Below are 56834 nucleotides of genomic sequence, written 5' to 3'. Positions count from 1 at the left end.
ACGACCGTGATGGCTGTGCGGTGATTGCCCCACACTGATCGCGACGCCGCGTATCCCACCTGTGCGTCGACCCCATTGACGAGGTAGATGTTGAGTTTGACGACATGCTCGGGACCGGTACCCGCGACAGCAAGCACAGTCAGCACGTTTCGCATTGCCTGAGTGGTTTGCGCCTCAATACCGTCGAACAGGTTTCCGGTGCTATCGGTGCCGAGCTGGCCACCAACATAGAGCGTCCGGGCAGCGGGTGCGATCACGCCCTGCGTGAAGGCAGGGTTGCTGTGGAGTTCTTCAGGGTCGAGGTGTGTCGTCTTTGCGGTCATGAGTCTCCCCCAGAGGTGCCGGGTTCCGTGTGCAGGTAGAGGTCGCGCAGCAGGCAGACCTCGGACAGGTGGTGGATCAGCTCGCGGTGGATGTGCAGCACCAGATCGGCCATGGGCGCCTCAGGGAAGGGCTCCTTCGCGCCGATCGGGACCCGGAGCCCGGCCTCGCCGAGGCCGCGCACCCCGGCCAGCCAGAGGTCGAGCTGGGCCTCGATCTGGTCGAGCGCGGTGGCCGCGCTGCCGGCGTACTCCCAGGTCTCGTACGACGCCGCCGGCGCGCCGAAGTGCGCCGCGTTGCGCGCGGCGAGCACGCCGACGATGACGTGACCGAGTCGCCAGGCGATCGTGGTGAAGGCCGCGGGGACCGGCCCGGGGAAGGCGTAGTCCATCGTGAAGTCCCCGGCACCGAGCTGCACGGGCGCCGTCGAGCTGCCGCGCGGCCGCACGCTCCAGGCGTCCGGCACCGGCGACCAGAAGTACTCGTCGTCGGTGAGGCCGTCGAGCCGGGCTCGGAGCTGATGGTTCCAGTGGAACTCCCACTGCTCGCGCAGCGTCCGGTTCCAGTCGAGTTCGTCTGCATCCATGGAGCCACCCTGACACCTCTAGCGGACAGGATCGGTCCGCTATCTGGCAAGGTGGGCGACATGGACATGGCAAGCGGTGGCGAGCGGGGTACGACGGAGCGGGTGCTCACCCTGCTCGGGCTGCTGCAGCAGCGCCAGGTCTGGACCGGCCCCGAGCTCGCCGACCGGCTCGGGGTCACGCCGCGCACGGTACGGCGTGATGTCGAGCGGCTGCGCACGCTCGGCTATCCGGTGCATGCCAGCCAGGGTGTCGGCGGCGGCTACCAACTCGGCCCGGGGCAGGACCTGCCGCCGCTGCTTCTCGACGACGAGGAGGCGATCGCCACCGTGGTCTCGCTGCTCGCCGGCGCGGGTGGCGCGGTCGCCGGCGACGCCACACTCCGGGCGCTGACCAAGCTCGACCGGGTGCTGCCCACCCGGTTGCGGCACGAGGTGCGCGCGCTCTCCGGCTCGGTGGAGTCCTTCGGCGCAGGCCGCACGCCGGTCGACCCCGAGGCGCTCATGACGCTGGCCAGAGCCTGCCGCGACGAAGTCGAGGCCGGCTTCGACTACCCGTCCGGGAGCGAGGTGCGACGGCGGCGGGTCGAGCCCTACCGCCTGGTCGCCTCCGACCGGCGCTGGTACCTCCTCGCCTACGACCTCGATCGCGACGACTGGCGCAGCTTCCGCGTCGACCGGATGACCGATGTGTCTGCACGGACCTGGCGCTTCCGCCCGCGCGCGGCGCCCGACGCGGCGACGTACGTGCAGGAGGGTGTGGCGAGTCGGGTCTACCCGCACCAGGCGCGCTTCCTCGTGCACGCGTCGGCCGACACGGTGCGCGCGCAGATTCCGGCGTCGGCGGCCGTCGTACGACGGCGAGGGAGCGAGCTCTGCGAGGTGCTCAGCGGCGCCGCCAGCCTCGACTTCGTGCTCATGCACGTGCTCCTGCTGGGGCACGACTTCGAGGTACTCGACCCTCCGGAGCTCGGGAGGCGCTGTCGCGCGCTGGCGGAGAGACTGCTGTCGGCCGGTGCAACGATCTCACCGGTGCCGGATATGGAGGAGTCATGAGCCGCGACCACACCAGCGCCGAGATGCGGGTGCCCCGCCAGTGCCTCGTCGACGCGATCGGCAACGTCGACATCCTGCTGCAGATGCTCACCGGACTGTCGGCCACCTTCGGCGAGGACTGATCCAGCGGTTCGCCCATATCTGCGGGAACAGCGATGTCTTTACTCAACCGGGAGCCCGATTCCTTCACAGAGGCCGTACGCGGTGGGGGGAGCTACCTGACGAGTGGTGATCAAGAGAGATCGAGTGAACGCCTGTGTGGATACCGGGCCTTGAGTCCTCTGCCAAGGCCGTGCGCCTCGGTCTCTCTCGATCGCCACCCGCCAGCACACCGGTCTACCAAGATCGTGGTGTGAGCCCGCTGCAGGACGGACCGCTTCTGGAAACCGGGGCCATCGAGCCCTTACGCAGAGGGCGGGCCTGCGGCGGGCTGGGGTCACGAACTGCTGATCGGATGTCGAGCCGCCGAGCTCTCTCATTAGGGCGTGGCGTGCCCCTGCGCGGCTCACCTGCTGCAACGACCGATGAAGGAGACGCTGTTGAGGGTGACATGCGGAATCGACCGGGCGGAGAAGCACCACGACGTCGCTCTGGTCGACGAGACCGGCAAGCTGGTGGCCAAGAAACGCATCAGCGACGATGCCAAGGGCCGGCAGACCCTGGTCGAGCTGCTGGCCGAACACGGCGACAACCCAGAGGCGCCGATCCCGGTCGCGATCGAAACCGGGCGCGGCCTGATGGTGGCCTGTCTGCGTGCCACCGGCCGCAAGGTGTATGCGATCAACCCGCTGGCCGTTGCCCGCTACCGCGAACGCCACACCGTCGCCCGGTCCAAGTCCGACCACGCCGACGCACTGACCTTGGCCAACATCCTGCGCGTCGACGCCGACCACCACAGGCCGCTGCCGACCGACTCCGAACTTGTCCAGGCGATCGCCGTGCTCGCTCGCGCCCAGCAGGACGCGGTCTGGAACCGCCAGCAGCTTGCCAACCAACTCCGCTCCCTGCTGAGGGAGTACTTTCCCGCGGCGCTGAAGGCCTTCCAGGTCAAGAACATCGGGCTGACCTCACACGAGGCGAGGGCTGTACTGCAGGCGGCGCACACGCCCGCGGCGGCCGCCAATCTCACTGTCCGACGGCTGCACTCCGTGCTGCGCTCCTCGGGCCGCCAGCGAAACGTCGAGACGTGGGTTGAGCGCCTGCAAGAGGTTTTCCGTGAGGAGCATCTTCGTCAACTCCCGCTCGTTGAGGAAGCGCTCGGCCGCCAGGCCCAGGCGCTACTGGTGCAGCTCGATGCCGCCTGCCGCGCCGCCAACGACCTCGCCGAAGCGACCAGCGAGGCCTTCCACCGGGGCCGGCGGCTGAGCGGCGGCCCTGCGCGTCGTCTCCTGCGTGGCGGCGCGTCTCCCTCCTTCCAAGCCGGGCTGTCCGGCAGGGCGCCGTACAGCACCCGGGCGGTGGCGGCCAGGGCGGCGACGTCGGTGTGCGCCTGCTCACGTGCCGTACGGGCCACGTGCTGAGCCTGCCGTGCCGCCTGCAGATCCTGCAGGACCTCATCGGGCGAGGTGCCCTGCGGCAGCGTCGCGCTGCGGGCGACCTGGCCGATGATCCGGGCCGCCGCGCCGAAGTCGCGGAGGTGATGATCTGGCTGCGCAGCAACCACGGACGCGAGGTCAGCTACGCCGACATCGCCGCCGGAGTCGGCATCAAAGTCAGCCACCGGCTGCGGCAGGCCGTCCGTGTCGCCCGCGTGATCGCGACCAACCGGGGCGATCGCCTGGAAAGATTCATGCCCTCGACCGATCCTGCCCGGCGCAGGGTCTGGGTCACCCGTTACATGCGCTGCGGGCTCGGCGATGAGTTCAGCGCCCGCGACGCGATGTCGGCCGCACGAACGGCGATGACGGCGATGAAGGACATGCACCGCGCCACCGCTTTCACGGCCGGCAGTCCTGGGTCGATCGCGCGTCAGGAGTTCGAAACGATGGCGAAAGCCGCCGCCGAGTGCCTCACGAAGATCTCCGGCATCGACACGGTCGGCCCGCAGGTGGTCAGGCGCGAGAACACCAGTCTGCTCACAGGGATGATCGCCGATCTGGAGGCCCGCCTTGCCGAGCCGGCGGCGGGCTGACAGGGATCAGTTTCCCGCCCATCAACGCCTACCTCCAGGCGCGTCCCGGGCGGTCGAAACACCGGAAACTCGATATGGTGCCCAATGATGTCCCGAAGTGATCAATGCGAGCAAAGGCTCGCCACCGACCGCCGGTCCGATGTGTGAAGGATTGAACGCTGTGACGACGCTGCCACTTTCGTCCGCCGCCCTGCGCTCGTCCAAGACCCGGTGATCCGCAAGCGCGCCACGCGGCCCACGCGGCGGATCGACGTGACTGGCCTTCCCGAGGACATCGTGGCTCTCATCGACGCCCTCCAGCCCGGTGAGAACCTGGTCGTCACGCGGGACGGCCAGTCGTTCGCGACGATCTCCAGCACCATCGACGTGCTCCAAGGCGCCATCGTCGATCGCGACACGCCAGAGGAGGTCAACGACCAACCACCGATCGACTACGACAGCGTGACCGTCGTCGCCACCGCGATGAAGCTGTCGGCGGCGGCCCGGATGTCGCTGTCCACCCAACTGGGGGCGGACTACATCGTGCTCGACATGCACGCGGCTCCCGCAACGGCCGACGTGCTGCTGGCACCGCCGGTCAGCCCGCAGTTGATCGGAAATCTCCGATCAATGTTCCCGAAGGCTCGTGTCATCATCACCGAAGTCGAGGACGAGGAGCTCGGAGTCAATTACCACGGCCCGGTCCGACGCCTGCTCAACGCCGGTGCTGACGCCTACCTGCCCGCGGCGAGCGTCCCTCGTCTGGCCAGGCAGCTCGACTACACGCTCACTCATGGGCTTCAGCTCACCGGCGGGATCGCCACGCCGCTGGCGATCGAAGCGACTACGGAACCACCAGATCCCGAAGATGGCTGACCCCGCTGCCGCTCCTCCCGGTGAATCAAGAGATCAACTCGTTCGTCGAATGCCAGATGCCTCAGTCACGGCGCGCCTACGTGCCTAACGTGCCTTAACGACCATCAAGCAGCTGATCAGCTAGATCGCTTGGCAACCCTAGATAACGATCGGTGAGTGCAGGGTTGTGCAAGGTTTTCCGAAACTATCCGTGTGCGCACTTGCGGGAGTCATCAGGAAAGCCTGCACAACCCTGCACTTCCGCAGGTCAGACAGTCAACTGATCAACCAGTGCGCGCACCAGGAAACCGACCCCGAGCGGCAGCTGACGGCCTGGGAAGCACCTGAAACCCTGGGTCTCCTGGTCTGAGGGCCGCTGTGTTGGATGCTGAGATCAGATTCGGAACATGGACAGGGGAGCCGTGCAGAGGGTCTGCTCAGCGCCGAACTCCTCGAACGTGCTGATGGGGCAGAAGCCAAGGCGGGCGGCGAGTTTCAGAGATCGCTTGTTCGCGGTCTGGGTCACGACCAAGACCGGCTGGTCGGGGAGTTCGTCAGCCGCAGCGCGCAACGCGACCGTTGCGGCCTCGAATGCGAACCCCGCGCCCCATGCACTGCGCCGCAGTACATAGCCCAGTTCCAGTGCCTCGCCATCCTCGGTGACATGCCCAGGGTGATCGGTCGGCCGGCAGGCGAGCATCAATGTTCCGATAAGTCGGTTCGTCGTGTTGTCCGCGATGACATAATTGCCAGGCCTGGATGTCGCGTTGGCGGTTCCGATTGCTGCATCGAAGCGCTGCTCGACGTCACTCCGAGGCTGGGGACCACCGATGTATGCCTGAACCTCGGGATCGGTATAGAGCTCGATGAATCCTTCACGGTCGGCATCGTGCGCTTTGCGAAGCAGGAGTCGTTCCGAAGGGACTTCCGTGGCAGATAGCGTGCGCAATTGGCTCATAGGCCCATAACCATAGAACACGGGACCCTTGTCTGGGGCTGCCGCACTCGCCCGCGCCCGTGGCGTTGACGCGCACCTGGCCGGCCTCCAGGACGTTGCCACCGGTTCGCATCGCGCGCTCCAGCCAGCTGGACATGAAGCTCTCGACGATCCACCGGCGCGGCAGTGACGGCCAGCCTACTTGCCTTACGTGGCTTAACGGCCTTCAAGCGGCTGACCAGCTAGTTCGCTTGACAACCCCAGATAACCGCGGTCGACATCGGCGCCGCGGCGTGGGTGATGCTCGCCTGGCCGATCTGGATCCCGGCCTCCTTCAGCCACGCCTTCAGGGTGAAGGTCTGCACGTTCAACGACTCGGCGGCCTGGCGGATCGTCATCCCGCCGCCCAGCGGGGTCTGAGCGATCTCGATCACCCGGGCCCGCTCTCGGCGCCGCTCTTCTTCGGTCGGCAGATCGCCGCGTGGATCTGGCGCGCCGAGGGCGGCATACCCGCGCGCACGGTCGCCGCCTGGCTACAGTGCATTGCCGACCCCGAACGGCCCGGCCTGGACGGCATCGACGTGCTGGTCATCGATGAGGCCGCGATGGTCGACGACCGCGCCCTGGCGATCCTGATGCGTGAAACCGAGCGCACCGGCACCAAGGTCATACTGATCGGTGACCCGCTGCAGTTGCGCGCGGTCGGTGTCGGCGGTGCCTTCGCCGCAATTCACCGGCAGGTCGAGGGCCTGGTGCTGGAGGAGAACCGGCGTCAGGTCGACCCGATCGAACGCCAGGCGCTGCAGCTGTGGCGGGCTGGCGACCGCGGCGAAGCGCTGCACACGTGGAGCCAGGGCGGCCGGGTGCACGCCGGACGCGACGCCAGCGACACGTTGGCCGCGCTACTGGCCGACTGGCACACCGCCCGCACGCCGTATCGCGCCGATGCGCACGACGAGCTCGCTGCCGTCCTGGTGCTCGCCGGGTCGAACGCCGATGCCGAACGGCTCAACCTCGCCGCGCGGGCGATCCGCCGCCGGGCTGGGGAACTGACCGGCCCTGACCGGCTGTATCGGCTGCCCGGCGGCCGCACTCTGCCGCTCGCGGTCGGCGATCACGTGCGGCTGCGGACCAACGACTACCGCTCCCGCAAGAGCCGGGGACGGCGGGTCGACGTGCTGAACGGTTACCGGGGCACCGTGGTCGCGATCCACGGCGACCGTTCGGTGAGCGTGCAGTGGCGCCGGCAGGGCCCGGACAGGCCGGTCCTGGTTACCGAGCGAGTGACGCCCGCGTACATCACGTCCGGCGGCCTGTCGCACGGCACCGCGATGACGGTCGCCGCCGCCCAGGGACTGACCAGCGACCACGCGCTGATCTACGGGATGGGCCTGAACCCGCACACGTTGTACGCGGCGATGACCCGCGACCGGCTCAGCGCCCACCTGTACCTGCCGCGCAACTTGCTGGAGTCCGACGCCGACCGCGCCCGCCACGGCGAACCCCGCAACCCCGCCGAGGAACTGCACCGCACCCTGGACGCCTACGCCGCGACCCTGCAGGGCGATCGCGCCGACCGCCTCATCACTGAGGAGCCCGAACCCATCGCCGCGGTGCGCGCGCGAGCGGGAAGCCGCCGAACAGGCGCGGATCCAGCAGATGGCCAAGGCCAACCTCGCGGCCGCCATGCTGGAGCACGTCACGCACCCGCAGCGCCCGTACGGCCTGCTCAGCACCGAGGACCTGCAAGCGCGAATCGCCGCCGCGGCCGCGCAGACAACGGTCCTGGCCGTCCTGACCGCCGAGGCCGACTACCGCCGCCGGCTCGATACTGCCCGGCAGCGAGGTGAGGACCAGGCTCGCCGTGATCCGGCCGCTCCCGCCCTGGCCCGCAGGCGCCGCGAGCAGGCCCAGCAGCAGACCGAGGCCCGACGCCGCTCACGCGACCCAGGACGCACCTACCGGCCGCCCACCCCCGGCATCACCTTCAAGGGCCCGAGCCAGGGATACGGCCGCTGAGCACCCCAACCGTGTTTCACGAGTTTCGCGAGGCCGCTACGTGCGTGCGCGCGAGGCATCCCGGTCATCGCCCCGGCCGGGCCGGGAGCTCGTCTTATCTGGGGTTGTCAAACGAACTTGCTGGTCAGCCGCATGAAGGTCGTTAAGGCACGTTAGGCAAGTAGACGCCAACATGCCGAGCATGGCCGGGACCGGCGCGACGGTCTTCGAGCGCGTGGGGAAGCGATTGATCAGCGATGGGTCGTTGCGATGAGGCGTCGCAGTGCGGCGTGGGCGGGTGGGCCCCATGTGGGCTTGCCGCCTGGGCGGCCGTGGACGCCGGCGTCTCCGATGAGGATGCCGCTGAGGGCGCGGCCCACCGCCCATCCGCGGGCGCGGCGCAGGGTCGCGGCGTCCGGGGCCGGCTGGTAGGTGGCATGGAAGCGGTCGACGGTGTCGTCCGGCAGCAGAATCCAAGCGGCGGCGAGGTCGCAGGCCGGGTCGCCCGCGAAGAGGTCGCCGAAGTCGATCACGCCGCAGAAGGTGCCGTCCGCGGTGAGAATGTTGGCCGGATGCAGGTCGCCGTGGAGCCATAGCGCCGGGCCGGCCCAGTCGGGCGCGGCGGCGGCGTCTTCCCAGACCGCACGGACGGCGTCTGGGTCGGGGATGAGCCCCAGCTTGGTGGCCGAGGCGAGCTGCTTGGCGAAACCCTCGGAGTGGTCGGCCAGCGGCCCTCCGCGGTCCCGGCCGGCGGGCGCCTCATCGGGGGCAGGTTGGTGAAGTGCCGTCAGGAAGGCGGCCAGGGCGGTGGTCGCCTCCGCTGCGCGTGTGACGGGGGCACGGTCGGCCGGCTCGCCCGGCACCCAGGTGGTGACGATCCAGGGGCGCGGAAACCGCGCGGAGGGCTCGCCGAGGCGCTGCGGGACGGGAACCGGCAGAGGAAGGCGTGGGGCAAGAGCGGGCAGCCAAGTGTGCTCCTTGCGCAGCAGCGCGTCCGCAGACTGCGTCGCCCAGGGCAACCGGACGGCGAGGTCGTCGCCGAGCCGCCATAGCTGGTTGTCCCAGCCACGCGCGCCGAGCCGCAAAGGGTAATCGGCCAGGTCGGGGTGCTGGTCACGCAGCAGATCCCGCACCAACCCCGCGCTGATCTCGATCTCGGTGTGAGTCATGCGGAGCAACAGTAGCCGGATGGCGGCCCGCCCGTTCCTCCCCGGTTCAAGGCCATCAGACCAGGAGACCCAGGGTTTCGGGTGTTTCCCAGGCCGTCAGATGCCGCTCTGGGTCGGTTTCCTCCTGCGCGCACTGGTTGATCAGCTCTGCGAGGGCCACTCGGGCCGGTAGTACCGAGGTGGTGCACCTGACATGGGGGGCAGACAAGATAAACGTCAAGGGGGCAACGGCAGTCGGCACACGGGACAGAACAACAACTCTTTCCGGTCACTCAGTGGCGTCACCCCAGGTCAGCGCCTTCACATTGGTTCCCTCGCCGATTCCCGAGTTCCGCGTAATTAGCGGTCACTAGAGACTCCGACCGGGTAAACTTGCAGGTCAGAATGGTGTGACTAGAGCTGCGGCCTGAAATCGCCTAGAGAAACGCCTGGGCAGATTGCCCCGTTAGCTCCGGGTTTGGGTGGGTATCGTCTAGAGACGATGTATGTGAAGACCACCAGCCGGAAGACCAAGAACGGCACGGCAGTCCGCTACCTGCACCTGGCCCACAACGAGTGGGACCCGGTCGCAGGTCGCTCCGTGCCCAAAATCTTGCACAGCTTCGGCCGGGAAGACCAACTCGACCGCACCGCGATCACCCGGCTGGTCGCCTCTCTATCCAAGCTGCTGGACCCGGCCGAAGCACTGGCCGCCACCACGGCCCCCGGCCTGGCGTTCCTAGAATCACGCCCTTACGGCGGCACCTACGCACTGGACCAGATATGGCGCCGGCTGGGCATCGACCAGATCCTCATCCAGCTCCTGCAGGGCCGCCGCGGCCGGCCCCGTGACGTCTCGGCCGAGCGGGTGCTGTTCGCTCTGGTCGCCAACCGCGCCCTGGCTCCGTCGTCCAAACTGGCTGCCGCCGACTGGATCAGCAACGATGCCCACATCGACGGCCTGGCCGCCACCAGCGACGACGCCTGCTACCGGGCCATGGACTGGCTACACGACGTCCGCGAACGACTGGAGGCCGAGATCTACAACCAGGTCGCCAACCAGCTCAATCTGGAGGTGGACCTGCTGTTCTTCGACACCACCAGCACCTACTTCGAACTCGACGAGGCCGACGAGCCGATCGCTCGCGACGAGCACGGACTGCCGGTCTCCCCACCCGCATCCGCATCCGCATCCGCATCCGCATCCGCATCCGACGGCGACGGCGACGGCGACGGCGAGCAGGACAGGGCCGGATTTCGCACCTACGGCAAGTCCAAGGACTCCCGCGACGACCTGCCGCAGATCGTCATCGGCATGGCCGTCACCCGCTCCGGCATCCCGGTCCGGGTATGGTCCTGGCCGGGCAACACCTCCGATTCAGCGTTGATCCGGCAGGTCAAGGACGACATGCGGGACTGGACCCTGTCCAAGATCGTGTGGGTGGCCGACCGCGGGTTCGCCTCCGCGGCCAACCGCCGCTACCCGCGCAGGGGCGATCATCACTACATCATCGGCGAGAAGCTGCGCTCCGACAGCCCCGAGATCACCACCGCGCTGTCGCGGCAGGGCCGCTACGCCGACATCACCGCGAACATGCGCATCAAAGAGGTCAAGGTCAGCGAGCACGAACGGTTCGTGATCTGCCACAACCCCGAGGCGGCCGCCCGCGACGCCCACGTCCGCGAGCAACTCATCACCCAACTGCGCGAGCTGATCGACGGCTCCGACACGCTGAGCGTGATCAAACGGGCCGAGCTACGCGGGAAGATCAGCGCCAGGCCCGCGCTGAACCGCTATCTGCGCACCACCCCCGGCGGGCGCTTACGGATCAACGCCCGCGCGATCAACGCTGAGGCCAACCTGGACGGCAAATACCTGCTGCGCTGCTCGGACCCGCATCTACCGGCCGCCGACATCGCCGTCGGCTACAAGCAGCTTTTGCAGGTCGAGCGCGGCTGGCGCGACATGAAGTCGATCATCGATCTGCGGCCCGTCTACCACCGCCGCGAGGAACGTATCCGCGCCCATGTCATCTTGTGCTGGCTGGCCCTGCTGCTGGTCCGCATCATCGAAAACACCGTCGGCGACACCTGGGTGAGCATTCGCCGTCACCTCAACCGTCTGCAGATCGGTACCTTCCATGGCCCCGCGGGCCGCTTCCGTCAGCGCACCGAGCCCACCAAGGTCCACCGCGACCTGCTGACCAAACTCGGTATCGCTGCGCCCCAGCAGATCATCGAGCTCGCTGCTCTCTCCTGATCCTTCCTAAGCTCGGACCTGTGCGCGGACTAGAGAAACGCCCATCCGGTGTGTCTCCACGCGTTTCCCCAGGTCAAGCACCGGTTTCGAGCTCTAGCCGCTCCGAATTACGCGGAACGCAGGACCAGTCCGCACAGCAGCAACCGCCTGGGGATCCCGGGCGCTGCCTTCGGTGAGGGGTGGGCATGGATGGTGTGATTGATGCGCGTGCGTGTCAGCACAGCCTGACACGCACGCGCCTGTCAACCCAGCTTTTTCAGCCTGACAGCCTGCTTGAGGAAGACGATGCCGTCGATCATGTCGAGCTGGGCCGGGTCCAGCGGGAAATAGGCGAAATCGTGGGAGATGCGCGGGGCGGGCTTCGTGACGGCCTCGGCCAGGCGGCGGGCGTCGATGAGAGAGTGGTCCCACGGGAGCGTGGACAGGAGGCCCTCGACGGTGTCCGGGGACGGAATGTCGTCGCCGACCGTGCCGAGGGCCGAGGCCAGAAAGGCGTACCGGTCGCCCAGGTGCGTTTCGGCGATCGCCCCCGCGCTCCACCACTCCAGCGTCTGGTCGCCGAACGGCATGAGGCTCTTGTTCCGCTGCAGGTGAAGGTTGCTGGCGAAAACCAGGGCCGGGCCTTGCTCGGCGACGGCACGCAGGTTGGCGGCCATCATCGCGTCCCGCAGGGCCGACAGCCGGGTCCACCGTTCCGGGGAGGCGTCGGCCAGCCAGTAGTGGTAGCGGAGCAGGCCGACGGCGGTGCGTCCGTACAGTGCCGCCTGTTCCCTGTCCTCCGCGCTCAGCCGCGGCACCTGCGTGTCGAGCAGCGCCACCAGGTCGTCGGCGAGCAGGCGCAGCCGCTGGGCGTCGGCGGACTGGCCGATCGACTGGGACGGATCCATGGCCGTGGCCTCGTTCGACCACCGGTCGTCCGGGCCGAGCAGCGCGTCGAGGGTTTCCATGGTGCAGGGAAGGGGGCCGTCGAGGAGGGCGTAGAGGGCGGTGAGCGCCTGGCGCGGGCTCTCGGCCCAATACTCCAGCGGGCCGTCGAAGCCGAAGAACCGGAGCTTTTCGTCATGCTCCTCGTTGTACGTGCGCATCCAGCGCACGAGCTCGCGGTTGGCCGGGGACGCGCCGAAGCCGTGGCTGAAGCCGCGCTCCATGACGTCATCGAGCGTGCCCGCGCCCGTCGTGATGTAGTCGTCCACCACGAGGCCCCTGAGGCAGTCGCTCTCGATGGCGAAGGACCGGTAGCCCTCATGCTCGACCAGATGCCGGAAGATCTCGTTGCGCAACTCGCCCAGCTCCCCCACGAAGTGCCTGGCCTCGCCAAGGCCGAGCAGCAGGGGCTTGGCGGGAAGCGACCGGAGGAACGCCGAGACGCCCGCGCCATCGAGCGGCCGGGCCGTGTCCTTGATATCCATACCTTCGACGGTATCGCTGAACACTCGGTGTAAACTTTTCCCTGTAAATCCCCGCTCTCATCGCGACGGACCTTCAATCGGTGATGCATCCATGAGGCCAGTGGACCTGGCGCGCGAGCACGGCCTGTCCACCCAGGCGATCAGGAACTACGAGGACGCCGGCATCCTGCCCGCCGCCGAACGCACCGTCCACGGCTATCGCACCTATACGCCGCTGCACGCGCAAGCCCTGCGCGCGTTCCTCGCCCTCGTGCCCGGGCACGGTCACCAGACGGCCACGTCGATCATGCAGGCGGTCAACCGGGGCGCCACCGAGGACGCGCTGCGGCTCATCGACGAGAGCCACGGCCAACTCCTCGACGACCGCCGCACCCTCCAGGCCGTCGAAGCCGCGCTCCGCGATCTGGCGCCCGCGCCGCAGGAGCGCGGCGACACGTTCATCGGCCCGCTGGCCAGGAGACTCGGCATCCGCCCTGCCACCCTGCGCAAATGGGAGAACGCCGGGCTGGTCCGGCCGCGCCGCGATCCGCAGACGGGCTACCGGATCTACAGCGCGGCCGACGTACGGGACGTCCGGCTGGCCCACCAGCTCAGGCGGGGCGGCTACCTGCTGGAGCAGATCGCCCCGCTGATCGCTCAGGTCCGCTCCGCCGGAGGCGTCGCCCCGCTGGAGTCGACCCTGCGCGACTGGCAGGCCCGCCTGTCCGCCCGGGGCCGCGCCATGCTCAAGGGCGCCGCCGACCTGGACGCGTACCTCCGCGCCCGCGAACCCTGAGGCCGAGCCACGTCCACCACAGGAAACGGCATGGCCACGGAAGGAAACCATGCATGAGTGACGGGGCATTTCGCCTGATCAATGGTTCAGCATTCGATCAAAATAGGTGTTCCGCGAACTGTTCCGATGAAAGGGCCTTATCCGGAACACTTGGAGGCGTGAACGGAACCCGGGTCGGCTACGCCCGCTGCTCGACCGACGAACAAGATGTGATCATCCAGACCGAACAGCTGCTCGCGCTCGGCGTCCCGCAGGACCGGATCTACATCGACCGCGGATTCTCTGGAACCACCCGCCGCAACCGCGCCGGACTCGACCAAGCCCTCGCCGCAGTCTGGGACGGGTCGGTGTTCACCGTGACCAAGTTCGACCGGTTCGCCCGCAACATGGCCGAGGCCAACGAGATCCTCACCGACCTGTCCGGCCGCGGTGTCCTGTTCGGCCTCGGCGCATCCGTCTACGACTGGAACGACCCGTTCGGCCGGCTCTTCCTACAGACCCTGGCCATGGTCGCCGAGTTCGAAACGAACATCGGGCATCAGCGGACCCGCGAGGGCATGGCCCTGGCCAAGAAGAACGGCAAGCTCAAGGGCAAGCAACCCAAACTGCCCGAGCCCGCGCGGCGGTCCATCCGCCGCCGCTACGCCGAGGGCGAGGTGTCCCTCGCAGACCTGGCCACCGAGTACAGCGTCGGACGCTCCACCATCCACCGCATTATCCACGGCCCGGAAAACCCCAGGTAAACCACAGGATCAACGCCTACCTTGCGGCTCACCGTAGCTATAGGGAGTCCCGGGCCGCCTTGGCGGTGTTGCGGTGGCGATCGTGGTCAGGAACGCCGTCAAACCGGCATGGTGTCGCCAATTTTCTGCACTCAGCCCCCTGGTAGGCCCATCTCCGTGGTGGCCGGACGCAGCGGCCGCCGCCATCCAGCTTGGCCAGCTCGGCCTCCACGTCCACGGTGACCTGCTCGGCCGCGTTCACGTTGTCGATGAGCACGTGGTCGTGTGGGGTGCGCTTGCGGCCGGGTGGGGGGAGAGCCTTACCTCTTGGCCACGCACTCCGAGGTGTGGCGTACTTCAGCCCGTGGGCAGAATGGATGACCGTGCCGACGTGCTCGACGTCGTCGTGGTGGGCGCGGCCCCTCACGCGCCTGCGATTCCTATGCGGGGTTCAGGTCAGTCGTTTTGACCGAGAAGACGACCCGCTCCTCCTCGCCTTCGGTAAGTCCCCACAGCTCACCGGTGGCATACCACAGCGACAGATCCTCCGGCCGGTAGGCCCAACTCGTTTGGGAGTTGATCGTCCACGATGAGACTTCGCCATTGACCTCGACCGTCGTGACGCGCCGCCGGGGGTTCGGGCCGGGGTGCGAACCGGCTGACATGTTGAGGTAGAGGCGGTCGCCATTGGCCTGCACCCCTTGCACGTCGCTGATAGCGTCCGCCGGGCTCGCCGGAACGGTGGACACCCACGCCTGCACAGGTGTCGCGATGAGCCGGTAATCGCCGGCCTGGCCAGGCTGGAAGCGATAGCGGATCAGCTTGGTGCCGGCCAGGGAGGAAGAAGAACCGTCGGAGCGCTTGTACGTGCCCACCACCAGGCTCGCGCCCCCCGCGCTGTTGCGGTCCAGAGACATGTAGTCGAGGAGAATGGGGACTATGTAGTGTCGCACTTCCGGCATCACATAGCGGTAGTCACCGCCTCCGCCGTCCTTCTTCCGGTAAATCTTGCGGGTGTCGAACACTCGGATGGTGTGCTTGGTCGAGTCGGGTCCTGAATAGCCGTTCCAATTGGAGCTGGACGTCATGAAGAGGTAAGGCCCATACCAGGCCAGGCCGCCGCCGTGCCCATACACGCGTCTCAACTTCCCGCTCGCGTCCACCCACACGGGTAGCACCTTGCGGTAACGGCGCTCGTCCAGGTCCACCACCGAAAAGATCACCGAGTTGGTGCGGTAGTCCGGCGCGTTGGGATCGGGAGAGTTCTGCCAGGTCCAGCTGGTGATCAGTGCCCTGTGATCGCTGCCGATGGGCGTGCCGTCGAGCTGGGCCTCGCCCGAGGTGGCCAGGCCCTGCGGCACCCATGGTGAGTGTGGGACGTCTTGTTTGTCGCCCTGCGCCTGGGCGTCCCAGCAGAACCAGGAGCTGACCGGCAGTGTCGGTAGATACGCCGCCCGCCGTGCGCAGTCGGCGTCCTCGCTTCCCGGCAACGCCGTGCGGTCCGCTCCGCTGAGCACTCCGCCGATGCCCACCTGCTCGAACTCCGCAGCGAGTGGAACAGTGTACGGATCAGTCCCCGCACGCAAATCGAGACCGGCGAGGGCCAGCGGCTTGAGGGGTGCCGCCGCCGTTGTCGCGGCGGCCTTGCCTGCGACCGATATCGCTGGGGCAGCTGGGATCGATGCCGCCCCCAGTCCCACGACGGAAGCCAACGCGACCACCATCCACCGCTTCGCCACAGTAAGCCCTTCGTTCGCCGCTCGTTTGGGCACCAGGTATGGGTTTGCAGGGACTTGTGATCTTAGAAGGACGGGGCCTAGCAGACAAGATCGATTATTGGCAACTCGGCGCCCTCCTCCCGAACGTGGCCCAGCCCCAAGGTGAGCCGATCTGCGCAGGTCATCGGACTTCCGAGAACAGGACCGCCTCGCCAGCGTTCGCCGCCCGCCCGTCACCGCATGTCCCGGGGACGGCTCAGCTCCGTACGGCGACCGGTTCCGTGACGGGCTCGGTGACGGGCTCGGTGACGGGCTCGGTGACGGGCTCGGTGACGGGCTCGGTGACGGGCTCGGTGACGGGCTCGGTGACGGGTTCCGTGACCGGTCCGTGGCGCTGCCGCAGAGCCTGGAATCCGACCAGGTCGTCCGGGAGCGCGTCCGGTACGTCCACGTCGAACCGTGACAGCGTCCGGGTGCGCATCCCGACCAGCGCGGTGACGGCGATGGCGACCGCGAACAGCACGTACATCAGGCCGACGCTCCGGCCCTCGCCGGTGCCGAGCACGAGGCCGACCGTGCCGGCCTCCTGGTCGGCGCCGGTGTCCACCGCCCCCTGGCCTGGCGTGTCCCCGTCCCCGACCTCTAGTCTCTTCCCCTCCTCGACCCCGGCCGCCGCGCGGTTCAGACCGAGGTGGGGCCGTAGACGGCGGAGACGGCCCCGGTGGCCATGGCCCAGTAGCGGTCGCCGTAGGACCAGTGCCACCACTCGGTGGGGTAGTTGACCAGGCCGGCGGAGCCGAGCGCGCCCCCGAGGAGGTCGCGGTGGTGACGGGCCTCGGACGACAGGCCGCGGGCGTCGGTGTAACACGCGCCGCCGCTCTGCTCGGGGGTGGCGTTGAGCGGGCTGCCCATGTCGAGTTCGTCCCCGTCCTCTGTGCACAGGGTCAGGTCCACCGCCGCGCCCGCGGTGTGCGGGGCGACCTCGATGGGCGAGACGTAGCGGCTGGCCGCCACATAGATCTCCTCGGGCGACATTTTCGGAAATGTCACCCGCAACTCCGCCGAGTACTCCTCAAAGATCCGCTGCTGCATCGCCAACGGCCGGTAACCCTCCACGACCAGTAGCCGGTATCCGGACGGAAGGTGCGCCTGCGCGCCCTCCAGCCGGACCAGCAGCCCCTCCCGGAGATGGGCGAACGCCCCTTCGGGATCGGCCATCCGCCTGTCCACCCGCAACCGCCCCCGGACGTCCGCCAGCCGCTCCCCGGACTCCTCGACGGAGATCGCGGTGACCCGGGGATCAGAGATCAAAACGATGTCGCGCATAGCGGCAATTCTCACACCGTCTCGGAGAACACCTGCTCCCGGGCCTGATGAAGCGCCGAATCCAGAGCCCCGCGCAGCACCGGATTGCCCTGAACCTCGGTCACCACGACCCTCGGCCGGCTGGGGCAGACCCGGGCCACGGCCTCCTCGACCCTGGCCGCGAGCGCGGTCCCACCGGCCCGTCCGACGTCACCGCCGAGCACGATCAGCGCCGGGTCCAGGACCACGGCCACCGCCGCCGCGCCGACCGCCAGCCTCCCGGCCAGCTCGTCGAGGAATCCCTCCGCCCCCTCGGCGACGGCCGTACGGACGTAGTCACCGACGGAGCCGCCGGGGCGGCCGACGACCCCGTGCGCATCCGCCAGACCGATCACGGCGTCGCCCCCGACCAGCCGTTGGAACGAGCCGGACTGCGGCTCGCTCACGTCGGTGGGGAGCGGTTCCCCGGGGACGGGGAGCCAGCCGATCTCACCGGCGCCCCCGGTGAAACCGCGGTGGATGCGCCCGCCGAGCATGACCCCGAGCCCTTGGCCGATTCCCGCCCACACCAGCACGAAGTCATCCATGTCCAGCGCCGCGCCGTGCGAGCGCTCGGCCAGTGCGGCCAGGTTCACGTCGTTCTCGATCGTCACGGGGACGTCGAGGCCACGGCGGAGCCCGGCGAGCACCCCCTCGTGCCAGGAGGGCAGGTCGAAGGAGAACCGGACGTCGCCGGTGCGGGGGTCGACCACACCCCGGGTGCCGATCACGAAGGCTCGCAGGCCGGCCATGGGAATGCCCCCCGAGGCACACGCCTTCTCGACGGCGCTGTGCACGAGCTGTACCGGGTCGTCGTGGCCGTTGGGGTCCACCGCCACCTCGGCGAGGATCTCGCCGGTGATGTCGGCCACCCCGGCGCTGATCCGGTCCGGCAGCACGTCAAGCCCCACCACGTACGCGCACGACGGCACGACACCGTAAAGCGCGGCGTTGGGACCACGCCCACCGGACTGCTCACCGACCACCGTGACGAGGTCGCGCTCCTCCAGCCTGGCGAGCAGCTGACCTGCGGTCACCTTGGATAATCCGGTATATTCTCCCAGCTCAGCACGCGTGAGCGGGCCACTGGACAGCAGGAGTTCCAGTGCCGCGCGGTCATTGAGCCGGCGCAGCAGCTGAGGCGTTCCCGGACGTCTGGGCAAGGTCGACTCCCCCCGTCACGATCCGCTAACGATCGTTTCTTTTAAGAAAGTTTATTGTTAGTTTAGCCGTAGTCAGCCCGCAGGCAAGTGTCACAGCCAAGCTGCGGGATGTCAGAGCGCCGACCGTGAGGAGGCGCCTTCGACCAGGTGCGGCGAGGCACGGGGACCGCGCCGGCACCCGAAGTGCGACCCCGACGCGAAGCCGGGAAGGGAGAACCCCGAAGTGAAAATCACGAAGTTCGCGGTTACGACTGCTACCACCGCCGCCCTGGCCCTGGGCCTCGCCGCCTGTGGTTCCACCAGCGAGCCCGCCACGTCCGAGCCCCAGGCCGGCGCCTCCACCGCCGCCGCCGGCGGCCCGAAGTACGCCGGTCAGACGCTGACCGTGTGGCGTCTCGGCGACAGCAACCCGGCCGCCCAGAAGTACATGGACGACCTGAACGCGGCCTTCGAAAAGGAGTCGGGCGCCACGATCAAGCTTGAGTGGATCCCCTGGCCTCAGGTGAACGACAAGTTCACCGCCGCCGCCGCGGGCGGCGCCGGCCCGGACGTCACCGAGATCGGCAACGACCAGGTGCCGCTCTGGCAGAGCCAGGAGGCGCTCTCTCCGGTCACCGCCCTGATGCAGGCCGGCGACCAGGCCGAGATCCCGAAGAACCTGCTCGGCCTGGAGACCATCGACAACGAGGTCTACGCCCTGCCCTGGGGTGCCGGTTCCCGCGCGGTCCTCTACCGCAAGGACTGGTTCGCCGACCTCGGCATCGAGGTTCCGAAGACGTGGGACGAGCTGGTCGCGGCGGCCAAGAAGATCCAGGCCAAGAAGGGCAAGGACGTCGACGGCTTCGCCTTCAACGGCGGCTCCGACGCCAACCACCTGCTCGGCGCGCTCGCCTGGTCCGAGGGCGGCGAGTACGCCGTCAAGGAGGGCGACAAGTGGGTCGGCAAGGTGACCGACCCCAAGTTCAAGGCCGGTTTCGCCACCTACACCAGCCTGGTCACCGATGGTCTGTCCGGTAAGTCGCGTCTCACCCAGAACACGGTGGACATCCGCAAGCGGTTCGCCAACAACAAGGTCGGCATGTACCTGACCGCCGGCTGGGACCTGCCCGGCATCGAGGTGGACAGCAAGGGCAAGCTGAAGGCCGACAAGCTGGCCTTCTTCCCGCTCCCCGCCAAGTCCGGCGGCGAGGCCCCGTCCTTCTTCGGCGGCAACGACATCGCCGTCTGGGACGGTGCCAAGAACAAGGAACTCGCGTCCGAGTATCTGAAGCTGGCCACCAACAAGGAGTGGGCCGGCCGCTACGCCACCGAGGGCGGTCTGCTGCCGATCTACCCCGAGGCGCTGGCGAAGCTGAGCTCGGACCCGGCGCAGGCTCCGTTCGCGGCGGCTTTCGCCAAGGCCAAGGCCTTCCCCGCCGACTCCAACTGGACCGAGGCCAACGAGACCAAGGCCGTGCTGCAGAACGCCGCGCGGTCCGTCATCGAGGGCAAGGCCACCCCTGACGAGGCTCTCACCAAGGCCAACGGGGAAATCGAAGAGATCCTGAACCAGTAGACACATGACGAACACGTCTACGATCGCCCGGGGCGGAGGCAACCCCTCCGCCCCGGGGCGGCGCCGCCACAGTCAGCAACGACCCGCCAAGGCCAGCGGGCTCCCGCCCAAGGCCATCCCGTACGTCCTGCTCGTACCCGGCCTGCTGGTGATCGCCGGACTGCTGCTCTACCCGCTGTTCCAGATGATCGTCATCTCCTTCCAGAAGGTCGGCATCCCCCAGATCAACGGCAAGAAGCCGGCGACCTGGGTGGGCTGGGACAACTACACCAAGATCCTCGACAACGAGGTCTTCTGGTCATCCCTCCGCAACACCGTGGTGTTCGCCGTCATCACGGTGACCCTGACACTGGTCCTCGGGACCGCGGTCGGCACGCTGCTCAACAAGCTGGGCAAGAAGATGTCCACGTTCGTGGTCATCGGCATCATGTCCGCCTGGGCCGTGCCGCCGGTCGCCCAGGGCGTCATCTGGCGGTGGCTCTTCGACGCCGACGCCGGGATGATCAACTGGGTGCTCAACCTGCTCCCCGACTGGCTGTCCAACCTGCTGTTCGGGCGGGCCGACTGGACCGGCGAGCCCTGGCTGAACGACGCGATCACCATCTACCTGGTGCTGATCATCTGCGTGGTCTGGGCGTCGTTCCCGTTCATCGCGGTGTCGGTGCTGGCCGGTCTCAAGGGCATCCCCACGGAGCTCTACGAGGCGGCCAGAGTGGACGGGGCCACCCCCTGGCGGATCTTCAGGAAGATCACTTTCCCGCTGCTCAAGCCGGTCTTCTCGGTGCTGACGATCCTGTCCATCATCTGGAACTTCAAGGTCTTCAGCCAGCTCTACGTGCTGATGAACGGGCCGACCAACCGCGAGGCGTTCAACCTCTCCATGTTCTCCTTCGCCGAGGCCTTCCGCAGCCCGCCGAAGATGGGCACCGGGGCGGCGATCGCGGTGATCCTGACGCTGCTCCTGCTCGTCGTCACCGCCTTCTACGTCCGGCAGATCGTGAAGACGGAGGAGATCCGATGACTCCGATCGCGCGCAAGCGCCTCAGGAAGGCCGCGCTCAACACGGCCGGCGTCCTGGTCTTCGTCTTCGCGGTGTTCCCCGTCTACTGGATGGTCTCGACCGCCTTCAAGAGCAACGACCAGATCTTCACCACGGACTTCATCCCGTTCCCCACGCATTTCACCTTCGAGCACCTGGACCGGGTGCTCAGCGAGGGCGTGGCGGGCAACTCCATCTGGCTCTACATGCGCAACAGCGCGATCGTCGCCCTGGGCACCGTACTCATCGGCGCCGTCTTCGCGCTGCTGGCGGCCACCGCCATCGCCCGCTTCACGTTCAAGGGCCGCAACAGCTTCCTGGTCCTGTTGCTCATCGTCCAGATGATCCCGTCCGAGGCTCTGCTCATCCCGCTCTTCCTCAACGTCAAGCGGCTCGGTCTCTACGACCAGCTGCTGGGCCTGATCGTCATCAACGTCGGCCTGACCCTCCCCTTCGGCATCTGGATGCTGCGCACGTTCGTCGCCGCGGTGCCCAAGTCCCTGGAGGAGGCCGCCTGGATCGACGGCGCCAGCCGGTTCGTGACCTTCTGGAAGGTCCTGTTCCCGCTGGTGGCACCCGGCCTGGTGGCGACGAGCATCTTCTCGTTCATCACCGCCTGGAACGAGCTGATCTTCGCACTCATCCTGATGTCCGACTCCTCGGGCTACACGATGCCGGTCGCGATGCAGTTCTTCTTCGGGCAGCGAGGCACGGACTGGGGCGCCATCATGGCCTGCTCCACGATGATGACGATCCCCGTGGTCATCTTCTTCCTCCTGGTGCAGCGGCGGATGGTCACCGGCCTCGTCGCCGGCGCCGTCAAGGGCTGATCCCCTTCCCCCAGCCCTGGTACGGCTCGGCACCCACAAGGCGCGAGCCGTACCAGCCCTGTCCACGTTCGAAGCCCGCCATCTCAGGTAAGGAATCACGTAGCGCCATGTCTGAGTACATCGCGGACCCCAGCGACCAGGGGCTGCGCCGTCTCGCAGCCGGCACGTTGCTCGTCGCCTTCCAGGGCACCACCGCTCCCGAATGGGTGCTGCGGGAGCTTGCGGGCGGCCTGGGCGGGGTCACCCTCTTCGGCTTCAACGTCGCCGACTCCGCACAGCTCTCCGCGCTCACCGGCCGCCTGCGTGAGGCCGGCGACCCGGTCATCTCGCTGGACGAGGAGGGCGGCGACGTCACCCGGCTCGACTACCACGTGGGGAGCCCCTACCCCGGCAACGCCGCCCTGGGTGCGGTCGACGACGTCGAGCTGACCCGGCGCGTCTACCGGTCCATCGGCGACGATCTGGCCCGGTGCGGCGTCAACCTGGACATGGCCCCGTCCGCCGACGTGAACACCGCCGACGACAATCCGGTGATCGGAACCCGCTCGTTCGGGCCGGACACCGCACTGGTCGCCAGGCACACCGTCGCGGCCGTCCACGGCCTGCAGTCGGCCTACGTGGCCGCCTGCGTCAAGCACTTCCCCGGTCACGGCGCCACCCGGCAGGACTCCCACCTGGAGATCCCGCTCGTCGACGCCTCCATCGAGCTGCTGCGCGAACGCGAGCTGGCACCCTTCCGCGCCGCGATCGGCGCCGGGACCAAGTCGATCATGACCGCGCACGTCCGCGTCCCCGCGCTGACCGGTACGGTCCCCGCCACGCTGTCGGCGGCCGCACTGACCGGTCTGCTGCGCGGCGAGATGGGTTACGACGGCGTGGTCGTCACCGACGCCCTCGACATGCGCGCCATCACCGAGAGCGTCGGCCTGGCCGGCGGCGCGGTGCTCTCGCTCGCCGCCGGGGCCGATCTCCTCTGCCTGGGCCCGCTACCGGTCGAGGACGATGTCCGCCGGATCATCGACGAGATCGTCGCCGCGGTGGGAGACGGGCGGCTGCCCGCTGCCAGGCTGGAGGCCGCGGCCGAGCGCGTGGCCCGCCTCCGTGCCTGGTCCGGCACGCCCCAGACGGGCCGGGCCGAGGAGAGCGTGATCGGACTGACCGCGGCCCGCCGCGCGGTCACCCTCACCGGTTCCGCATCCCCGCTGGTCAACCCGCTGGTAGTCGAGGTGGACACCCCACCGACCATCGCGGTCGGCGACGTGCCGTGGGGATTCGCGCTCCTGATGCCACAGGTGGAGGTCGTCCGGGTCAAACCGGAGGCCGCGGACGTGCCGGCCATTCTGGAACGTGCCGTCGGCCGTTCCCTGGTCGTCGTGGTCAAGGACGCCCACCGCTACGAGACCAGCCAGACGGTGGTGTCCGCGCTGCTGGCCACCCGTCCGGACACCACGGTCGTGGAGATGGGACTGCCGGTCTGGCGCCCCGAGGGGGCGACCTATCTGGCCACGTACGGCGCGGCCCGCGCCAATGCCCAGGCCGCCGCCGAACTCCTGAGCCTCTGAGGCTCGGACGCGGGCGTCTCCTGTGCGGCGAGGAATCACGCTCGTGAAACGAGGCGGACGCCCACCGGCGTGGGCAGCCCCAGCCCCGCTTTCACCGGGAAGTTTCCTGTCTGTTCATCCACTCCGGACGCCTCACCTGCGGCACACCTGAGACAGACAGCTCACGATGGACCGGACCGGAGGCATTGATGATCGTTCGCGGGGGACCCCCTGGGTGTCGGCCCGGCTCGACACGCTACTGTCCCGGCGCCCCGACGCGGTCGTGGTGGAGATGGGCCTGCCGGGCCCCGGAACCCCGGCGGCACACACATCACCACGTACGGAGCGACGAGCGCATGGGGCCAGGCCGCGGCTGAAATCCTGACCGGCCACTCCTCGACGGCTCCCGCCGGCTCACGCTGAAGCGGCCCCGCCACGACGAGGATCTCCCCTTGGCCACAGGCAGGCGACGCGAGCCGTGAGGAACACGTGGGAACGCCACTCCGCTCGACCGCCCGGCCCCATCCGGGCCAAACCCTCAGGACGCGAAGATCTCCTCCCGTGCCTGCTCCAGGGCCGCGAGGACGGCACCGCGCAGCACCGGATTACCCCCCACCTCGCTGGGCACCACCTGCGGGCGGACCGGGCAGATCCGGGCCACCGCCTCCTCGATCCTGGAGGTGAGCACGCTCCCGCCCGCCTGGCTGACCTCACCGGCGAGCACCACGAGCCCGGGATCGAGCACGACGCACACCGACGCCACGCCCAGCGCCAGCCGCCCGGCGATCTCGTCCAGCAGGGGTTCTCCGGGCTCCCCCGCCTTGACCGCGGCCGCCACGCACTCGGCCGCGCTCTCCCCCGTGAAGCCGTACATGGCGGCGAGTTCGGCGACCGCCTCGGCGCTGACCAGCGACTGCAGGCCGCCCGCGAGCGACGGCAGCCGTCCGGGCACCGCCCGCACGTCCTCGGCCAGCGGCACGCCGGGCACCGGGAGATAACCGATCTCACCCGCGCTGCCGGACCGGCCGCGATACAGCCGGCCACCGAGCACGACGCCGAGGCCGATGCCGCGGCCCACCCAGAGCAGCACGAAGTCGTCGACACCGCGTGCCGCGCCCAGGGTGCGCTCGGCGACGGCGACGAGGTTCACGTCATTCTCGATCTTGATGTCGCGGCGCAGGTCACGGGCGAGCGCCTCGTGGATGCCCTCGTGCCAGCCCGGCAGGTCGAAGGAGAACCGCACGTCTCCGCTCCGGGGGTCGACCACACCCGGGGTTCCGATCACGACCGTCCGCAGTTTGGAGAGCGCGACCTTGGCCGATCGGCACGCCTTGACCACGGAGCTGTGGACGAGGGCGACCGGATCGACGTGCCCGCTGGGCGCGACCTTCGCCTCCGAGACGATCTCCCCGTGGATATCCGCGATGGCCGTGGTGACGAATTCCGGGCCGACATCCAGCCCCGCCACATAGGCAGAAGAGGCAATAATCCCATAAAGGGCCGCATTGGGCCCTCTTCCCCCTGCCAGTTCGCCCGCCACCTCGACGAGGCCACGGCCCTCCAGCCGGGCGAGCGTCTGCGACGCGGTCACCTTGGAAAGGCCGGTGAGCTCCCCGATCTGGCCCCGCGTCAGCGGTCCCGAGTCGAGCAACAGCTCCAGGGCGGCCCGGTCGTTGATCTCCCTCAGCAGCCTGGGCACGCCAGGACGTCGCTCCATACGCATGCTCTCTTGTCCGCCGTTTCCCCGTCAGCTTTACATTCGTACAAGAATAGCGATCCTATTCATTAATAAAGCTTCCTGATAGTTTAGCCCCGCGCATGACGGGCGGGGGGCCACGGGGGTGCCCCCTGCCGCGCCATCCGCCCACCGGGCCCTCCCCTCTCCCGCGGCCGGACGGACAGGGTCCCACCGGTCCGCCCCGGTCACAGCGGTCCGCCCATGACGGCGGAGAGCGACGGACGCCGGCTCGGCGCTTCTGCCCCCTCGCGCCTAAGCAGTCAATAGCAGGCGGGATAATCGACTACATGCGCCTATCCGCTCGTGTCGACTATGCCCTGCGCGCCGCCGCCGAACTGGCCGCGGCCGGTGAAGGACCAACCACCGTGGGTGAGCTGGCGAAAGAGCAGGACATGCCTCCCAAATACCTGGAGAACATCCTCCTGCAGATGCGCCGGGCCGGCCTGGTCCGCGGCCAGCGTGGCCCCGAGGGCGGCTACGTTCTGGCCCGTCCCGCCACTGAGATCACCCTGGCCGATGTGATCCGCGCCGTGGACGGCCCGCTGGCCAACGTGCGGGGCGAGCGGCCCGAGCACGTCGACTACCGGGGTCCCGCAGAGTCGTTGCAGCAGGTCTGGATCGCGCTACGGGCCAGCGAGCGGGCGATTCTGGAGGAGGTCACGCTCGCCAGCGTGGCCGCCGGAACGCTCCCGGAGCGTGTCCGCCAGCTCGCCGCCGACCCCTCCGCATGGGACTGAGCGGGCTCCCATGCCCGAGGGCGACGTCGTCTGCCGCACCGCGAGGCGGCTCAGCCAGGCGCTGAACGGCCGGCCTCTGACCCGTTCCGGCTTCCGGGCGCCCGCTCCCCCGGGTGACGTGGTCCGCCTGGTGCTGGCCAACGTCGAATGGCAGGCGGTGGGAGTGAAGCTGGGCGTGGTCGGCCTGGTGACGACCGCGGAGGAGCATCGCCTCGTCGGGCATCGGCACCATCTATCGGGCCGAGACGCTGTCCGAGACGTTGTTTCTCGCGGGGATCTCGCCGTGGCGGCCCGTGGAAGCGGTCGAGGACATGGGAGCGGTGGTGAGGCTCGCGCAGAGATTGCTGCACGCCAACGGAGAGCGCAGCAGCAGGGCGACAACCGGTGATCTCCGCCCGAGGCGGGGCACCTGGGTCTACGGCAGGTCGGGAAGACCGTGCCTGCGCTGCGGGCATCGGGTCAGTCGCGGGGAGATGGGGGCACAGCCGCAGGAACGGCTGATCTTCTGGTGCCGTCACTGCCAGCCGGACAGCCCGGCCGGTTAGGCTGCGACCATATCGTTGACCTCGGGAAACACAGAATCCGAGATGGCACCGGGCACGGTCTCGGCAATCGGCAGACGCTCCCGTTCGGGGACGTCACCGGAGAGCACCGGGGCGTGCTGAAGCTCGGCCAGCGCGAACTGGTCGGACACCTCACGGAGCACCTGTGAAAGCGGCACGCCAAGGGCGCCGCAGATTGACGCGAGCAGCTCAGAAGAGGCCTCCTTCTGACCACGTTCCACCTCGGACAGGTATCCGAGTGAAACACGGGCCAGTGTGGACACCTCACGCAAGGTGCGACTCTGCCGCACCCGCAGCCGCCGCAGCACGTCACCGAGCAGCTGACGCAGCAGGACCATCTGTCGCTCCCTCCCCGGCGCGGGCGTCTTCGCGACACTCCGCGCGATCGGTTCGTGCCGCCCGTTCTTTGAACGCGACCCTTGGTACATACTCCTCGCCGTCATCATCGCTTGACCTTTACCTCACTCACATCTCCACCGTACCCGTATCCACCGACACCGCGGCAGACCGTGGTGAGCATGTTCGCTGGGGACGTAACGCGGTAATCACCCGGAATGTTCCCCCGCGTTCGCCTCCAGCACACCTTGAAGTAAGTCCACTGCCTCATTCACCGTCGCTTGCCGGATCTCCTCACGTGTCCCGGCAAGGTGGAGGTCTCGGTGCCATACCCGCCCATCGGGCCCGCTAACGGCCAGGTGCACAGTGCCCACCGGCTTGCCGTCCTGCGGGTCCGGACCGGCCACCCCGGTGGCGGACAGACCATAGGTGGAGCCGGTGAGTTCGCGCACGCCGGTCGCCATCGCCGCCGCGACCCGTGGATGCACGGCGCCCTCGCGCTCCAGCAGATCCGCGGGAACGCCCAGCAGGCGGTGCTTGAGATCGGTGACATAGGAGATGACCCCGCCCACGAAAGCCGCCGACGCGCCGGAGGGACCGGTGAGCGCCGCGCCGATCAGCCCGGCCGTCAGCGACTCGGCCACCGCGACCGTCTCGCCCCGGCGGACGAGCAGCGAGAGCACGGTGGTGGTGGCCAGCAGGCGGTGGGTCATTGGGCACGCGCCCGTTTCGCCACCTGCCGCAGCTTGACCGCGCGGACCACGTAGTCGAGCCCGGTGCCCACGGTCACGACGGTCGCCGCGCCCATCACGGCCCAGCGGATCGGCTCGGGCACGCCCGGCCACATGTAGGAGACGATCGCCGCGATCTGCAGGACGGTCTTCACCTTGCCGCCGTAGCTGGCCGGGATGACGCCGTGCCTGATGACCGCGAAGCGCAGGATGGTGACTCCCACCTCCCTGCCGAGGATCACGACGGTGACCCACCAGGACAGCTCGTCCAGGGCCGACAGGCTGATCAGCGCGGCACCGATCAGGGCCTTGTCCGCGATCGGATCAGCGATCTTCCCGAAGTTGGTGACCAGTCCGTAGCGACGGGCCAGCTCACCGTCGAGCAGATCGGTGAGCGAGGCCACCAGGAAGACCACCAGTGCGGCGACCCGCCAGCCGGAACCCGGCAGGAAGAGGCAGACCGCGAAGAACGGAACCATCGCCAGTCGTATCACCGTGACGACGTTGGCGATGTTCCACACACTCACCTTGGGGTGCGCGGCTGCCTCGGTCGAGTCGGTGCCGGTCTCTGGCGTGTTGGTCATACGCTCTCCCGGCCCGGCGGCGCACTCATGAGGCCGCCTTGATGCGGGCGATCAGGTCGACCCCTTCGGAGTCGACCACGACGGCCCGGACGATCTGACCGGGGACCAGGCCGATGCCCTGGACGGTGACGGAACCGTCGACCTCCGGCCCCTGGTGGGCCGCACGGCCTTCGTAGCCACCGTCGCCGAGGTCCTCCTCGATGAGGACGTCCACCTCGGTGCCGATCCGCTCCTCGGCCCGCTGGGCCATGAGCTCCTCGGCCAGCTCGGTGAGCGCGCTCACGCGGGCGTCGATGGTCTCCTGGTCCAGCTTCCCGGGCAGCACGGCCGCCTCGGTGCCGTCCTCGTCGGAGTAGCCGAAGACGCCGATCACGTCGAGCCTGGCCTCCTGGAGGAAGGCCACCAGCTCACCGAACTCCTCCTCGGTCTCACCCGGGAAGCCCACGATGAAGTTGGAGCGCACGCCCGCCTCGGGAGCGGTCGCCCGGACCGTCTCCAGCAGGCCGAGGAAGCGCTTGGGGTCGCCGAAGCGGCGCATCCGGCGCAGCACCGAGCCGCTGGCGTGCTGGAAGGAGAGGTCGAAGTAGGGGGCCACGCTCTCGGTTGAGGCGATCATCTCCAGCAGGCCCGGACGGAGCTCGGCCGGCTGCAGGTAGCTGACCCGCACCCGCTCGATGCCCTCGGTGGCGGCCAGGGAGGGGAGCAACTTCTCCAGCGCCCGCAGGTCGCCGAGGTCCTTGCCGTAGGAGGTGGAGTTCTCGCTGACCAGCACGAGTTCCTTGACGCCCTGCTCTGCCAGCCAGGCGGCCTCGCCGAGGAGCTCGGCGGGGTCACGTGAGACGTAGGCGCCGCGGAAGGCGGGGATGGCGCAGAATGTGCAGCGCCGGTCACAGCCGGAGGCCAGCTTCAGCGAGGCCACCGGCCCGTCGCCCAGGCGCTTGCGCAGCGGCCGGGGGCCGCTGGCCGGAGCCACGCCCTCGGGCAGCTCACCGTGGCCGGGGATGTTGGTCTTGGGGGCGGCGGCACGCTCGACCGGCGAGATGGGGAGCAGGGTCCTGCGGTCGCGTGGACTGTGCGGGACGAGCGATCTGCCCTCCAGCACGTCGTCGAGGCGTGTGCCGATCTGGGTGTAGTCGTCGAAGGAGATGACAGCCGCCGCCTCGGGCAGCGCGTCGGCGAGCTGATCGCCATAACGCTCGGCCATGCAGCCCGCGGCGACCACCTTGGCGCCGGAGTCGGCTGCGGCGAGCAGCGTGTCGATGGAGTCCTTTTTCGCTGAGTCGATGAAGCCGCAGGTGTTGACGACGATGACATCGGGGTCATCGTCGCCCACCTGCCAACCGGCAGCCTCGAGACGCGCGGCGAGCTCCTCAGAGTCGACCTCGTTGCGCGCGCAGCCCAGTGTGATCAGCGATGCGGTTCGGCGGGATGACATGGTGAACACTACGGTATCGGGAGTTGGCCACTACCGATGCACCTCCCCCCGGTTCAACATCGGTCACCTAACGCGGTTCACGCGCGGATGTCCCGTAGGAGCGGCTGAGAACCTGCCCGGAAGGACCGGGGGTCCCGAGGTTCTTGCCGTTCACCCGGACCCGGAAGGCCCCTCCGTCGCCGAAGGTGACCTTCACTCCCTTCTTCGCCTTCCACACAGAGGTCTTCCCCTCCTCCATCATTCCGGAGAAGAGTCTGCGCCCCCCGGCCTCTCTCACGTCGAGCCAGGCCGGACGGACCGCCTTGACCTGGAAGAGCACCGGCTCGCCCCGCTTGCCGGCCGGCACCCTCTGCAGGCCGAGCGCGTCGACCGATGCGGCCGACGGCGGAACGGCCGGCGCCGAGGCCTGTCGGACCACTGCCGCGGGCGTGTCGTCCCCGCTCCCGCCCATCATCTTCACCACGCCGAACACCACGACGATGGCCAGCGCGACCGCCATGGCGGTCGTCCAGTTGGGCGAACGGCTTTCCCGGATCTTTATGGGCGTGTCGGCCTGGAAAACACTGGCCGCACGGACCGGCAACGGCACGCCGCCGTGTAGTTCGTCGTATTCGTGCACCATGGCCTCGGGATCCAGCCCGACGACCTTGGCGATGTTGCGGACGTGTCCCCGCGCGTAGAAGTCTCCCCCGCACTGGGAGAAGTCATCCCGTTCGATCCCGTGGATCAGTGCCTCTCGAACGCGCGTACGCGCGCTCAACTGGCCGACCGTCAGACCCGCCGCCCGACGCGCCTCTGCCAGATTGCTGCCAATACTCATAGCGCACGCCCCTCAGCCCCCGACGCTGCGTAGTGAGTCCTATTCAATCAGTAATCGGACGAGAGGCGTACAACCGGGGGGTCATTATCCGCGCAGGTCGGCGAGGAGGCCGGCGAGCTCGTCGGGCTTGACCATCACCTCCCGTGCCTTCGATCCCTCGCTCGGCCCGACCACGTTCCTGCTCTCCAGCAGATCCATCAGGCGGCCCGCCTTGGCGAAGCCCACCCGCAACTTCCGCTGGAGCATCGAAGTGGAGCCGAACTGGGTGGTCACGATCAGCTCGGCCGCCTGGACCAGCAGGTCGAGGTCATCGCCGATGTCCTCGTCGATCTCCTTTTTCGCCGTTGAGACGGCGGCCACGTCGTCGCGGTACTCGGCCTTCATCTGGGTCTTGCAGTGCGTGACGACCTCGCCGATCTCCTTTTCGGAGACGAAGGCGTTCTGCAGCCGCATGGGTTTGCTCGCGCCCATCGGCAGGAACAGCGCGTCGCCCTGGCCGACCAGTTTCTCGGCGCCGGGCTGGTCCAGGATGACCCGGGAGTCGGCCAGCGAGGAGGTGGCGAACGCGAGGCGGGAGGGGACATTGGCCTTGATCAGGCCGGTGACGACGTCCACCGACGGCCGCTGGGTGGCGATCACCAGGTGGATGCCGGCCGCGCGGGCCAGCTGGGTGATGCGGACGATGGAGTCCTCGACGTCGCGCGGGGCGACCATCATCAGGTCGGCGAGCTCGTCCACGATCACCAGCAGGTAGGGGTAGGGCTTGTAGACCCGCTCGCTGCCCGGCGGCGGCACGAGCTTGCCCGCGCGCACCGCCTTGTTGAAGTCGTCGACGTGCCGGAAGCCGCTGGCGGCCAGGTCGTCGTAGCGGCGGTCCATCTCGCCCACCACCCATTCCAGCGCCTCGGCGGCCTTCTTGGGGTTGGTGATGATCGGCGTGATGAGGTGCGGGATGCCCTCGTAGATGCTGAGCTCGACCCGCTTGGGGTCGACCAGCACCATGCGCACCTCGTCCGGGGTGGCGCGCATCAGGATCGAGGAGATGAGCCCGTTGACGCAGACCGACTTGCCCGCGCCGGTGGCGCCCGCGATGAGCAGGTGCGGCATCTTGGCCAGGTTCGCCACGATGGTGCGGCCCTCGACGTCCTTGCCCAGGCCGACGATCATCGGATGCTGGTCGGCCTGGGCCACCTGGGAGCGCAGGATGTCGCCGAGCGACACGAGGTCCTTGTCGGTGTTCGGTATCTCGACGCCGATGGCCGACTTGCCGGGGATCGGGCTCAGGATCCGTACGTCCACCGACTTGACCGCGTAGGCGATGTTCTTGGTGAGCGCGGTGACCTTCTCGACCTTGACGGCCGGGCCGAGCTCGATCTCGTAGCGCGTCACCGTCGGCCCGCGGGTGAACCCGATCACCTGGGCGTCGATGGCGAACTGCTCCAGCACACTGGTCAGCGCGTTGACCACGACGGTGTTGGCCTTGGTCTGCGGCTTGGGCGCGCTACCCGGACGCAGCAGCTGCGTGTCGGGCAGGGTGTAGGGGCCGTCCTGCGAGGAGAGCACCAGCTGCTCGACTTTGCGCGGCGCCGGAGTCGGCTCGGGCGCCTCGGCCCGGCGGACCGGGGCCTCCTCCTCCGCGCTCTCCACCAGTCCCGGCACGATCTCCGGGGAGTGGTCGGCGAGCGGCCTGTTCCGGGGTTCGGTGACGACCGGCGTGTCGTACGGCTTGACGTTGTCGCCGGTCTCGGCCTCCTCATCGGGCTTCTTGCGCGGAGCCCGTTTCCTGGGCTCACGGGCCCCGGCCGGGACGTCACGGTTGAAGAGCATGTGCTTGATCTCGGCCAGCCGCTCCGGAATCCGGTGCACAGGCGTGGCGGTGATCACCAGGACACCGAAGCCGGACAGGATCAGCAGCAACGGGATGGTGACGAAGGCGGGCAGGATGCTCGCCGGAGGCGCCGAGACCACGAAGCCGATCATGCCGCCGGCGGCCGCCACCTTGTCCATGCCGTCGGAGCCGCCGCCCGAGGGGTACGGCGTGTCGTGCACGACGTGCACGATGCCGAGAACCCCGATGGTGAGGGCGGACCATCCGATGATCATCCGGCCGGTGTCGGCGTTCTGGTCCGGATGGCGCAGCAGCCGCCAGGCCAGCAGCGCCAGCAGGATGGGGATCAGCCAGGCCAGCGATCCGAACACGCCGTGCATGACGGCGTTGACGACCGTGGAGACCGTGCCCGTGCTCTCCCGCCAGGTCATGGCGGCCAGCACGATCGCCCCGGAGAACACCGCCAGGCCGAGTCCGTCACGGCGGTGCACCGGATCGAGCTCTCGCGCGTTCTGCCCCAGGGCACGCGCCGCGCTGCCGATGCCGCCCGCGAGCAGCATCCAGATCCCCATGAACAGCTTGCCGATCATGGTGAAGACCCAGCCGATCGGGTCCTGGTTCGGCGTGACGGGCCTGCGGGCCGAGGTCGTGGTCTTCGTCCGCGCGGTGGAGGCCCGCCTGGCGGGGGCCGTACGGGACGAGGAGGACCCGGACCGGCCAGAGGACCTCTTGGCAGAGGTCTTACCTGAGGCGCCTTTAGACGTACGGGTGGCCATGGTAATGAGGCTAGCGAGACGCATGGTGAATCGCATGCAGGCTCGCCGGGACCGGTACGGACCCTACCCGCCCGCCCCCGCGATACGCCGGTCCGAGGACCGGCGGCGATGCCGTTGAGCGCGGTGCACACGGCCACCGTGGTCATCTCGCGGGCCTTCCGGTCCAGGCCGCGCTCGAAACGGTCGTCGGTGCCGGTCGGAGCGGCAGAGGAGTGCTGTGCGCCGTCCGTGCACCAGAATGGAGAAGGTGGAGCGCGCTCCAGCGCAAACGAGGTCCGGCCTGCCGTCGAGACGGAGCAGACAGAGCAGACGGAGCGGGTGGCGTCCCGCGACCCGCCCGAACCACACGCGGTGACTGTAAAAATCACTCCAGGCGGTGGTGACGGCGCGCAGCGCGCCGCCACGTTGACGCCGTTCCGGTGAGACGCCAGGACAGAGGAGTCGGGATGGACACGCGGGCCCCCGTCAAGTCGGCCGATCGGACGATCGCGCTGCTGGAGACGCTGGCACGGGCCGACCGCCGGTTGACCCTGGCCGATCTCCAGCGCGATCTTGGTTACCCCAAGTCGAGCCTCTACATGCTGCTGCAGACTCTGGTCGGCCGGGGCTGGGTCGAGTGTGACCCCACGGGCTCCGCCTACGGCATCGGCGTGCGCGCCCTGCTCGTCGGCACCTCCTACCTCGACCGCGACCTGCTCCTGGCCGAACTGGAGCAGGCCCGGGCACGCGGCTACGCCAGTGAACGCGAGCAGAACGTTCCGGGGCTCGGCTGCTTCGCGGTGGCCCTGCCCTACCGGCTTCCGGTGACGGACGCGATCAGCGCCTCGATCCCGCTGGTCCGCCTCGACGAGGCCCACCAGGGGCACATCGTCGCCGCCCTGGTCCAGGCCGCCCGGCAGATCACCGATCTGTTGCGCGACAGCGCTGTCTGACTCCGGCACGGAGGCCGGCGCCGGTGCTCTCCACACCGGCACCGGTGTGAGCGCGCTGTGGCCATGGCTCGGTGACGGGGCCGGCCGGCGGCACGCTGACCATTAGGCTCACGAGCGTGGTCAGGGAAGGCAGTTCCATCGACAAGGCGCTGGCGGTGCTGGAGGCGATCGCCGAGCACCATCGTGTGACCGACATCGCCGCCGCGACGGGGGTGTCCAAGTCGACCGTCCATCGCATCCTCCAGTCGTTGGTCGAGTGGGGGTTCGCACGGGCCGACGGCAGCGGGGGCTACGAGCCGGGCCCACGCATCCTCACCCTGGCGGGCCGTGTCATGCACCGGTTCGACCCGGCCCGCCAGGCCTCCGGGGCGCTGAGCGCCCTGCACGAACGCACCGGCTACACCACGCACTTCGCGATCCGCAGCGGTGACGAGGCGGTCTACGTCGACAAGCTCGAGGGCCGCCGGCCGTACCAGATGCCCTCGCGCGTCGGCATGAGCCTGCGTCTGCACTGCACCGCCATCGGCAAGGCCGTGCTCGCCCAACTCTCCGACGACGAGGTCCGCGCCGTCTGCGTCCGCACGGGCCTGCCCGGCATGACCCCCACCACGCTGACGACCGTCGAGGACCTGCTGGCCCACCTCGCCGAGGTGCGTGCCCGCGGCTACGCGATGGACGACGAGGAGAATCTCCCCGGCGTCCTCTGCGTCGGAGCGCCGGTCTTCGACCACACCGGCCAGGTGCTCGGCGGCATCTCCATCTCTGCTCTCGCCATGGACATGAGCCGCGACGACCTCGAGCGGTTCGCGCCCGAGGTCGTCACCGCCGCCCGCGAGGTCTCCCTGGCCCTCGGCGCCCCGTCACCCGCCGCCCGCCGCTGACCCGCCGCGAGACGGGCGGCCCTCAGCCGAGCATGGCCTCGATCTCGTCGTGAGCGGCCACCCTGCCGGTGCCGCCCCGACCGCCGAGACTGATCGAAGCGGCGGCCGTACCGGCCCGGACCGCCTCCGGCAGGCTCTTCCCCCCGGCGAGCCACGCCGCCAGGGTGCCCGCGAAGCTGTCGCCCGCGCCTGTCTGGTCGACGACCTCCGCGGCCCGGAACGCCGGGACGAGTACCGGTGCGGCATCCCCTTCGGCCAGCAGCACGCCCCCTTCGCCGAGAGTCACGGCCACGGCTCCGGCGCCCAGTGCCCGACAGGCGCGGGCGACCTCGTGAGGCTCGGTGAGGCCGAGAAGCGCGCCGCTGTCGCCGGGTGAGGAGATCTTGACCAGGGCGGAATGCGGGGCCACGTCCCGCAGGACGGCTGCGGCGGCCTCCGGGGTGGTGAGCCGGGAGCGGAAGTTGGGGTCGTAGACGACCCGGCCCGACGCCGCCTTGGCCGCGTGCCGTACGGCCCGCGCACAGGAACCGGAGATGGCGGCCGTGATGCCGCCGAGCAGCACCACGCGGGCGTCCCCCACCGGGGAGCGGTCCACGTCCTCGGGGCTCATACGTGAGGCGGCGCTGCCGTTACGGAAGTAGGCGAAGGCGCGCTCCCCCGACGGGTCGGCTCCGACCGCGTAGGCGCCCGTGGGCCCTTCGCCCCTGACCATCCACCGCGTGTCCACGCCACGCCCGGCCGCGAAGCCGATCAGGCGCTCGCCGAACTCGTCGGCCCCCACGCGGGTCACCAGGGCCACCCGTGCGCCCTGTGCGGCGGCGGCCACCGAGGCGTTGAGCGCGTCACCGGAGAAGGACAGGTGAAAGGTTCCGGCCTCGGACAGGGCCCGGTCCGCGGAGAACTCCACGAGCGGCTCGCCCAGCACGACCACATCCACGACAGCTTCTTGTTTCATGTAGTGGAATATAGTATTACGTTATGCAACATGTCGGCTGGAGATCGATATGCCGGACATCACTGTCGAGTGACCTCAGGGGCGGACCTTCGAGCGGCGGCGTCCCACGGCGGCCCTCAGACGCCCGCGGCGGCCCGTCCGGCATCCAGGTCGGCGTCCGGGGCGGGTCGACCCGGACGCCGCGGTCCTGACGGCTCTCCGCCTCCGGCAGGCCCATCGCCGAGCGCGTCCGCGCCCCTCGTGGACAGCCGTCTACGCGATCACCCCGACGGGCGACGGCCCGCATCGGGGCCGTACGGTGGCCGGTGCGGCCACCGTACGGTGACGGGATCAGACCTCGATCACCACAGGGACGATCATCGGACGGCGGCGATAGGTGTCGCTCACCCAGCGCCCGACGGTCCTGCGGACCACCCGGCGGATCTGCTGGATGTCCACCACCCCGTCGGCCGCGTGTTCCTCCAGGGCCTTCTCGATCTGCGGGAGGACCTCCTCCAGCCGGTCGGGGTCGATGCCCGATCCCCTGGCGTGGATCTCCGGGCCGCCGGCCAGCTTGCCGTTGGCGGTGTCGACCACGATGACGACGGAGATGAAGCCCTCCTCGCCCAGGATCCGGCGGTCCTTCAGCGCGAAGTCGGTGACGTCGCCCACCGAGGTGCCGTCCACGTAGACGTAACCGGCGGGGACCGCTCCCACGACCTTCGCGCGGCCGTCGAGCAGATCCACGACGACACCGTCCTCGGCGATCACGATGTGGTCGCCGGGCACCCCGGACAGCGCGGCGATCTTGGCGTGTGCCCGCATGTGCCGCCACTCGCCGTGCACCGGCATGAAGTTGGACGGCCGGGTCACATTGAGCAGGTAGAGCAGCTCGCCCGCGGCGGCGTGCCCGGAGACGTGCACCTTCGCGTTGCCCTTGTGCACCACGCGGGCGCCCCATCGGGCCAGCCCGTTGATGACCTTGTTGACGGAGGTCTCGTTGCCCGGCACGAGCGAGGAGGCCAGCAGCACGGTGTCGCCCTCGGCGACCCTGATGGGGTGGTCACGGTTGGCCATGCGCGACAGCGCCGCCATCGGCTCGCCCTGGGACCCGGTGCAGATGAGCACCACGTCCTCCGGCGGCCAGGTCTCGATCTCCTTGGAGTCGACGATCAGGCCCGGCGGCACCTTCAGGTAGCCGAGGTCGCGGGCGATGCCCATGTTGCGCACCATGGAGCGGCCGACCAGCGCGACCTTGCGGCCGTGGTGGTTCGCGGCGTCCATGACCTGCTGGACGCGGTGGACGTGGGAGGCGAAGCTCGCCACGATCACGCGCTTCTCCGCGGTACGGATCACCTCGTCGATGACCGGCGCGATCTCCCGCTCGCTCGTGACGAAGCCCGGCACCTCGGCGTTGGTCGAGTCGGACATCAGCAGGTCGACGCCTTCGGCGCCGAGCCTGGCGAACCCTCCCAGGTCGGTCAGCCGTCCGTCGCTGGGCAGCTGGTCCATCCGGAAGTCTCCGGTGTGCAGGACGATGCCCGCGGGCGTCCTGATGGCGACGGCCAGCGCGTCCGGGATCGAGTGGTTGACCGCGAAGAACTCGCACTCGAACGGCCCGAACTGGTGCCGCTCCCCTTCGACCACTTCCATCTTGGACGGCTGGATGCGGTGCTCGGTGAGCTTGGCCTCGATCAGCGCCAGCGTCAGCTTCGACCCCACGACCGGGATGTCGCGGCGCTCGCGCAGCAGGTACGGCACGGCGCCGATGTGGTCCTCGTGCCCGTGGGTGAGCACCACGGCCTCGATGTCGTCCAGGCGGTCCCGGATGTATTCGAAGTCGGGCAGGATCAGGTCGATGCCCGGCTGGTCGGGCTCGGGGAAGAGCACCCCGCAGTCGACGATCAGCAGGCGGCCTTCGTACTCGAACACCGCCATGTTGCGGCCGATCTCACCGAGACCGCCCAGCGCGACGATGCGTAGCGCGCCTTCGGGCAACGCCGGCGGCGGCCCGAGTTCGGGATGGGGGTGACTCATTCGGCCACACCTCTCTTACAAACGTCGGCGGATCTCCCGGACGCCAGGACTGCTCCCTCGCCGAGCACTCCGCCCTTCGGCGGACGGCTGTGTCCTCTGTCGTTCAAACTCCCGTTCCTCCCCACTGCGACCGATGCCGGTCGCCCCGTTCCTTCTCATGACACAACCCCGTCGGACGGCTTCACGCCGCCCGCGATCAAGTCTTCTCTCAGCTGCGCGACCTGCTCTTCGGTGGCCTCCGCCAACGGCGGTCGCACCGGTCCCGCGGATCGCCCCACCAGGGTCAGCGCCGCCTTCGCCATGATCGCACCGCCGGCCTGCGTCATGATTCCCGAGATCACCGGGAGCAGCCTGCGGTGGACGGCGAGCGCGCCCGAGACGTCGCCCGAGCGGTACAGCTCAATCATCGCAGCGATCTCCGCGCCCACGACGTGCCCGACGACGCTGACACACCCCGCGGCTCCGACCGAGAGCCACGGCAGGTTGAGGGTGTCGTCGCCCGAGTAGAACACCAGGTCGGCGGCCGCCATCACCTGCGACCCTGCGAACAGGTCGGCTTTGGCGTCCTTCACCGCGACGATCCGCTCATGGCGGGCCAGCCGTACGAGCGTATCGCTCTGGATGGGCACACCGCTGCGGCCGGGAATGTCATAGAGCATGACCGGCAGGGCGGTGGCGTCGGCGATGGCGGTGAAATGGCGGTAGATGCCCTCCTGAGGGGGCTTGCTGTAGTAAGGCGTCACCAGCAGGAGACCATGGGCCCCGGCGCGCTCGGCGCCGCGGGCGAGCTCGACGCTGTGACGGGTGTCGTTGCTGCCCGCCCCGGCCACGACGGCGGCACGGTCGCCGACCGCTTCGACGACGGCGCGCAGAAGGCGATCTTTCTCGTCGTCGGAGGTGGTCGGGGACTCACCCGTCGTGCCGCTCACGACGAGACCGTCGTTGCGCTGCTCGTCCACGAGATAGGCCGCCAGGCGCTGCGCTCCCTCGTAGTCGACCGCGCCACCGTCGGTGAACGGCGTGACCATGGCGGTCAGCATCCGGCCGAAGGGCGCGTCGAAGGTTCCAGTTGGCACTGCCATAGACCGAACGGTACCCGGATCCCTACAGACGGTGGACCCCGCCACCCCGTCTAGCCTCGGTACATCATTGGACTCAAGGGTGGATACCCCTTCAAAACTCCCTACTTGCCGCCTTAGCGGTAGATACATCGCGCCGATCGACGGCTTCCGGCCGAGGTGCGGCCGGGGTGCGGCCGCCACCCGAAGGTAGAAGATCGACTATCGCTTCTCATAAGGATGAGAAAGACGCGAGGTTTTACATCCGCTCCACGCCGTCAACATCCCCTCAAAAATGAAGAAGACCGTCGATATGTGCTCGGGGGTACACACATCGACGGCCTCTACCGATGAATCGCAGGCGCTTACGCGGGTGTTACACGGTCTCTGAGATATTTTCCGCCGCTTTCAGGGCGACGTCAAAGTTGGAGCTCCAAATTACCGCCATTACCCTGAGTTGTCCATCGAATACGACAGGATGGGACGCCTGTCGAACCCAGGGATGGACACGTGGCAACCTCCGATCCTGTCTACCTGCGCGTCGTCGCCGACATCCGCCGCCAGATCGTCGACGGCTCCCTTCCCCCAGGCGCACCGATCCCCTCCCGTGCCCAGCTCACCCGCAAATACGGCGTGGGCGAGACGGCCGCCCGTCACGCGCTGCGTGTGCTGGCCGCCGAGGGGCTGATCGTCGGCCGCGTCGGCTCCGGTCACTACGTCCGGGCCCAGCCCGTGCTGCTCCCCCTGCACCGCATGCGCTTCCACGACCACCACACCCCCTTCGGCGCCGACGTCTCATCCCACGGCACCCGCACCACCTGGGACTGGCGGGCCGAACCCGCGGAGGCGACCCCGGACATCGCCCAGCGACTGCGCCTGGACGACTCCGCCCCGGTGACCCGCACCCACTACGTCTTCCGGGGGGACGGCAGGCCGATCCAGCTCGCCACCTCCTACGAACCCGCCGAGTTCGGTGAGGCCGCCGCCGAGGAGAACCTCCGCGGCCCGGTCGCCCGCCTGTCCACCCTCGGATTCAAGATCACCGAGATAGTGGAGCAGGTCTACACCCGCGTCCCCCAGCCCACCGAGAGCGACACCCTGGCCCTTCCGGGAGGCATCCACGTGCTGCATGTGGAACGGACCCACTGGGCCGGTGACCGGCCGGTCGAGACCAGCGACATCGTCATCCCCGGCGACCGCTACCGCCTGGTCTACGCCCACTCCCTGCAGCCCTAGACCGCCGGGACCGCCAGGCAGGACGCCCCCGGTGCGTCCGAGCCCGCCACGGCCGGTGAGCCCAGCCATGCGGACAGGGCCGTCTCCAGCGAGCACGGATCCACCTGGCCGGCGTCGGCGGCCCAGGCGACGACGTCGTCGAAGACCACATCGCCCTGCCGAACCGCTCCTTCGACGCCCTGGAGCGGACGCTGGCCCCCCTCTGAGGGGCTCTTCGCCCCCCACCTGCGGGCCCCGCCCAGCGGGTGGCAGGGCTCGGACGGGGCAGATGAGAGCTCCCGGAGAGACACCCCGGAGCGTGACCGGCACGCCACCCTGCGGCGCCGGAATGTCGGTGCCCCCTGATACAACCGATCTGGTTTCCCGAGCCGGAGGTGCCGATTGCGCGTCAAGGACATGCCCCCCAACGACCAGCCGCGCGAGCGCCTCCTGTCGGGCGGCGCGACCGCCCTGGCCGACCGGGAGCTGCTCGCCCTGCTGATCGGCTCGGGGAGCCGGGGCACCAACGCCGTGGAGCTCGCCTCCCACCTGATCGCCCACTGCGGTGACCTGCGCGGACTGGCCCGCTCCGATGCCCACCGCCTGATGTCGGTCCCCGGCATCGGCCCCGCGAAGGCCGCCCGGGTCGTCGCTGCCTTCCATCTCGTACGGCAGGCGCAGTCAGAACCGGAGCGCCGCCGGATCACCTGCTCGGGAGATCTGGCCACCGTCGCCTCCCCGCTCCTGCGCGGCCTCAGCCACGAACGTCTGATCGTCGTGGTCTGTGACCCGAGCGGGGCGGTGACCCGCAAGACGATCGTCAGCGAGGGGGGCAGCGACCACACGCCGGCCCCCGTCCGCGAGATCATCACCACCGTCCTGACCTCCGGCGGATCCTCGTTCGGCCTGGCGCACAACCACCCCAGCGGCTCCCTCGACCCCAGCCCGGCCGACCTGGAGGTCACCGCCCGCCTCAGTGAGGCCGCCGAGACCGTCGGCCTCCGCCTCCTCGACCACGTGATCGTCACCGACACCGCCTGGCGCCGCATCACCTCCTGACGGTGGCCCCGTGCCACCCGGTCGGCACGGGGCCACCGCTTCCCGGCGGGCGGCTGCGTGTGAGCCCGCCGGGAGCGGAACCCGGCGGGTGGTGGGAAGGGATGCCCGCCGGGAGCCTTGAGTGGTGGTCCCGCATCCGCCCTTCAACGGGCGCGGGACCACCGCCCTGCCTTCCCGAGCGTCATGGCCCCACGGGAAGGCAGGGAGCTACTGAATGGCCGGGTAAGGCCATGGGTGCCCGGCCGTCAACGGGCACTGCCGATCAGCAGGCGGAGCCACAACGCCTCCACAGGCTTCGAGATCGTCCAGGGTGACTCGTGCACAGTCGCCACTCCCCTCAGCCGGTGCGTCCGCCGTACGAACATCAATCCGCCCGCCCGGCACAGCTCGTAGAAAGTCGCCCTGCAGTCGCAGGTGTGCTCCTTCACTTTCACCCGATCGGCCCTCGGCAGCTCCGGCCTCCAGTCGATCAGCTCGTGCGCCGCCTGCAACGCCCCCACGTGGTGCCCGTGATGCCGCTCTTCCGACACGCCGGCCCCTCTCCCACCGGTGACTTCCGCCCGACAACTCATGACTATAAGTCATCTCGTTCCCTCCGGTCTACAACTCGTATCCTCTCGTCCTGGTAGACGTCTGGTTTGTGGGTATACGTCTGCATTGGTCTAGTAGTACTTCGTTAGATTGTCGATCACCTAGCGTGATCATTTTGAGAAGTCACTTCGGGATCATGTTGTCGTGACACCTGACGAGATGGCGCCGGTGCGCCCGCGGCTTGAGAAGTTTGCAGATCAGATGCTGCGGAGGGTGCTTCGTCGCCGTGATCAACTCGCCACCGGCGAGTTGTATCTGCGGGGGCTGATGCTGGACGGGCGGCGCAAGTCGATGGATCCGATGGCGGAGCGTCTGGGAGTTGACACCCAGCGGTTACAGCAATTCATGGCCGACTCGACCTGGGACTACGAACCGGTCCGGGAAAACCTCACACATTGGGCGCTGGAACGGATCGGTCCGCAGGCGGTCGTCATCGACGATGTCGGCTTCCCCAAGGACGGCCCGAATTCTCCGGGAGTGGCCCGGATGTATTCCGGGACGCTGGGCAAGACCGGAAACTGCCAGATCGGCGTCAGCGCACATCTGGTCACCGATCATGCCTCGTCCGCGGTCAATTGGCGGCTGTTCATCCCCGAGTCGTGGGACCCGGCCAAGATCGAGGATCCGGTTCAGGCGGAAACGGTCCACAAGCGCCGCGACCGGTGCAAGATCCCTCAGGACGTCGGTCACCAGGAGAAGTGGCGACTGGCGTTAAACATGATCGACCAGATGTACGACGAGTGGGGAGTCGGCACCGATCTTCCGGTGGTCTTTGACTCCGGTTATGGCGATTGCACCGCTTTCCGGCTGGGACTGGAGGACCGCGGCCTGTCTTACGTGGCGGCCGTCTCCGATGATCTGTCGGCCTACCCCGGAGATGCGGTGCCTGAACTGCCGGAATACAGCGGCAAGGGGCGCCCGCCGAGACCACGCTATCCAGGCAAGCCATCGAATCTGCGCAATCTCGCATTGGCGGCAGGGCGGGCGAATCTGCGGCGGGTGACCTGGCGGCAAGGCACAAGGAAGACCAGCGGTAATCCAGGCGCGAAAATGCGATCACGCTTCATGGCTCTACCGGTTCTCTTGGCCAACAAAGACATCCCCCGCAACCCCGACGGCAGCCTGCCTGCGCGTTTGCTGCTGGTGGAATGGCCGGCAGGCGAATCCGAACCCACCGATTACTGGATCACCAATCTCCCCGCCGAGACTCCGCTGCGCGAACTCGTCCGGCTCGCCAAGATCCGCTGGCGGATCGAGCATGACTACCGGGAGCTCAATACCGGTCTTGGCCTCAAGCATTTTGAGGGGCGGAGCTTCTTCGGCTGGCACCGCCACGTCACCCTGGCCGCATTAGCGCAGGCATTCTGTACCGAACTACGGCTAGACCCAAAAGTCCCTGCGCCGGCCTGACCTTGTATGAGGTTCTCGGCGAACTCCAGGCTTTACTCGCCACCTGGACCGGCGCTTGCCACGTATGCCATCAAATGTACGCGCCCCATAACACTTCGTAACTTAACGAAGTACTACTAGTGTTCAGCTGTGCTTGATCGCGACGGCCCGATACCGGTCTATAAGCAGATAGCAGAGGTGATTCGCGAACGAATCACCAGCGGCGACATCCCTCCCGGCGAGGCCATGCCCAGCGAGACCGAACTGGAGAGCGAGTACGGCGTCGCCCGCACGACCGCGCGGCGGGTCGCCCGAGAGCTCCGGGAGCAAGGACTCGTCTACACGATCCAGGGCGAGGGCACCTTCGTCGGCAAGCCGGAGACCCCACGGGCCCCTCGCAAGACGCCCCTTTACCAGCAGATCGCCAACGAGATCGCCGAGCGCATCCGCAAGGGCGAATTCCGGCCGAACCGTGCGATCCCCAGCGAGAAAACACTCATGGAGCAGTACGGCGTCGCCAAGGTCACCATCCGCAACTCCGTGGCGTTCCTACGCGACCAGGGCTGGGTTTTCACTGTCCGCCACCGCGGCACATACGTGGCACAGCCCGAAGCATGGCCCGACAAGGCGAAATGAGCGGCGTGGATCGCGCCGGCGAAGGCCGCGCATGAACTCCCGCCCGTCCGCAGGGCGCCAAGCGGACGGGCGACGTCCCGCCGACGGCCGACCTTCGGTAAACACGTCGTCTCCTGAACACCCCTGTCAGGCAACCTCTGGTCGGCGCAGACCAATCCCGGGTTGACGTTCCCTCATTTCTTCTCCCGGCACGGTGTCGCCACGCAGCGTGGTCAATACATTTCCGACCGTCATGTTCGGCCGTCCCAGCCACAGGAGAACACCGTGCGTCACCAGCTTCTCGCGGCTCTCGTCACCGCTCCCCTGATCACTTTCGGCGTCGGCACGAGCCCCGCCACCGCCGACTCCGCCCCCGTCCCCCCTCCCGTCTCCACCACCGACTCCACCGTCGTCCCCCCTCCCGTCTCCACCACCGACTCCACCGTCGTCCCCGCCGACGGATCCAACACGACGGTGCGTTACGCGGCCCTGGGAGACTCCTTCGCCTCCGGTTCCGGCGCCGGGAACTACGACCCCTTCAGCGGACTGTGCCGACGTAGCGCCAACTCCCACCCCATCCTGTGGGCCCGCGCCCACCACCCCGGCAGCTTCCAGTACGGCGCCTGCGGCGGCGCGGCGACCGAGGACGTGGTGAAGAAGCAGATCCCGGACGCCCTGAACGACGACACCACCATGGTCACCCTCACCGTCGGCGGCAACGACGCCGACCTCGAGTCGACCATCGTCAAGTGCGTCGTGACCACCAGCGACCCCGACGAGTGCAACCGGGTCCTCGACAAGGCCGGGAAGTTCGTCGACCAGGTGCTCCCCGGCAAGCTCACCTGGACCTACGGTGCGATCCGCGAGGCCGCCCCGCGGGCGAAGGTCTTCGTCTCCGGCTACCCGCACCTGTTCGAACTGGGCCGTTCCCTCGGCTGCGGTGTCGCCGAGTGGAGGCGCCAGCGCATGAACCTCCTCACCGACCACCTCAACACGGTCATCAAGGAGCAGGCGGAGAAGGCCGGTTTCCGCTACGTCGACGTGAGCGCGGCCTTCGCCGGGCACGGGGTGTGCGCCCCCGGCGGGATCCAGCGGGAGTGGGTCACCCGCATCGTGCCGATGGACGCCTGGCAGGCCTACCACCCCAACAAGCGCGGGCAGAACCTGGGCTACCTGCCGGCCCTCACCGCCGCCATCGGCTGATCGGCCCGACGCGCCGCGAGGTCGCCCGCGGCTCCGGCCCCCTCATCAGGTGTGCAGGGCCGGAGCCCGACAGGGTTCACCACCGGCTCACGCCCCGGCCCGCGCTCGCAGGACCTCCAGAGCCCGGTCGGCGTGGGCCTGCATGCCGGTCTCGCTGTGGATCACTTCGAGGAGACGGCCGTCGGCGTCGATGACGAAGGTCATCCGGCGGGTGAGGAACGGACCCACGGCGATACTGCGGCGGGCGCCCAGCCGCCGGGCGACGGTGCCGTCCGGATCGGACAGCAGGGGATATCCCAGCTGGTTGGTCTCGGCGAAAAGCCGCTGCCGGTCGACCGCGTCACGGCTGATCCCGATCCGGGTCGCGCCCACCGCGGCGAACTCGGCCGCCAGGTCCCGGAAGTGGCAGCTCTCCGCCGTGCATCCCGACGTCATCGCCGCCGGATAGAAGAAGAGCACCACCGGCCCCTTGGCGAGGAAGTCGCCGAGCCGCCGCACCGTACCGGTCTCGTCAGGGAGCTCGAAATCCTCGACTGTGTCTCCAACGGCAAGGCCTGCACCCATGACATGTCCTCCCTGCGTCACTGTGACCGCTCACCGCAACCTCCGGCGCCTCTGCCAGGTTAAGTCTCGCAGGCGCGTCGCGACGGTGACGAGCGCGAGAAGCATGAACACCGGCGGAAGCGCGCCCGCCCAGACAGGCGCCAGGTGCAGGAGCAGTGACGAGCAGAGCGCACCGGCGACGAGGGCCGAGACGATGACGGCGCGAGGCGCGACGCCGGAGGGGGCGCGCGACATCAACGACTCGGCCAGGGAGGTGAGGGTGCCGGTGACGAACGCGGTGGTGATGCCCGCGATGTTGACCCGGCGGGCCGCCGCCACCTGCACACCCATGGCGCAGGACGCCACCGCGATCAGCGCGAGCGTCAGGGTCATCAGGACCAGGACGACGTAGCTCCACCGTCGCACCGACGCGGCCCCGTGGCTCACCGTCCCCACCTGCCGGGTCCCCGCCGGCCGTACTCGACGGGCGGTTCCGGAACGCGTCGCCGGCCGGAACCCCGGTCGGCGATCGTCATCTGCCCGGACCGGCTGGTGGTCGCCACATCCGGGTCTCCGCTCTCACCGGCTCGTGCATGCGAGGTCGAGTCTGCCGCATCGCAAGCGCGACGGGGTCGCGGCTCGCCGGGAACGCCTCTCCCCCGCGCGGTCGGAGATGGCCGGCTGTCAGGGTCAGAACACCGGGATGATCTCCTCGGGATCGAGGAAGTCGACCTCGACCCCGTCGATGTCGAGTTCGGGGATGGCCGGGAACTCGATTCCCCAGCGCTCCACGATGGCGCGGATCCTGGCCATGGCCACGCGCCAGTTGTCGGCCTGTTCCTCGTAGGAGAGCACGCCCAGGCCCGCTTCGCGGGCGTGGTTCATCAGGACGCGGTGGTTGTGCAGGAAGTAGGGCGGCAGCTCCCAGAAGCCGCTCGGCGGCTCCCAGAGGATCATGGAGAGGAAGACGAAACCCGCGCGGAGCTGACGGGTGATCAGCGAGCGGACGTCGTCGGTGAGGCCGGGCCACTCGTTCTCCAGGATGGTCATGCAGATCTGCAGGTGGCGCGACTCGTCACGGCCGATGCGGTGGAACATGTCACCGAAGACCGGGTGCCTGGTCCCGCTCGCCATGCCGCGGAACAGGGTGGATGCGGCCATCTCGCCCATCATGAAGCTGGTGAACAGCACCGGCAGGGTGTATTTGCCGACGGCGCTGCTGTAGCCCGTCCAGTAGCGGCCCCCGTTGTGGTAGAGCCAGCCGATGTTGTTGTGGGCGGCCTTCTCCAGGTCGGTGGCCGGGGTCCAGTTCAGCGGCCCGCCCGGCCAGAGTCTGGCGATGGTGCGCTGGCAGCACTCCTCGTGGTTCATCTCGTCCCGTGTGATCGAGAAGAAGCACTTGCGGACCGGATCCTCCTCGTGCTTCTCGAACGCCTGGATGGTGGCGCGGGCGAAGACGGCGGGGCCTGAGGCGTCGAAGTTGGCCAGCACCGAGAACCAGTACATGATCCCGAGGCGCTGTTCGGTGGTGAAGTCGCCCGGGTCGAGGTCGTCCCAGGGCAGGTCCGCGGGATTCCAGACCATGCGCTTGGACTTCTCGTAGATGGCCGCCAGCTTCTCCGTCTCGACCCGCCACTCCATCGGGTAGATGTTCGGCTGGGGGATCTCCGGAGCAGGCCAGAAGCCGCCCTCGGGAATCGACAGGTCCGTCATGATCCCACCCCTTTTATGACAGCTTCAGCTCACATCTTGCGCCTCGCTGTCACATCTTTCAAGAGCGTGCCCGCTGCGTCATGGCGACACACACGAGTACGGCCAGCGCTGCCACGACCGTGACCGGTCCGAACCGCTCGCCGAGCAGGAGCCATGCCCACAGCAGCGTCAGCAGGGGCTGGGCGAGCTGGGTCTGCCCGGCACGGGCGATCCCTCCCGTGGCCAGGCCGGCGTACCAGGGGATGAAGCCGAGGAACATCGAGACCAGCCCCACGTAGGCGAATCCGGCCAGCGACACCGCGTCGGGACGCGTGTCCGTGGTCAGCGCCAGGGCGGCCGTCGCCGGGACGGTGAGCGGGGCGGCGACGACCAGGGCGTGGGAGATCACCCGCCAGCCGGAGGTCTCGCGGGCGAGACGCCCGCCCTCGGTGTAGCCGACGGCCGCCGACACGAGCGCGCCGACGAGGAGCAGGTCGGCTCCGGTGGCGTGGCCGCCGCCCCGGCTGAGGGTGAAGGCCGTGATCGCCACGGCTCCCAGGCCGCAGGCGACCCAGAACAGCGGCCGGGGCCGCTCTCCCCCTCGCAGGACGGCGCAGGCCGCGGTGGCGGCGGGCAGGAGGCCGATGACCACCCCGGCGTGGGAGACGCTCGCCCCGGCGTCGAGCGCCAGCCCGCTGAAGAGGGGGAACCCGAACACCACACCGGCCACGATGACGAGGTAGGAGCGCAGCTGTGTCCTGGGCGGCAGCAACGGCGCCCGGGCGACCAGCAGGAGGACCAGCGCCGCGACGGCGGCCACCGCGGCCCGCCCGATCGCCACGAGGTAGGGGTCGAACCCCCGCATCGCGAAGACCGTCGCCGGAAACGAGCCCGAGAAGGAGAGCACGCCGAGGCTCGCGAGGACGCTTCCCCGCCACGCCGCGCTCAGGGAGGCCCACGGGCCGGTCGCGAGATCCGTCGCGGGGACGACCGCTACTCGGCTGGGGACGATAGCGCTATCGTTGTCTCTCATGAATGACGATAGCAGTATCGTCCGGCTGACGGCCATGCTCCGCGCGGAGGCGGCGCGGCTGCGCCCTGGAGACAGGCTGCCATCGAGCCGGGAGCTGATGCGGGTTCACGGTGTCAGCCCGGTGACCGTGTCGCGGGCACTTGCCCGGCTTGCCGCGGAAGGACAGGTGATCACCAGACCGGGCAGCGGGACTTATGTCGCCCCCGTCCTCACCCGCCCCAACGGCACGGCGGACCTGTCCTGGCAGACGGTGGCGCTCGGCGACCGGGTGGTGGACGACACGGCGGTGAGCGGTCTGCTCACTCCTCCGCCGGACGGCGTCATCCCGCTCACCGGCGGTTACCTCAACCCGGCCCTGCGCCCCTCCAAGGCCCTGTCGGCCGCCGCCTCCCGCGCGCTCCGCCGCCCCGACGCCTGGGCGCTGCCGCCCCTGACCGGCCTTCCCGAGCTGCGCAGGTGGTTCGCGCAGGAGGCGGGGGGCGACGTCACCCCCTCGGACGCCCTCATCCTCAGCGGCGGGCAGTCCGCCCTCACCCACGCCTTCCGCGCCCTCGCCGCGCCCGACGCCCCGATCCTCGTCGAGACCCCGACCTATCCGGGGGCGCTCGCCGCCGCACGGGCCGCCGGGCTCCGGGCGACGGCCGTACCGATGGATCGCGACGGGGTGCGACCGGAGCTTCTCGCGGAGGCCTTCGCCGTCACGGGCGCGCGGGTCTTCTTCTGCCAGCCGACCCTGCACAACCCCACCGGCGCGACGCTGACCCTCGAACGGCGCAGGCAGGTGCTCGCCGTCGCCCGAGCCGCGGGGGCGTTCGTCGTCGAGGACGACTACGCCAGGTATTTCGCGACGGCCCCGGCCCCGCCCCCGATGATCTCCCTGGACGCCCACGGCACGGTCGTGTACGTCAACTCCCTCACCAAGGTCCTGTCACCCAGCATGCGGGTCGCCGGGGTCATCGCCCGGGGTCCGGCCGCACGGCGGCTGCGGGCGACCCATCTCGTGGAGTCGTTCTTCGTGGCCAGGCCGCTGCAGGAGACGGCGCTGGAGTTCGTCGGCTCATCCGCGTGGCCGCGCCACCTGGCCGGGCTGGGCGCCGAGCTGACGGCACGCAGGGACGCGCTCGCCACCGCGCTCGCCACGCGGATACCCGCCGCCGAGATCCACCTCCTGCCCAGGGGCGGCCTGCACCTGTGGGTACGGCTCCCGCCCGACCGGGACGAGGAGACCGTGGTGGAGGCGGCCAGGCGGGCGGGAGTCCTGGTGAGCCCTGGAGGCATCTACTATCCGGCCGAGGCTCCGGGCCCCATGGTCCGGGTGACCCACGTGGCGGCCCTTCACCTCCCGGAGCTGATCGAAGGCGTCCGCCGGCTGGCGACGGCGCTGGACGAGGACTGAACCGCCGGGAGCGGATCAGCATGATTTCTCCTCCGGTGCGGCTCGCGCCTGCGGTTCCCCTGAAGGGCGAGATGAGCCCAGTACCCCATGACCCTCTCCAAAAACACCTGTGAAAAAGCTATGGCGGTGTCGCAATGAATACAACCCCCTAATGGCATACAGTGGTTTCGAAGAGGTGATGGAACCCATGGACAACCCCTCCGAGCTGGTGTGCGACTTCGTCAACACCTACGACGTCGAGAGCGGGGTCGACACGCTCACGTCCCCCGCGGCGCTGGCCGCGTGGCTCGGCAGGCGTGATCTGGTCGGATCGGAGGACACGGCCGAGGACGACCACCTGGCCCTGGCCGTCGACCTCCGCGAAGCCCTGCGTGTGGCGCTCCGCCACAACCACGACCATGAGCCGGGACTGCCCCACCCGTTCGCCGGGCTCTCACTACGGGTCACCCTGACGACCGGCGGGCCCGTCCTCGAACCGGTCGCCGCGGGGGTGACGGGCGGGCTGGCCAGGATCGCGGTCGCGGTGATGGGCGCGCAGGCCGAAGGGATGTGGCCGAGACTGAAGGTGTGCACCGAGAGCACCTGCCAATGGGCGTTCGTCGACTCGTCCAAGAACCGTTCGCGCTCGTGGTGTTCCATGAGAGTGTGCGGTAACCGCACCAAGACTCGGGCATATCGGGCTCGGCGCCAGACGGAGACAGGTTCGCGTCATCTCTGAGTCCGATTCCCCGATACGGTGTAGGAGCCTGTCTCGGGAGTCGACCCGCCTGATGCCCGCTCGCGTGGCACGACACCCACGAGGCAGTGCTTCCCGAGGCGACGGTAGACGGCAGAGAAGGAGCGGGCCGAGATGGCAGACGTAGGCGTGCGGGCGGCTCGGCACGATGATGTCGCCGCTGTGACGAGCACCCAGATACGCGCCTGGAAGTACGGTTACCGGGATTTCCTCCCGGAGGGACCGCTGGAGCAGATGACCGGTCCCGCCGCCGAGGAGATGTGGCGGCGCCAGTGGGACGAGGCCATCCTCACCCCGCCGTCCTCCCGGCACCGGGTGCTGGTCGCGGTGGAGCAGGTCGTCCTCGACACCGATGCGTTCCCCGCCCTCGGCCCCGGCGGCATCGAGGCGATGGCGGCGATGCGAGGCGCCGAGCGCGTGGTGGGCCTCGCCTCCCACGCCCCGGCGGAGGACCCCGACCTCGACCCGACCATCACCGCCGAGATGCTCACCTTCCTGGTGGATCCGGACCATGTCCGGCGCGGACACGGCAGCCGCCTGCTCAACGCGACGGTCGACTACCTCCGTGACGACGGCTACCACACCATCGTGACCTGGGTGTTCGCCGACAACCACGGCCCGCTCGGGTTCCTGGAGTCGGCCGGCTGGGGCGAGGACGGGGCCGAGAGGGTCCTCAACATAGGCCGGCCGGTGCGGATGATCCGCCTGACCACCGACATCAGCTAGGGCGTGTCCGTGGATCCCCGCCGTGGCGGGGATCCACGGACACGCCCCAGAGCCGGCGGTCCGGGATCGACGTAGTCGACATGCTCCCGGACCGCCGGCAGGAAACACCCGAGAGGAAAACCGCAACACCATGGCCACCCCGAGCCAGTGGATCGCCGGAGCCCGTCCGCGCACCCTTCCCGCCGCCGTCGTCCCCGTCGCCGTCGGCATGGGTGTCGCGATCGGATACGGCGGGGCAGTCTGGTGGCGGGCCCTGCTCGCCCTGTTCGTGGCGCTCGCCCTGCAGGTGGGCGTCAACTACGCCAACGACTACAGCGACGGCGTCCGCGGCACCGACGACGAGCGGGTCGGCCCGATGCGCCTGGTCGGCTCGGCGGCGGCTGCACCCCGCGAGGTCCTCGGCGCGGCCCTGGGCTGCTTCCTGGCCGCCGCGGTGGCGGGGCTGGCACTGGTCGTGGCCACCGGTGCGTGGTGGCTGCTGCTGGTCGGCGCGCTGTCGATCGCGGCGGCCTGGTTCTACACCGGCGGCTCACGGCCCTACGGCTACCGCGCGCTCGGTGAGATCTCGGTGTTCGTGTTCTTCGGCCTGGTCGCGGTGGCCGGCACCACGTTCGTGCAGCTCGAATGGCTTCCCTGGACCGCGCTGGCGGCCTCGGTCCCGGTGGGCCTGCTGGCCTGCGCGATGCTGGTGGTCAACAACCTGCGTGACATCGTCACCGACGGCCCGGCCGGCAAGCGCACCATGGCCGTGGTGCTCGGCGATCACCGCACCCGCACCCTTTACACCCTCTGCCTGACGCTTCCCCTGCTCATCGCGCTGGCCATGGCACCGTGGCAGCCGTTCGCGGCGCTCGCCGTGCTCGCCACGCCGCTCGCGATCGGCCCGGTGCAGGCCGTCAGGCAGGGCGCGACCGGGCCCGCCCTGATCGCCACGCTCCAGCAGACCGGCCGCTTCCAGCTCGTCTACGGTGTGCTGTTCACCATCGGCCTGGCCCTTCAGGCGCTCTGAAACGATCACTTTGGAGATCGCTACAGGCGCGCTCTCCCCGTCTCGTGCTCGCCGACAACGAGGACATTCCCCTCTCTTTGATTCACTGAACGTGAACGTTCAATGACAAAGTTGGAGGAGTCGTGGCCGTCGAGCAACGCGGGATCGAGCTGGTCTCGCCGTCGGAGAGGTACGGCCGGCCGCGTGATCTGCTCTTCCTCTGGAGCGGCACCACGCTCGGCATCTTCACCCTGGTCTACGGCACGGTCGTCGTCTCCCTGGGACTGAGCTTCCCGCAGGCGGTCATGGCCATCGTGATCGGCAACCTGCTGGCCTTCCCGCTGGTCGGCCTGACCAGCCTGCAGGGCCCGGCCGTCGGCACCTCCACGATGGCGGTCTCCCGGGCCGCGTTCGGCCCCAAGGGCGCCCGGGTGCTCAGCTTCTTCGGCTGGATCAACATGGTGGGCTTCGAGGCCGGCGGCATGGTGCTGATCACCTTCGCCGCCCTGGCCCTGCTCGACCAGGCCGGGGTCACCGGCCAGGGTGCCGGCCTGAAGATCGGCGTCATCGTCGTCGCGGCCCTGATCCAGCTCGTGCTGCCGCTCATCGGGCACGCCGCCGTGATGAGGGCGCAGAAGTACTTCACCTGGGTGTTCGTCGCGATGTTCGCCGTCATGGGCGCGCTCATCGCGCCGAAGGTCCAGGTCGCCTCGGCCGGCGGCGCCGACTTCGCCACGTTCACCATCGCGGTGGCGCTGGTCATGTCGGCCGGCGGACTGTCGTGGGCGCCGCTGGGCAGCGACTACTCGCGCTACCTGCCGGCGGACTCCAGCAAGAAGGCCGTCTTCGGCTACGCGATGTTCGGCGGGCTCGTGCCGTACGTTCTGCTGATGACGCTCGGCGCGGCCGTCGCCACCGTGGTCAAGGACGCGGGCGACCCCGTCTCGGGCCTGCCCGGCGCGCTGCCGTCCTGGTTCGTCGTGCCCTACCTGCTGCTGGCGATCGTCACGCTGTTCGCGGTGAACACCACCGACCTCTACTCCTCCGGTCTGAACCTGCAGGCCTCCGGGATCAGGCTGAACAGGTCCTCCGCGGTCGTGCTCGACCTGGTGATCTGCGTCGCGATCACCTGCGTGGCGGTGTTCTCCGACTCCTTCAACACGATGCTCAACACCTTCCTCGGTCTGCTGATCCTCTGGCTGGCCCCCTGGGCGGGCATCTATCTGACCGACTGGCTGCGACGCAGGGGCCGCTACGACGCCGAGGGCCTGTTCGCCGACGGCGGGCCGTACCACGGCAGCGGCGGCATCCGCTGGACCGGCATCGCCGCGCAGGTCGCCGGCATGATCGCGGCGGGCCTCTGGATCAACTCGACGGCCTTCACCGGACCGCTCTCGGAGATCACCGGCGGCTCCGACTTCAGCATCTTCGCGGGCTTCGGAGTGGCGGCTCTGGTGTACGCCGCGCTCGACCGCCGGGGCGCCCCCGTCCCCGTCCCCGTCTCCGTCCCCGCCTGACAGCCCGCCGACGCGAAAGGCACCACAGAGAAATGCCCGACCACACCCTGCTCGACGTCGCCTACGGGCGGCGTCCCGCCGACACGATCATCACCAACGGCGTCCTCGTCAACGTGCTGACCGGTGAGACCTACCCGGCCGAGATCGGCATCAGCGGCACCCGGATCGCCGTCGTCGGAAACGATCTCGAAAGGGGTCCCGGCACCGAGATCATCGACGCCCGGGGCGGCTACCTGGTCCCCGGCCTGATAGACGGCCACCTGCACATCGAGTGCAGCAAGCTCTCCGTGACGAGCTTCGCCGACCTGGTCGTCCCCTACGGCACCACCAGCGTCGTCTCCGGCCTGGACCAGATCCTGGTGGTGGACGGCCTGCCCGGGGTGCGGGGCTTCCTGGACGAGGCCGCCCGGACCGGCATGCGCGTCTGGTGGGGGGCACCCGCCAAGGCTCCCTACACGGTCCCCGAGTCGACCGTCGGGCACACCTTCGGCCCGGCCGAGCATCTGCTGGCGCACGAGTGGCCCGAATGCGTCGGCATCTGGGAGACCGTGCAGGAGTTCGTCGAGCACGGCGACGAGGCCGTAATGGAGGCGCTCGACCTGGCCGCCGGACACCGGCTGCCGGTCTTCGGCTGCGCCCCGCTGTCGGACCCGCGCCGGATCAGCGGCCTGGCCGCGGCCGGGATCCGCCTGGACCACGAGTCCTACTCGGCCGAGGAGACGCTGGAGAAGCTGCGCCGGGGCATCTACGCCATCGTGCGCGAGTCGAGCGTCGCTCATTTCCTGGAGGAGAACATCAAGGTCGTCTCCCAGGTGGGCGCGCGCCGGGTGGCCTTCTGCACCGACGACGTGCACGCCGCCGATGTGCTCGCCGGAGGCCACATGGACAAGCTGGTCCGGATGGCCGTCAAGGCGGGCGTGGACCCGGTGACCGCGATCCAGATGGCCACGGTCAACTGCGCGGAGATGTACCGGATCGACCACCTGGTCGGCAGCATCGCCCCCGGCCGGTACGCCGACGTGCTGATCGTGGACGACCTGGCGGACTTCCGGGTGCGCGAGGTCGTGGCGGGCGGAACCCTGGTCGCCAGGGACAGCGCGATGATCACTCCCTCCGCGCCTCCCCCGCGCGGCCAGGTGCGGCCCTTCCCCGTCCCGGAGCTGACCGCCGGCGACATCGTGCTCCGCGCCCCCGAGGGCGCCTCCACGGTCACCGCGCTGTCGATGCGGATGACTCCGGAGCAGGTGTTCGTGCGCAGGCGGCACGACGTCACCCTCCCGGTCACCGGCGGGATCGTGGAGCCCTCCGTGGAGGACGACGCGCTCTACATCACGGTCGTCGAGCGGTACGGCAAGACCTCCAACCGGCCGGTCGGCCTGATCAGCGGCTACGGTCTCACCCGGGGCGCGATCGCGACCAGCGCCGCCCCGGACGACAACAACATCATCTGCGTCGGCGCCTCCCGCTCCGACATGGCCCTGGCCGTCAACGAGGTCGTGAAGGCCGGTGGCGGCCAGGTCGTCGTCGTGGACGGCGAGGTGCGCGGGCTCCTGCCGCTGCCGGTCGGCGGCATCGTCTCCGACCTGCCGGCCGGGGAGATGGCCGAGGCCGAGAGCGCGCTGGACGACCTGGCCCGCGAGCTGGGATGCGAGCTGCCGTCCCCGCTCATGTATCTGTTCTTCCTGTCGATCACCGCGATCCCCGACTACGCCATCACCGACCTCGGCCTCGTCGACTGCGTCAAGCTCGAGGTCGTCGACCCGATCCTCTCCTGGAGCTGACAATGACGGATTTCATCGAGGGCCTGCCCAAGTGCGAGCTGCACCTGCACATCGAGGGGACCCTGGAACCGGAGCTGAAGTTCGAACTCGCCCGGCGCAACGGGCTGGAGCTGCCCTACGCCTCCGTCGAGGAGATCCGGGCCGCCTACTCCTTCGACGACCTGCCCTCGTTCCTGAAGATCTACTACGAGGGCATGGACGTGCTCCGCACCGAGCCCGACTTCTACGACCTTGCCATGGCCTACCTGCGCAAGGCCGCCTCGCAGAACGTCCGCTACGCGGAGATCTTCTTCGACCCGCAGGCCCACACCTCACGCGGGGTGCCGTTCGCCATCGTGATCCGCGGCCTGCGCCGGGCACTGATCGACGCCGAGAACCAGCTTGGGATCAAAGCGCAGCTCATCATGTGCTTCCTCCGCGACTTCCAGGCGGAGTACGCCATGGCGACACTCCTTGAGTCCCTGCCCTACCGCGAGTGGATCGTGGGCGTCGGCCTCGACTCCGATGAGAAGGGCAACCCGCCGGCCAAGTTCGCCGCCGTCTACGAGCGGGCCCGGCAGGAGGGCTACCTTCTGACGATGCACTGCGACGTCGACCAGGAGAACTCCACCGAGCACATCCGCCAGGCCATCGAGGACATCGGCGTCAACCGCATCGACCATGGGGTCAACGCCCTGGAGGACCCCGCGCTCGTCGAGGCGATCCGCGCGAAGGGACTGGGCCTGACCGTGTGCCCGATCTCCAACGGCTACGTGACCGACTCGATGAAGGCCGACGCCATCCGCCGGATGCTCGACCTCGGCCTGCGGGTCACGGTCAACTCCGACGACCCGGCCTATTTCGCGGGCTACGTCCAGGAGAACCTCGTCGCCCTCGCCGAGGCCCTCACGCTCTCCCGGGAGGAGCTCGTCCAGCTGGAGCGGAACGCCTTCGAGATCACCTGGCTCCCCCGCCGCCTCAAGGACGCCTACCTCGCCGAGCTGGACGCCTACGCCGCCGCGACGTCCTGAGAAACCGCCGCGGGGACACGGCGGCGTCCGGGGCGCGCCGCTCGGAGCCGTCTAGCGCATCCTGATCGCCAGCAGGAAGTCGACCCGCTCGTCCAGGGCGTTGAGCGACCGCCCGGTCAGCTCCTCGATCCGCTTCAACCGGTATCTCAACGTGTTGACGTGGACGTGGAGCCGGTCGGCGGTCGCGGCCCACGACCCCGACTCCTCCAGGAACGTCTCCAGCGTCTCGATCAGATCCGTCTGGTGCGCCGCGTCGTACTCCTCCAGCCGCCCCAGCAGCCGTGTCCGGAAGGAGTGACGCAGCTCCCCCGGGATCGCGGCGATCAGCGAGCGGTGGGAGCTGACGTCGTCGCCGGTGATCGCCGACACCCGGCCCTCGCCCAGCTCGGCCAGGATGCGGGCGTGCCTGGCCTCCTCGATCACACTGCTCAGCGCGGCCGGCCCCCTGGTTACGCTGCTGACCCCGACCGTGATCCGGGCGTCGCCCAGCCCGGCCTCCAGCGTGGCCGCCCCGGACAGCATGTGGGCGGTCAGCTCGGCGGCGGTGTTGCCGGCCAGCGGAACCAGCGCGACCACCTCTCCGCCC

General features: G+C 69.0%; 54 protein-coding genes and 1 pseudogene (2 of these 55 cut by a window edge). 28 read left to right on the top strand and 27 right to left on the bottom strand.

Annotated elements, in window-relative coordinates; all coding sequences use genetic code 11:
* Together FHR32_RS24265 and FHR32_RS24260 are read right to left on the bottom strand one after the other, a co-directional pair.
* On the bottom strand, positions 1-323 hold the 5' portion of the coding sequence (locus tag FHR32_RS24265; RefSeq protein ID WP_184756821.1) for a RidA family protein. 70 nt of this gene lie to the left of the window's left edge; 323 of the gene's 393 nt are visible here — the first part of the coding sequence; its start codon is at positions 321-323; its stop codon lies off the left edge, out of view.
* The gene (locus FHR32_RS24260; RefSeq protein ID WP_184756820.1) at positions 320-907 is read right to left on the bottom strand and encodes a DinB family protein; all 588 of its coding nucleotides are present in this window, start codon (positions 905-907) and stop codon (positions 320-322) included. Before FHR32_RS24260 ends, FHR32_RS24265 begins: the two co-directional genes overlap by 4 nt.
* 60 nt (positions 908-967) lie before the next feature.
* Here FHR32_RS24260 and FHR32_RS24255 point away from each other — a divergent pair, with 60 nt between their 5' ends.
* From FHR32_RS24255 to FHR32_RS24240, 5 genes and pseudogenes are all read left to right on the top strand, one after another.
* Positions 968-1960 (top strand): helix-turn-helix transcriptional regulator, encoded by a 993-nt coding sequence (locus FHR32_RS24255; RefSeq protein ID WP_184756819.1) that lies wholly within the window; start codon positions 968-970, stop codon positions 1958-1960.
* Positions 1957-2082: a hypothetical protein gene (locus FHR32_RS46100; protein ID WP_281391041.1), complete on the top strand. Its 126-nt coding sequence runs from the start codon at positions 1957-1959 to the stop codon at positions 2080-2082. Before FHR32_RS24255 ends, FHR32_RS46100 begins: the two co-directional genes overlap by 4 nt.
* 402 nt (positions 2083-2484) lie before the next feature.
* A pseudogene (locus tag FHR32_RS24250) lies at positions 2485-3306 on the top strand (IS110 family transposase); the annotation flags it as partial.
* A 137-nt stretch (positions 3307-3443) separates the two neighbouring features.
* On the top strand, positions 3444-4091 hold the full coding sequence (locus tag FHR32_RS24245) for a hypothetical protein (protein WP_221466184.1): 648 nt from the start codon (positions 3444-3446) through the stop codon (positions 4089-4091).
* Between the two features lie 252 nt (positions 4092-4343).
* Positions 4344-4946, top strand: coding sequence for a hypothetical protein (locus FHR32_RS24240; protein ID WP_221466183.1), 603 nt, complete (start codon positions 4344-4346; stop codon positions 4944-4946).
* A 373-nt stretch (positions 4947-5319) separates the two neighbouring features.
* On the opposite strand, the gene FHR32_RS24235 is transcribed toward FHR32_RS24240, so the two are convergent.
* Positions 5320-5883, bottom strand: coding sequence for a GNAT family N-acetyltransferase (locus FHR32_RS24235; protein WP_184756817.1), 564 nt, complete (start codon positions 5881-5883; stop codon positions 5320-5322).
* 272 nt (positions 5884-6155) lie between these two features.
* On the opposite strand from FHR32_RS24235, the gene FHR32_RS24230 reads away from it, so the two are divergent.
* The gene (locus FHR32_RS24230) at positions 6156-7712 is read left to right on the top strand and encodes an ATP-dependent DNA helicase (protein WP_184756816.1); all 1557 of its coding nucleotides are present in this window, start codon (positions 6156-6158) and stop codon (positions 7710-7712) included.
* Positions 7713-8111: 399 nt separating this feature from the next.
* On the opposite strand, the gene FHR32_RS24225 is transcribed toward FHR32_RS24230, so the two are convergent.
* Positions 8112-9029, bottom strand: a complete 918-nt coding sequence (locus tag FHR32_RS24225) for an aminoglycoside phosphotransferase family protein (protein ID WP_184756815.1) — start codon at positions 9027-9029, stop codon at positions 8112-8114.
* 481 nt (positions 9030-9510) lie between these two features.
* Here FHR32_RS24225 and FHR32_RS24220 point away from each other — a divergent pair, with 481 nt between their 5' ends.
* Positions 9511-11268, top strand: coding sequence for an IS1634 family transposase (locus tag FHR32_RS24220; protein ID WP_184753171.1), 1758 nt, complete (start codon positions 9511-9513; stop codon positions 11266-11268).
* A 242-nt stretch (positions 11269-11510) separates the two neighbouring features.
* On the opposite strand, the gene FHR32_RS24215 is transcribed toward FHR32_RS24220, so the two are convergent.
* Entirely contained in the window at positions 11511-12677 is a 1167-nt protein-coding gene (locus tag FHR32_RS24215; RefSeq protein WP_184756814.1) for an erythromycin esterase family protein, read from the bottom strand.
* A gap of 91 nt (positions 12678-12768) precedes the next feature.
* Here FHR32_RS24215 and FHR32_RS24210 point away from each other — a divergent pair, with 91 nt between their 5' ends.
* Together FHR32_RS24210 and FHR32_RS24205 are read left to right on the top strand one after the other, a co-directional pair.
* A complete protein-coding gene (locus tag FHR32_RS24210; protein WP_184756813.1) occupies positions 12769-13452 on the top strand; it encodes a TioE family transcriptional regulator in 684 nt (227 codons plus the stop codon).
* A gap of 158 nt (positions 13453-13610) precedes the next feature.
* Entirely contained in the window at positions 13611-14195 is a 585-nt protein-coding gene (locus FHR32_RS24205) for a recombinase family protein (RefSeq protein WP_184756812.1), read from the top strand.
* Positions 14196-14232: 37 nt separating this feature from the next.
* Here the strand turns inward: FHR32_RS24205 and FHR32_RS24200 are convergent, their stop codons facing one another.
* The 5 genes from FHR32_RS24200 to FHR32_RS24180 all read right to left on the bottom strand — a co-directional run bounded on the left by FHR32_RS24200 (position 14233) and on the right by FHR32_RS24180 (position 18399).
* Positions 14233-14601 (bottom strand): hypothetical protein, encoded by a 369-nt coding sequence (locus tag FHR32_RS24200; RefSeq protein ID WP_184756811.1) that lies wholly within the window; start codon positions 14599-14601, stop codon positions 14233-14235.
* A gap of 13 nt (positions 14602-14614) precedes the next feature.
* Positions 14615-15913: a hypothetical protein gene (locus FHR32_RS24195; RefSeq protein ID WP_184756810.1), complete on the bottom strand. Its 1299-nt coding sequence runs from the start codon at positions 15911-15913 to the stop codon at positions 14615-14617.
* A 235-nt stretch (positions 15914-16148) separates the two neighbouring features.
* Complete coding sequence (locus FHR32_RS24190) at positions 16149-16499, bottom strand: hypothetical protein (RefSeq protein ID WP_184756809.1); 351 nt, start codon at positions 16497-16499, stop codon at positions 16149-16151.
* Positions 16500-16573: 74 nt separating this feature from the next.
* Positions 16574-17218, bottom strand: a complete 645-nt coding sequence (locus FHR32_RS24185; protein WP_184756808.1) for a M15 family metallopeptidase — start codon at positions 17216-17218, stop codon at positions 16574-16576.
* An 11-nt stretch (positions 17219-17229) separates the two neighbouring features.
* Complete coding sequence (locus tag FHR32_RS24180) at positions 17230-18399, bottom strand: ROK family transcriptional regulator (RefSeq protein ID WP_184756807.1); 1170 nt, start codon at positions 18397-18399, stop codon at positions 17230-17232.
* Positions 18400-18622: 223 nt separating this feature from the next.
* On the opposite strand from FHR32_RS24180, the gene FHR32_RS24175 reads away from it, so the two are divergent.
* The 4 genes from FHR32_RS24175 (at position 18623) to FHR32_RS24160 (ending at position 23385) form a co-directional block, all read left to right on the top strand.
* On the top strand, positions 18623-19954 hold the full coding sequence (locus FHR32_RS24175; protein WP_184756806.1) for an extracellular solute-binding protein: 1332 nt from the start codon (positions 18623-18625) through the stop codon (positions 19952-19954).
* Between the two features lie 4 nt (positions 19955-19958).
* Positions 19959-20975, top strand: coding sequence for a carbohydrate ABC transporter permease (locus tag FHR32_RS24170; protein WP_184756805.1), 1017 nt, complete (start codon positions 19959-19961; stop codon positions 20973-20975).
* Positions 20972-21823: a carbohydrate ABC transporter permease gene (locus tag FHR32_RS24165; protein ID WP_184756804.1), complete on the top strand. Its 852-nt coding sequence runs from the start codon at positions 20972-20974 to the stop codon at positions 21821-21823. The genes FHR32_RS24170 and FHR32_RS24165 overlap by 4 nt, the downstream gene beginning before the upstream one ends.
* A gap of 107 nt (positions 21824-21930) precedes the next feature.
* Positions 21931-23385: a glycoside hydrolase family 3 protein gene (locus FHR32_RS24160; protein WP_184756803.1), complete on the top strand. Its 1455-nt coding sequence runs from the start codon at positions 21931-21933 to the stop codon at positions 23383-23385.
* A 517-nt stretch (positions 23386-23902) separates the two neighbouring features.
* Here the strand turns inward: FHR32_RS24160 and FHR32_RS24155 are convergent.
* On the bottom strand, positions 23903-25081 hold the full coding sequence (locus FHR32_RS24155) for an ROK family transcriptional regulator (protein WP_184756802.1): 1179 nt from the start codon (positions 25079-25081) through the stop codon (positions 23903-23905).
* 308 nt (positions 25082-25389) lie between these two features.
* Between FHR32_RS24155 and FHR32_RS24150 the strand changes: the two genes are divergently transcribed.
* Positions 25390-25839, top strand: coding sequence for an RrF2 family transcriptional regulator (locus tag FHR32_RS24150; RefSeq protein ID WP_184756801.1), 450 nt, complete (start codon positions 25390-25392; stop codon positions 25837-25839).
* A 541-nt stretch (positions 25840-26380) separates the two neighbouring features.
* Here the strand turns inward: FHR32_RS24150 and FHR32_RS24145 are convergent.
* From FHR32_RS24145 to FHR32_RS24120, 6 genes are all read right to left on the bottom strand, one after another.
* Positions 26381-26740: a helix-turn-helix domain-containing protein gene (locus tag FHR32_RS24145; RefSeq protein ID WP_184756800.1), complete on the bottom strand. Its 360-nt coding sequence runs from the start codon at positions 26738-26740 to the stop codon at positions 26381-26383.
* A gap of 207 nt (positions 26741-26947) precedes the next feature.
* Positions 26948-27451: a CinA family protein gene (locus FHR32_RS24140; protein ID WP_184756799.1), complete on the bottom strand. Its 504-nt coding sequence runs from the start codon at positions 27449-27451 to the stop codon at positions 26948-26950.
* Positions 27448-28053, bottom strand: coding sequence for a CDP-diacylglycerol--glycerol-3-phosphate 3-phosphatidyltransferase (gene pgsA, locus FHR32_RS24135; RefSeq protein WP_184756798.1), 606 nt, complete (start codon positions 28051-28053; stop codon positions 27448-27450). The genes FHR32_RS24140 and pgsA overlap by 4 nt, the downstream gene beginning before the upstream one ends.
* Before the next feature lie 25 nt (positions 28054-28078).
* Positions 28079-29488, bottom strand: coding sequence for a 30S ribosomal protein S12 methylthiotransferase RimO (rimO, locus tag FHR32_RS24130; protein ID WP_184756797.1), 1410 nt, complete (start codon positions 29486-29488; stop codon positions 28079-28081).
* 67 nt (positions 29489-29555) lie between these two features.
* Positions 29556-30308: a helix-turn-helix domain-containing protein gene (locus tag FHR32_RS24125; protein ID WP_184756796.1), complete on the bottom strand. Its 753-nt coding sequence runs from the start codon at positions 30306-30308 to the stop codon at positions 29556-29558.
* Between the two features lie 84 nt (positions 30309-30392).
* Complete coding sequence (locus FHR32_RS24120) at positions 30393-32912, bottom strand: DNA translocase FtsK (RefSeq protein WP_184756795.1); 2520 nt, start codon at positions 32910-32912, stop codon at positions 30393-30395.
* Positions 32913-33358: 446 nt separating this feature from the next.
* On the opposite strand from FHR32_RS24120, the gene FHR32_RS24115 reads away from it, so the two are divergent.
* Positions 33359-33844, top strand: a complete 486-nt coding sequence (locus FHR32_RS24115; protein ID WP_184756794.1) for a helix-turn-helix domain-containing protein — start codon at positions 33359-33361, stop codon at positions 33842-33844.
* A 116-nt stretch (positions 33845-33960) separates the two neighbouring features.
* The gene (locus tag FHR32_RS24110; protein WP_184756793.1) at positions 33961-34725 is read left to right on the top strand and encodes an IclR family transcriptional regulator; all 765 of its coding nucleotides are present in this window, start codon (positions 33961-33963) and stop codon (positions 34723-34725) included.
* A gap of 22 nt (positions 34726-34747) precedes the next feature.
* Here FHR32_RS24110 and FHR32_RS24105 read toward each other — a convergent pair whose 3' ends face one another.
* The 3 genes from FHR32_RS24105 to dapA form a co-directional block, all read right to left on the bottom strand.
* A complete protein-coding gene (locus FHR32_RS24105) occupies positions 34748-35680 on the bottom strand; it encodes a sugar kinase (protein WP_184756792.1) in 933 nt (310 codons plus the stop codon).
* A 330-nt stretch (positions 35681-36010) separates the two neighbouring features.
* Positions 36011-37696: a ribonuclease J gene (locus FHR32_RS24100; protein WP_184756791.1), complete on the bottom strand. Its 1686-nt coding sequence runs from the start codon at positions 37694-37696 to the stop codon at positions 36011-36013.
* A gap of 155 nt (positions 37697-37851) precedes the next feature.
* The gene (gene dapA, locus FHR32_RS24095) at positions 37852-38778 is read right to left on the bottom strand and encodes a 4-hydroxy-tetrahydrodipicolinate synthase (protein ID WP_184756790.1); all 927 of its coding nucleotides are present in this window, start codon (positions 38776-38778) and stop codon (positions 37852-37854) included.
* A 486-nt stretch (positions 38779-39264) separates the two neighbouring features.
* Between dapA and FHR32_RS24090 the strand changes: the two genes are divergently transcribed.
* Positions 39265-39990, top strand: coding sequence for a GntR family transcriptional regulator (locus FHR32_RS24090; protein ID WP_184756789.1), 726 nt, complete (start codon positions 39265-39267; stop codon positions 39988-39990).
* Here the strand turns inward: FHR32_RS24090 and FHR32_RS24085 are convergent.
* Positions 39987-40139 (bottom strand): hypothetical protein, encoded by a 153-nt coding sequence (locus FHR32_RS24085; protein ID WP_184756788.1) that lies wholly within the window; start codon positions 40137-40139, stop codon positions 39987-39989. The two genes, FHR32_RS24090 and FHR32_RS24085, sit on opposite strands and share 4 nt — an antisense overlap.
* Before the next feature lie 247 nt (positions 40140-40386).
* On the opposite strand from FHR32_RS24085, the gene FHR32_RS24080 reads away from it, so the two are divergent.
* Positions 40387-41028: a JAB domain-containing protein gene (locus FHR32_RS24080; protein WP_246467397.1), complete on the top strand. Its 642-nt coding sequence runs from the start codon at positions 40387-40389 to the stop codon at positions 41026-41028.
* Positions 41029-41273: 245 nt separating this feature from the next.
* On the opposite strand, the gene FHR32_RS24075 is transcribed toward FHR32_RS24080, so the two are convergent.
* Complete coding sequence (locus FHR32_RS24075; protein ID WP_312882680.1) at positions 41274-41558, bottom strand: hypothetical protein; 285 nt, start codon at positions 41556-41558, stop codon at positions 41274-41276.
* Positions 41559-41763: 205 nt separating this feature from the next.
* Between FHR32_RS24075 and FHR32_RS24070 the strand changes: the two genes are divergently transcribed.
* The 3 genes from FHR32_RS24070 (at position 41764) to FHR32_RS24060 (ending at position 44826) form a co-directional block, all read left to right on the top strand.
* Positions 41764-43029: an IS701 family transposase gene (locus tag FHR32_RS24070; RefSeq protein ID WP_221465336.1), complete on the top strand. Its 1266-nt coding sequence runs from the start codon at positions 41764-41766 to the stop codon at positions 43027-43029.
* Positions 43030-43158: 129 nt separating this feature from the next.
* Positions 43159-43644 carry a GntR family transcriptional regulator gene (locus tag FHR32_RS24065; protein WP_184756785.1) on the top strand — a complete coding sequence of 162 codons (486 nt, stop codon included), beginning with the start codon at positions 43159-43161 and terminating at the stop codon, positions 43642-43644.
* 264 nt (positions 43645-43908) lie between these two features.
* Positions 43909-44826 carry an SGNH/GDSL hydrolase family protein gene (locus tag FHR32_RS24060; protein ID WP_184756784.1) on the top strand — a complete coding sequence of 306 codons (918 nt, stop codon included), beginning with the start codon at positions 43909-43911 and terminating at the stop codon, positions 44824-44826.
* A gap of 87 nt (positions 44827-44913) precedes the next feature.
* On the opposite strand, the gene FHR32_RS24055 is transcribed toward FHR32_RS24060, so the two are convergent.
* The 4 genes from FHR32_RS24055 to FHR32_RS24040 form a co-directional block, all read right to left on the bottom strand.
* Positions 44914-45390, bottom strand: coding sequence for a peroxiredoxin (locus tag FHR32_RS24055; protein ID WP_184756783.1), 477 nt, complete (start codon positions 45388-45390; stop codon positions 44914-44916).
* 30 nt (positions 45391-45420) lie between these two features.
* Positions 45421-45816 carry a DUF1275 family protein gene (locus FHR32_RS24050; protein WP_184756782.1) on the bottom strand — a complete coding sequence of 132 codons (396 nt, stop codon included), beginning with the start codon at positions 45814-45816 and terminating at the stop codon, positions 45421-45423.
* A gap of 243 nt (positions 45817-46059) precedes the next feature.
* Complete coding sequence (locus FHR32_RS24045; RefSeq protein ID WP_184756781.1) at positions 46060-47082, bottom strand: hypothetical protein; 1023 nt, start codon at positions 47080-47082, stop codon at positions 46060-46062.
* 58 nt (positions 47083-47140) lie between these two features.
* Positions 47141-48094 carry a DMT family transporter gene (locus FHR32_RS24040; protein WP_184756780.1) on the bottom strand — a complete coding sequence of 318 codons (954 nt, stop codon included), beginning with the start codon at positions 48092-48094 and terminating at the stop codon, positions 47141-47143.
* Between FHR32_RS24040 and FHR32_RS24035 the strand changes: the two genes are divergently transcribed.
* The 7 genes from FHR32_RS24035 to FHR32_RS24005 all read left to right on the top strand — a co-directional run bounded on the left by FHR32_RS24035 (position 48093) and on the right by FHR32_RS24005 (position 56248).
* Positions 48093-49490: an aminotransferase-like domain-containing protein gene (locus FHR32_RS24035; RefSeq protein WP_246467392.1), complete on the top strand. Its 1398-nt coding sequence runs from the start codon at positions 48093-48095 to the stop codon at positions 49488-49490. The two genes, FHR32_RS24040 and FHR32_RS24035, sit on opposite strands and share 2 nt — an antisense overlap.
* 151 nt (positions 49491-49641) lie before the next feature.
* Positions 49642-50208, top strand: coding sequence for a CGNR zinc finger domain-containing protein (locus FHR32_RS24030; RefSeq protein ID WP_246467390.1), 567 nt, complete (start codon positions 49642-49644; stop codon positions 50206-50208).
* 132 nt (positions 50209-50340) lie between these two features.
* Positions 50341-50952, top strand: a complete 612-nt coding sequence (locus FHR32_RS24025; protein WP_184756779.1) for a GNAT family N-acetyltransferase — start codon at positions 50341-50343, stop codon at positions 50950-50952.
* Positions 50953-51082: 130 nt separating this feature from the next.
* Positions 51083-51961: a 1,4-dihydroxy-2-naphthoate polyprenyltransferase gene (locus FHR32_RS24020; RefSeq protein ID WP_184756778.1), complete on the top strand. Its 879-nt coding sequence runs from the start codon at positions 51083-51085 to the stop codon at positions 51959-51961.
* Between the two features lie 122 nt (positions 51962-52083).
* Positions 52084-53457: a purine-cytosine permease family protein gene (locus FHR32_RS24015; protein ID WP_184756777.1), complete on the top strand. Its 1374-nt coding sequence runs from the start codon at positions 52084-52086 to the stop codon at positions 53455-53457.
* 32 nt (positions 53458-53489) lie between these two features.
* Positions 53490-55238 carry an adenine deaminase C-terminal domain-containing protein gene (locus tag FHR32_RS24010; RefSeq protein WP_184756776.1) on the top strand — a complete coding sequence of 583 codons (1749 nt, stop codon included), beginning with the start codon at positions 53490-53492 and terminating at the stop codon, positions 55236-55238.
* A gap of 2 nt (positions 55239-55240) precedes the next feature.
* Positions 55241-56248 carry an adenosine deaminase gene (locus FHR32_RS24005; RefSeq protein WP_184756775.1) on the top strand — a complete coding sequence of 336 codons (1008 nt, stop codon included), beginning with the start codon at positions 55241-55243 and terminating at the stop codon, positions 56246-56248.
* Between the two features lie 51 nt (positions 56249-56299).
* Here the strand turns inward: FHR32_RS24005 and FHR32_RS24000 are convergent, their stop codons facing one another.
* Positions 56300-56834: the final stretch of a PucR family transcriptional regulator gene (locus tag FHR32_RS24000; protein WP_184756774.1), read on the bottom strand. The gene runs 1010 nt beyond the window's last position; 535 of the gene's 1545 nt are visible here — the last part of the coding sequence; its start codon lies beyond the right edge, outside the window; it ends in the stop codon at positions 56300-56302.

The organism is Streptosporangium album (assembly GCF_014203795.1).
GTDB classification, from domain to species: Bacteria; Actinomycetota; Actinomycetes; order Streptosporangiales; family Streptosporangiaceae; genus Streptosporangium; species Streptosporangium album.
The sequence above is the reverse complement of the archived record's forward strand: the minus strand, read 5'-3'. Positions and strand labels throughout refer to the sequence as shown.

What these genes read in the sequence shown, in the direction of transcription:
- FHR32_RS24260 (WP_184756820.1), bottom strand. Translation starts at nt 907, where the DNA reads ATGGATGCAGACGAACTCGACTGGAACCGGACGCTGCGCGAGCAGTGG.
- FHR32_RS24255 (WP_184756819.1), top strand. Translation starts at nt 968, where the DNA reads ATGGACATGGCAAGCGGTGGCGAGCGGGGTACGACGGAGCGGGTGCTC.
- FHR32_RS46100 (WP_281391041.1), top strand. Translation starts at nt 1,957, where the DNA reads ATGAGCCGCGACCACACCAGCGCCGAGATGCGGGTGCCCCGCCAGTGC.
- FHR32_RS24235 (WP_184756817.1), bottom strand. Translation starts at nt 5,883, where the DNA reads ATGAGCCAATTGCGCACGCTATCTGCCACGGAAGTCCCTTCGGAACGA.
- FHR32_RS24225 (WP_184756815.1), bottom strand. Translation starts at nt 9,029, where the DNA reads ATGACTCACACCGAGATCGAGATCAGCGCGGGGTTGGTGCGGGATCTG.
- FHR32_RS24220 (WP_184753171.1), top strand. Translation starts at nt 9,511, where the DNA reads ATGTATGTGAAGACCACCAGCCGGAAGACCAAGAACGGCACGGCAGTC.
- FHR32_RS24215 (WP_184756814.1), bottom strand. Translation starts at nt 12,677, where the DNA reads ATGGATATCAAGGACACGGCCCGGCCGCTCGATGGCGCGGGCGTCTCG.
- FHR32_RS24210 (WP_184756813.1), top strand. Translation starts at nt 12,769, where the DNA reads ATGAGGCCAGTGGACCTGGCGCGCGAGCACGGCCTGTCCACCCAGGCG.
- FHR32_RS24185 (WP_184756808.1), bottom strand. Translation starts at nt 17,218, where the DNA reads ATGCGCGACATCGTTTTGATCTCTGATCCCCGGGTCACCGCGATCTCC.
- FHR32_RS24170 (WP_184756805.1), top strand. Translation starts at nt 19,959, where the DNA reads ATGACGAACACGTCTACGATCGCCCGGGGCGGAGGCAACCCCTCCGCC.
- FHR32_RS24165 (WP_184756804.1), top strand. Translation starts at nt 20,972, where the DNA reads ATGACTCCGATCGCGCGCAAGCGCCTCAGGAAGGCCGCGCTCAACACG.
- FHR32_RS24160 (WP_184756803.1), top strand. Translation starts at nt 21,931, where the DNA reads ATGTCTGAGTACATCGCGGACCCCAGCGACCAGGGGCTGCGCCGTCTC.
- FHR32_RS24155 (WP_184756802.1), bottom strand. Translation starts at nt 25,081, where the DNA reads ATGGAGCGACGTCCTGGCGTGCCCAGGCTGCTGAGGGAGATCAACGAC.
- FHR32_RS24150 (WP_184756801.1), top strand. Translation starts at nt 25,390, where the DNA reads ATGCGCCTATCCGCTCGTGTCGACTATGCCCTGCGCGCCGCCGCCGAA.
- FHR32_RS24145 (WP_184756800.1), bottom strand. Translation starts at nt 26,740, where the DNA reads ATGGTCCTGCTGCGTCAGCTGCTCGGTGACGTGCTGCGGCGGCTGCGG.
- FHR32_RS24140 (WP_184756799.1), bottom strand. Translation starts at nt 27,451, where the DNA reads ATGACCCACCGCCTGCTGGCCACCACCACCGTGCTCTCGCTGCTCGTC.
- pgsA (WP_184756798.1), bottom strand. Translation starts at nt 28,053, where the DNA reads ATGACCAACACGCCAGAGACCGGCACCGACTCGACCGAGGCAGCCGCG.
- rimO (WP_184756797.1), bottom strand. Translation starts at nt 29,488, where the DNA reads ATGTCATCCCGCCGAACCGCATCGCTGATCACACTGGGCTGCGCGCGC.
- FHR32_RS24125 (WP_184756796.1), bottom strand. Translation starts at nt 30,308, where the DNA reads ATGAGTATTGGCAGCAATCTGGCAGAGGCGCGTCGGGCGGCGGGTCTG.
- FHR32_RS24120 (WP_184756795.1), bottom strand. Translation starts at nt 32,912, where the DNA reads ATGGCCACCCGTACGTCTAAAGGCGCCTCAGGTAAGACCTCTGCCAAG.
- FHR32_RS24115 (WP_184756794.1), top strand. Translation starts at nt 33,359, where the DNA reads ATGGACACGCGGGCCCCCGTCAAGTCGGCCGATCGGACGATCGCGCTG.
- FHR32_RS24105 (WP_184756792.1), bottom strand. Translation starts at nt 35,680, where the DNA reads ATGAAACAAGAAGCTGTCGTGGATGTGGTCGTGCTGGGCGAGCCGCTC.
- FHR32_RS24100 (WP_184756791.1), bottom strand. Translation starts at nt 37,696, where the DNA reads ATGAGTCACCCCCATCCCGAACTCGGGCCGCCGCCGGCGTTGCCCGAA.
- dapA (WP_184756790.1), bottom strand. Translation starts at nt 38,778, where the DNA reads ATGGCAGTGCCAACTGGAACCTTCGACGCGCCCTTCGGCCGGATGCTG.
- FHR32_RS24080 (WP_246467397.1), top strand. Translation starts at nt 40,387, where the DNA reads ATGCCCCCCAACGACCAGCCGCGCGAGCGCCTCCTGTCGGGCGGCGCG.
- FHR32_RS24055 (WP_184756783.1), bottom strand. Translation starts at nt 45,390, where the DNA reads ATGGGTGCAGGCCTTGCCGTTGGAGACACAGTCGAGGATTTCGAGCTC.
- FHR32_RS24045 (WP_184756781.1), bottom strand. Translation starts at nt 47,082, where the DNA reads ATGACGGACCTGTCGATTCCCGAGGGCGGCTTCTGGCCTGCTCCGGAG.
- FHR32_RS24035 (WP_246467392.1), top strand. Translation starts at nt 48,093, where the DNA reads ATGAATGACGATAGCAGTATCGTCCGGCTGACGGCCATGCTCCGCGCG.
- FHR32_RS24040 (WP_184756780.1), bottom strand. Translation starts at nt 48,094, where the DNA reads ATGAGAGACAACGATAGCGCTATCGTCCCCAGCCGAGTAGCGGTCGTC.
- FHR32_RS24030 (WP_246467390.1), top strand. Translation starts at nt 49,642, where the DNA reads ATGGCATACAGTGGTTTCGAAGAGGTGATGGAACCCATGGACAACCCC.
- FHR32_RS24025 (WP_184756779.1), top strand. Translation starts at nt 50,341, where the DNA reads ATGGCAGACGTAGGCGTGCGGGCGGCTCGGCACGATGATGTCGCCGCT.
- FHR32_RS24020 (WP_184756778.1), top strand. Translation starts at nt 51,083, where the DNA reads ATGGCCACCCCGAGCCAGTGGATCGCCGGAGCCCGTCCGCGCACCCTT.
- FHR32_RS24010 (WP_184756776.1), top strand. Translation starts at nt 53,490, where the DNA reads ATGCCCGACCACACCCTGCTCGACGTCGCCTACGGGCGGCGTCCCGCC.
- FHR32_RS24005 (WP_184756775.1), top strand. Translation starts at nt 55,241, where the DNA reads ATGACGGATTTCATCGAGGGCCTGCCCAAGTGCGAGCTGCACCTGCAC.